The 57,671-nt window shown below is 39.5% G+C and carries 52 protein-coding genes and 1 pseudogene (1 of these 53 cut by a window edge); 30 read left to right on the forward strand and 23 right to left on the reverse strand.

Features of this window, described 5'->3' with window-relative positions:
- Positions 1–78 precede the first annotated feature (78 nt).
- The 9 genes from ACLCDV_RS01735 (at position 79) to ACLCDV_RS01775 (ending at position 13,464) form a co-directional block, all read left to right on the forward strand.
- Positions 79–3,057 (forward strand): SusC/RagA family TonB-linked outer membrane protein, encoded by a 2,979-nt coding sequence (locus ACLCDV_RS01735; RefSeq protein WP_411972794.1) that lies wholly within the window; start codon positions 79–81, stop codon positions 3,055–3,057.
- Positions 3,058–3,068: 11 nt separating this feature from the next.
- Positions 3,069–4,589: a RagB/SusD family nutrient uptake outer membrane protein gene (locus ACLCDV_RS01740; protein WP_411972795.1), complete on the forward strand. Its 1,521-nt coding sequence runs from the start codon at positions 3,069–3,071 to the stop codon at positions 4,587–4,589.
- Positions 4,590–4,668: 79 nt separating this feature from the next.
- Positions 4,669–6,141 (forward strand): glycoside hydrolase family 30 protein, encoded by a 1,473-nt coding sequence (locus ACLCDV_RS01745; RefSeq protein ID WP_317668675.1) that lies wholly within the window; start codon positions 4,669–4,671, stop codon positions 6,139–6,141.
- Positions 6,142–6,198: 57 nt separating this feature from the next.
- Positions 6,199–7,536, forward strand: coding sequence for a DUF5125 domain-containing protein (locus ACLCDV_RS01750; protein WP_411972796.1), 1,338 nt, complete (start codon positions 6,199–6,201; stop codon positions 7,534–7,536).
- Positions 7,537–7,733: 197 nt separating this feature from the next.
- On the forward strand, positions 7,734–8,111 hold the full coding sequence (locus tag ACLCDV_RS01755) for a hypothetical protein (RefSeq protein WP_075990767.1): 378 nt from the start codon (positions 7,734–7,736) through the stop codon (positions 8,109–8,111).
- Between the two features lie 413 nt (positions 8,112–8,524).
- Positions 8,525–9,430 (forward strand): hypothetical protein, encoded by a 906-nt coding sequence (locus ACLCDV_RS01760; RefSeq protein WP_411972797.1) that lies wholly within the window; start codon positions 8,525–8,527, stop codon positions 9,428–9,430.
- A 5-nt stretch (positions 9,431–9,435) separates the two neighbouring features.
- On the forward strand, positions 9,436–11,424 hold the full coding sequence (locus tag ACLCDV_RS01765) for a TonB-dependent receptor (protein WP_317668672.1): 1,989 nt from the start codon (positions 9,436–9,438) through the stop codon (positions 11,422–11,424).
- Between the two features lie 22 nt (positions 11,425–11,446).
- Positions 11,447–12,295, forward strand: a complete 849-nt coding sequence (locus ACLCDV_RS01770) for an MbnP family protein (RefSeq protein ID WP_317668671.1) — start codon at positions 11,447–11,449, stop codon at positions 12,293–12,295.
- Positions 12,296–12,441: 146 nt separating this feature from the next.
- Complete coding sequence (locus ACLCDV_RS01775) at positions 12,442–13,464, forward strand: cytochrome-c peroxidase (RefSeq protein ID WP_317668670.1); 1,023 nt, start codon at positions 12,442–12,444, stop codon at positions 13,462–13,464.
- Positions 13,465–13,471: 7 nt separating this feature from the next.
- On the opposite strand, the gene folP is transcribed toward ACLCDV_RS01775, so the two are convergent.
- The 4 genes from folP to ACLCDV_RS01795 are packed head-to-tail and all read right to left on the reverse strand — an operon-like array spanning position 13,472 to position 16,249.
- On the reverse strand, positions 13,472–14,314 hold the full coding sequence (folP, locus tag ACLCDV_RS01780; RefSeq protein ID WP_120333037.1) for a dihydropteroate synthase: 843 nt from the start codon (positions 14,312–14,314) through the stop codon (positions 13,472–13,474).
- A gap of 32 nt (positions 14,315–14,346) precedes the next feature.
- Entirely contained in the window at positions 14,347–14,826 is a 480-nt protein-coding gene (locus tag ACLCDV_RS01785) for a DUF4920 domain-containing protein (protein WP_336835434.1), read from the reverse strand.
- A 1-nt stretch (position 14,827) separates the two neighbouring features.
- Positions 14,828–15,406, reverse strand: a complete 579-nt coding sequence (locus tag ACLCDV_RS01790; RefSeq protein ID WP_088159989.1) for an L-threonylcarbamoyladenylate synthase — start codon at positions 15,404–15,406, stop codon at positions 14,828–14,830.
- A 24-nt stretch (positions 15,407–15,430) separates the two neighbouring features.
- Entirely contained in the window at positions 15,431–16,249 is an 819-nt protein-coding gene (locus tag ACLCDV_RS01795; protein WP_317668667.1) for a 2,3,4,5-tetrahydropyridine-2,6-dicarboxylate N-succinyltransferase, read from the reverse strand.
- A 399-nt stretch (positions 16,250–16,648) separates the two neighbouring features.
- Here ACLCDV_RS01795 and ACLCDV_RS01800 point away from each other — a divergent pair, with 399 nt between their 5' ends.
- The gene (locus ACLCDV_RS01800) at positions 16,649–17,059 is read left to right on the forward strand and encodes an RNA-binding S4 domain-containing protein (protein ID WP_317668666.1); all 411 of its coding nucleotides are present in this window, start codon (positions 16,649–16,651) and stop codon (positions 17,057–17,059) included.
- The gene (locus tag ACLCDV_RS01805) at positions 17,016–18,101 is read left to right on the forward strand and encodes an isoaspartyl peptidase/L-asparaginase family protein (protein ID WP_411972798.1); all 1,086 of its coding nucleotides are present in this window, start codon (positions 17,016–17,018) and stop codon (positions 18,099–18,101) included. Before ACLCDV_RS01800 ends, ACLCDV_RS01805 begins: the two co-directional genes overlap by 44 nt.
- 121 nt (positions 18,102–18,222) lie before the next feature.
- Here ACLCDV_RS01805 and ytxJ read toward each other — a convergent pair whose 3' ends face one another.
- From ytxJ to ACLCDV_RS01830, 5 genes are all read right to left on the reverse strand, one after another.
- Positions 18,223–18,561, reverse strand: coding sequence for a bacillithiol system redox-active protein YtxJ (gene ytxJ / locus ACLCDV_RS01810; protein ID WP_317668664.1), 339 nt, complete (start codon positions 18,559–18,561; stop codon positions 18,223–18,225).
- Between the two features lies 1 nt (position 18,562).
- Positions 18,563–19,303 carry a hypothetical protein gene (locus ACLCDV_RS01815; RefSeq protein ID WP_317668663.1) on the reverse strand — a complete coding sequence of 247 codons (741 nt, stop codon included), beginning with the start codon at positions 19,301–19,303 and terminating at the stop codon, positions 18,563–18,565.
- Between the two features lie 287 nt (positions 19,304–19,590).
- Positions 19,591–20,079 (reverse strand): 6,7-dimethyl-8-ribityllumazine synthase, encoded by a 489-nt coding sequence (ribH, locus tag ACLCDV_RS01820; RefSeq protein ID WP_075990779.1) that lies wholly within the window; start codon positions 20,077–20,079, stop codon positions 19,591–19,593.
- A gap of 88 nt (positions 20,080–20,167) precedes the next feature.
- Positions 20,168–20,839, reverse strand: a complete 672-nt coding sequence (locus tag ACLCDV_RS01825; RefSeq protein ID WP_286849555.1) for a tetratricopeptide repeat protein — start codon at positions 20,837–20,839, stop codon at positions 20,168–20,170.
- 84 nt (positions 20,840–20,923) lie between these two features.
- Positions 20,924–22,891 carry a polysaccharide biosynthesis protein gene (locus tag ACLCDV_RS01830; protein ID WP_411972799.1) on the reverse strand — a complete coding sequence of 656 codons (1,968 nt, stop codon included), beginning with the start codon at positions 22,889–22,891 and terminating at the stop codon, positions 20,924–20,926.
- An 85-nt stretch (positions 22,892–22,976) separates the two neighbouring features.
- Between ACLCDV_RS01830 and ACLCDV_RS01835 the strand changes: the two genes are divergently transcribed.
- The gene (locus ACLCDV_RS01835; RefSeq protein WP_317668661.1) at positions 22,977–24,188 is read left to right on the forward strand and encodes an alanine dehydrogenase; all 1,212 of its coding nucleotides are present in this window, start codon (positions 22,977–22,979) and stop codon (positions 24,186–24,188) included.
- A 79-nt stretch (positions 24,189–24,267) separates the two neighbouring features.
- Positions 24,268–25,119 (forward strand): alpha/beta hydrolase, encoded by an 852-nt coding sequence (locus tag ACLCDV_RS01840; protein ID WP_411972800.1) that lies wholly within the window; start codon positions 24,268–24,270, stop codon positions 25,117–25,119.
- A 9-nt stretch (positions 25,120–25,128) separates the two neighbouring features.
- Here the strand turns inward: ACLCDV_RS01840 and ACLCDV_RS01845 are convergent, their stop codons facing one another.
- Genes ACLCDV_RS01845 through ACLCDV_RS01855 form a run of 3 tightly spaced genes read right to left on the reverse strand, consistent with a single transcriptional unit; the run spans position 25,129 to position 28,175 of the window.
- Positions 25,129–26,175, reverse strand: coding sequence for an ABC transporter ATP-binding protein (locus ACLCDV_RS01845; protein ID WP_411972801.1), 1,047 nt, complete (start codon positions 26,173–26,175; stop codon positions 25,129–25,131).
- Between the two features lie 23 nt (positions 26,176–26,198).
- Positions 26,199–26,609 carry a tRNA (adenosine(37)-N6)-threonylcarbamoyltransferase complex ATPase subunit type 1 TsaE gene (gene tsaE, locus ACLCDV_RS01850; RefSeq protein ID WP_317668658.1) on the reverse strand — a complete coding sequence of 137 codons (411 nt, stop codon included), beginning with the start codon at positions 26,607–26,609 and terminating at the stop codon, positions 26,199–26,201.
- Positions 26,610–26,621: 12 nt separating this feature from the next.
- Entirely contained in the window at positions 26,622–28,175 is a 1,554-nt protein-coding gene (locus ACLCDV_RS01855) for a PglZ domain-containing protein (protein WP_411972802.1), read from the reverse strand.
- A 220-nt stretch (positions 28,176–28,395) separates the two neighbouring features.
- On the opposite strand from ACLCDV_RS01855, the gene ACLCDV_RS01860 reads away from it, so the two are divergent.
- From ACLCDV_RS01860 to ACLCDV_RS01895, 8 genes are all read left to right on the forward strand, one after another.
- Positions 28,396–29,646, forward strand: coding sequence for an HD domain-containing protein (locus tag ACLCDV_RS01860; RefSeq protein ID WP_411972803.1), 1,251 nt, complete (start codon positions 28,396–28,398; stop codon positions 29,644–29,646).
- Between the two features lie 33 nt (positions 29,647–29,679).
- Positions 29,680–30,720, forward strand: a complete 1,041-nt coding sequence (gene lpxD, locus ACLCDV_RS01865) for a UDP-3-O-(3-hydroxymyristoyl)glucosamine N-acyltransferase (RefSeq protein WP_411972804.1) — start codon at positions 29,680–29,682, stop codon at positions 30,718–30,720.
- A gap of 140 nt (positions 30,721–30,860) precedes the next feature.
- Positions 30,861–32,261 carry a bifunctional UDP-3-O-[3-hydroxymyristoyl] N-acetylglucosamine deacetylase/3-hydroxyacyl-ACP dehydratase gene (locus tag ACLCDV_RS01870; protein ID WP_317668654.1) on the forward strand — a complete coding sequence of 467 codons (1,401 nt, stop codon included), beginning with the start codon at positions 30,861–30,863 and terminating at the stop codon, positions 32,259–32,261.
- A 10-nt stretch (positions 32,262–32,271) separates the two neighbouring features.
- A complete protein-coding gene (lpxA, locus tag ACLCDV_RS01875) occupies positions 32,272–33,060 on the forward strand; it encodes an acyl-ACP--UDP-N-acetylglucosamine O-acyltransferase (RefSeq protein WP_075990789.1) in 789 nt (262 codons plus the stop codon).
- Positions 33,061–33,077: 17 nt separating this feature from the next.
- On the forward strand, positions 33,078–33,707 hold the full coding sequence (locus ACLCDV_RS01880; RefSeq protein ID WP_317668653.1) for an ABC transporter ATP-binding protein: 630 nt from the start codon (positions 33,078–33,080) through the stop codon (positions 33,705–33,707).
- Between the two features lie 300 nt (positions 33,708–34,007).
- Positions 34,008–34,568, forward strand: coding sequence for an elongation factor P (gene efp, locus ACLCDV_RS01885; protein ID WP_046674772.1), 561 nt, complete (start codon positions 34,008–34,010; stop codon positions 34,566–34,568).
- Positions 34,569–34,829: 261 nt separating this feature from the next.
- Positions 34,830–35,411, forward strand: a complete 582-nt coding sequence (locus ACLCDV_RS01890) for a 5-formyltetrahydrofolate cyclo-ligase (protein WP_411972805.1) — start codon at positions 34,830–34,832, stop codon at positions 35,409–35,411.
- A 250-nt stretch (positions 35,412–35,661) separates the two neighbouring features.
- Positions 35,662–37,404 (forward strand): hypothetical protein, encoded by a 1,743-nt coding sequence (locus ACLCDV_RS01895; RefSeq protein WP_333576899.1) that lies wholly within the window; start codon positions 35,662–35,664, stop codon positions 37,402–37,404.
- A 76-nt stretch (positions 37,405–37,480) separates the two neighbouring features.
- On the opposite strand, the gene galE is transcribed toward ACLCDV_RS01895, so the two are convergent.
- Both galE and ACLCDV_RS01905 read right to left on the reverse strand, forming a co-directional pair.
- The gene (galE, locus tag ACLCDV_RS01900) at positions 37,481–38,512 is read right to left on the reverse strand and encodes a UDP-glucose 4-epimerase GalE (RefSeq protein ID WP_317668649.1); all 1,032 of its coding nucleotides are present in this window, start codon (positions 38,510–38,512) and stop codon (positions 37,481–37,483) included.
- On the reverse strand, positions 38,512–39,504 hold the full coding sequence (locus ACLCDV_RS01905) for a UDP-glucuronic acid decarboxylase family protein (protein WP_317668648.1): 993 nt from the start codon (positions 39,502–39,504) through the stop codon (positions 38,512–38,514). Before ACLCDV_RS01905 ends, galE begins: the two co-directional genes overlap by 1 nt.
- A 65-nt stretch (positions 39,505–39,569) precedes the next feature.
- Between ACLCDV_RS01905 and ACLCDV_RS01910 the strand changes: the two genes are divergently transcribed.
- A complete protein-coding gene (locus ACLCDV_RS01910; protein ID WP_411972806.1) occupies positions 39,570–40,814 on the forward strand; it encodes a 3-deoxy-D-manno-octulosonic acid transferase in 1,245 nt (414 codons plus the stop codon).
- An 86-nt stretch (positions 40,815–40,900) separates the two neighbouring features.
- On the opposite strand, the gene ACLCDV_RS01915 is transcribed toward ACLCDV_RS01910, so the two are convergent.
- Together ACLCDV_RS01915 and hemW are read right to left on the reverse strand one after the other, a co-directional pair.
- Positions 40,901–42,352 carry a glyceraldehyde-3-phosphate dehydrogenase gene (locus ACLCDV_RS01915; protein ID WP_411972807.1) on the reverse strand — a complete coding sequence of 484 codons (1,452 nt, stop codon included), beginning with the start codon at positions 42,350–42,352 and terminating at the stop codon, positions 40,901–40,903.
- 134 nt (positions 42,353–42,486) lie between these two features.
- The gene (gene hemW, locus ACLCDV_RS01920; protein WP_317669760.1) at positions 42,487–43,614 is read right to left on the reverse strand and encodes a radical SAM family heme chaperone HemW; all 1,128 of its coding nucleotides are present in this window, start codon (positions 43,612–43,614) and stop codon (positions 42,487–42,489) included.
- A 376-nt stretch (positions 43,615–43,990) separates the two neighbouring features.
- On the opposite strand from hemW, the gene ACLCDV_RS01925 reads away from it, so the two are divergent.
- A complete protein-coding gene (locus ACLCDV_RS01925) occupies positions 43,991–45,112 on the forward strand; it encodes a glycoside hydrolase family protein (protein WP_317668645.1) in 1,122 nt (373 codons plus the stop codon).
- Positions 45,113–45,214: 102 nt separating this feature from the next.
- On the opposite strand, the gene ACLCDV_RS01930 is transcribed toward ACLCDV_RS01925, so the two are convergent.
- Positions 45,215–47,092, reverse strand: coding sequence for a M1 family metallopeptidase (locus ACLCDV_RS01930; RefSeq protein ID WP_317668644.1), 1,878 nt, complete (start codon positions 47,090–47,092; stop codon positions 45,215–45,217).
- Between the two features lie 160 nt (positions 47,093–47,252).
- On the opposite strand from ACLCDV_RS01930, the gene ACLCDV_RS01935 reads away from it, so the two are divergent.
- Both ACLCDV_RS01935 and ACLCDV_RS01940 read left to right on the forward strand, forming a co-directional pair.
- The gene (locus tag ACLCDV_RS01935; RefSeq protein WP_411972808.1) at positions 47,253–47,516 is read left to right on the forward strand and encodes a hypothetical protein; all 264 of its coding nucleotides are present in this window, start codon (positions 47,253–47,255) and stop codon (positions 47,514–47,516) included.
- A 36-nt stretch (positions 47,517–47,552) separates the two neighbouring features.
- On the forward strand, positions 47,553–48,110 hold the full coding sequence (locus ACLCDV_RS01940) for a hypothetical protein (RefSeq protein WP_411972809.1): 558 nt from the start codon (positions 47,553–47,555) through the stop codon (positions 48,108–48,110).
- Positions 48,111–48,226: 116 nt separating this feature from the next.
- Here the strand turns inward: ACLCDV_RS01940 and ACLCDV_RS01945 are convergent, their stop codons facing one another.
- The 6 genes from ACLCDV_RS01945 to ACLCDV_RS01970 all read right to left on the reverse strand — a co-directional run bounded on the left by ACLCDV_RS01945 (position 48,227) and on the right by ACLCDV_RS01970 (position 53,428).
- Entirely contained in the window at positions 48,227–49,624 is a 1,398-nt protein-coding gene (locus ACLCDV_RS01945) for an MBL fold metallo-hydrolase (protein ID WP_411972810.1), read from the reverse strand.
- Positions 49,625–49,635: 11 nt separating this feature from the next.
- A complete protein-coding gene (locus ACLCDV_RS01950) occupies positions 49,636–50,451 on the reverse strand; it encodes a sulfite exporter TauE/SafE family protein (protein ID WP_075990799.1) in 816 nt (271 codons plus the stop codon).
- An 85-nt stretch (positions 50,452–50,536) separates the two neighbouring features.
- Positions 50,537–50,950, reverse strand: a complete 414-nt coding sequence (locus tag ACLCDV_RS01955; protein ID WP_075990800.1) for a DUF6691 family protein — start codon at positions 50,948–50,950, stop codon at positions 50,537–50,539.
- Positions 50,951–51,511: a YeeE/YedE family protein gene (locus ACLCDV_RS01960; protein ID WP_411972811.1), complete on the reverse strand. Its 561-nt coding sequence runs from the start codon at positions 51,509–51,511 to the stop codon at positions 50,951–50,953.
- An 83-nt stretch (positions 51,512–51,594) separates the two neighbouring features.
- A complete protein-coding gene (locus ACLCDV_RS01965) occupies positions 51,595–52,035 on the reverse strand; it encodes a hypothetical protein (RefSeq protein ID WP_317668638.1) in 441 nt (146 codons plus the stop codon).
- A complete protein-coding gene (locus ACLCDV_RS01970) occupies positions 52,025–53,428 on the reverse strand; it encodes a WG repeat-containing protein (RefSeq protein ID WP_333576905.1) in 1,404 nt (467 codons plus the stop codon). Before ACLCDV_RS01970 ends, ACLCDV_RS01965 begins: the two co-directional genes overlap by 11 nt.
- A gap of 246 nt (positions 53,429–53,674) precedes the next feature.
- Between ACLCDV_RS01970 and ACLCDV_RS01975 the strand changes: the two genes are divergently transcribed.
- The 5 genes and pseudogenes from ACLCDV_RS01975 to ureB form a co-directional block, all read left to right on the forward strand.
- Positions 53,675–54,355, forward strand: coding sequence for a response regulator transcription factor (locus ACLCDV_RS01975; protein WP_317668636.1), 681 nt, complete (start codon positions 53,675–53,677; stop codon positions 54,353–54,355).
- Complete coding sequence (locus tag ACLCDV_RS01980) at positions 54,345–55,727, forward strand: HAMP domain-containing sensor histidine kinase (RefSeq protein WP_317668635.1); 1,383 nt, start codon at positions 54,345–54,347, stop codon at positions 55,725–55,727. The genes ACLCDV_RS01975 and ACLCDV_RS01980 overlap by 11 nt, the downstream gene beginning before the upstream one ends.
- 158 nt (positions 55,728–55,885) lie before the next feature.
- Positions 55,886–57,076, forward strand: coding sequence for a porin (locus ACLCDV_RS01985; RefSeq protein ID WP_411972812.1), 1,191 nt, complete (start codon positions 55,886–55,888; stop codon positions 57,074–57,076).
- A gap of 37 nt (positions 57,077–57,113) precedes the next feature.
- A complete protein-coding gene (gene ureA / locus ACLCDV_RS01990; protein WP_317668633.1) occupies positions 57,114–57,416 on the forward strand; it encodes an urease subunit gamma in 303 nt (100 codons plus the stop codon).
- 15 nt (positions 57,417–57,431) lie between these two features.
- A pseudogene (gene ureB / locus ACLCDV_RS01995) lies at positions 57,432–57,671 on the forward strand (urease subunit beta) (its annotated part continues 57 nt past the right edge of the window); the annotation flags it as partial.

The raw sequence follows: 57,671 nt of genomic DNA on the forward strand, positions 1-57,671 counted from the left end.
GAGCAATGAAGCAGGGGAAACTCATTGCCATTTTGGAATAACCAAAAGATTAAACAATAACCAATTTTTTTATTTCATATGATTTACTTTACACGAAAAGTTGCCTTTTCATCGGGGTTAGCTTTCTTGTTTACTTTGGTGAATTTGGTGTTTGCCCAAGACCGAATTCAAGTTAGTGGACGTGTCTTGGATGCCCAAGATCAGAAACCACTCTCTGGAGTAACCATTACACAAAAAGGAAGTAATAACGCAGTCTCCAGTAACGGAGATGGGCGTTTTCAAATTTCAGCAAGCACGGGCAGCATACTCCAATTTACTTTTGTTGGCTACGACAGCAAAGAACTACCTGCCAACAGTACCATGATTGTCCAATTAAATTCTTCAACCAATTTGCTGGAGGATGTTATTGTAATCGGTTATGGTAGCGTGAAAAGAAAAGATGTCACGACTGCAATCTCTTCTGTCTCCACCAAAGACTTAGAAAAGAGACCCGTTACTAATTTTGGGCAAGCCATTCAAGGTAAAGCTGCCGGGGTCACTGTTATTCAGCCGAGTGGTCAGCCAGGTGCAGCACCTCAGATACAAATTCGTGGGATAACGTCTTTTAATAGTAATACCACTCCTTTGTATGTTGTTGATGGAGTTCCTGTGGAAGATATTAAGTTCTTGTCACCGACTGATATTGCGGATATTCAAATTCTAAAGGACGCGTCATCGGCAGCGATCTACGGCTCGCGTGGTTCGAACGGTGTTATCTTGGTTACGACAAAATCAGGAAAAGCCGGGGAAGCAAAAATTACACTGGGAACACAATGGACAGCCAATGTTGTCAATAACACGGTTAAAGTTTTAAATACCAGTCAATACAAAGATTTACAGGATGAAATAGGCATGATAAATCTGCCAGAGGGATTGTTGGATCAAACAGATTGGTTTAAAGAAACCTATAAGACGGGGATCCAACAAAATCATCAAATATCCGTTTCGGATGGCAATGAGAAGCTCCGTTATTATTTAGGAGGGGGGTATTTGAACGAAAAAGGAACACTACAAGGATCCTTTTTTAGACGATATAATTTTCGTGCTAATATTGATAACCAAGTCCGAAAATGGCTAAAGGTGAATGCGAATATCAATTATTCCGATAACAATGATAATGGAATTACCTCAGGATTGGGTTCTAATCGTGGGGGCGTAGTTACATCGGTGATTACAACACCAACCTACGCGCCTGTATGGGATCCAACCAATCCGGATCGATTCTATAATAATTTCTATGGGATCAACAACATCACCAGTCCTTTGGAAAACCTAGCCCGGACAAGAAATAATAATAACCGCGAAAATCGTCTTGTTGCCACAGGAAGTGCACTGGTTTCTTTTATGCCTAATTTAACTTGGAAAACTGCGTTTTCATTGGATAGAAGATCAGGTGTGATGACGACCTTTTTGGACCCTTGGACAACAGCTTGGGGAAGAAACCAATTCGGGGAGGCTTCAGATATTCGTAATACAAATACCGTGTTGACTTGGGACAATTTCTTGACGTACACGAAGAACTTTGGAAAGCATAACATGGAAGTAATGGGCGGTTCGTCATGGACAGATTCCAAGTACTCCAGAAGCTATATCTATGGTTCAAACTATGCAAATGGAATCATAGAGACACTTAATGCGGCGAACAAGATCTCCTGGGATAGAACAGGATCCTCTGCATCCAATTGGGGGATTATGTCCTATTTCGCACGCGCAATGTACAATTATGATGGCAAGTATTTATTGACCGCAAATATGCGTGCCGATGGTTCTTCAAAGTTGAGTCCGGAACGTCGCTGGGGGTATTTTCCGTCGGTTTCAGCTGCATGGAGAATCTCTTCTGAAGACTTTATGAAAGATGTAACCTGGATAAATGACTTTAAAATCCGTGGCGGATGGGGACAGACAGGTAATCAATATGGATTAGGTGATTATGCCTACCTGCAATTGAGCGGTATCCAACGTCAACAGTGGTTCGTTGAGGGAAAAGACAATTCAGTGCCAAATATCAATAAGCCAACAATCTTAAGAGCGAAAGACTTGACTTGGGAAACGACAAGCACAACCAGTATTGGTTTTGATATCACCATGTTGAGCAATAGACTGACGATCAGTGCAGATTATTACAACAAGGATACGAAAGATCTTTTAATGAATGCAAGCTTGCCAGCAGGACAGCAAGCAACCACAATCCAAAGAAATGGCGGCCGACTGAACAACCATGGTTTTGAATTTGCGGTAAATTCAAAAAATCTGACCGGAAACTTGACTTGGAATACCGATTTTAATATTTCTTTCAACAGAAATAAACTGAAACAACTGGATCTACAACAAGTGTACTACGATGTAAAGACAAACGATTATGTCAATGATTTTGTCGTGAAGAATGAGCCAGGAAGATCACTTGCAGGATTCTTCGGTTATATCTCTGATGGTGTAAACCCTGAAACCGGTGAGCTCATGTACCGCGACTTGAATGGCGATGGAAAGATTTCATCGAGCGACCGTACATATATCGGTAACCCTCTTCCAAAGTTTGTCTATGGTATGACAAACAGCTTCTCCTGGAAAAATTTCGACCTCAGCATATTTATTCAGGGAACTTACGGAAACGATATCTTCAATGCGAGCCGCATGGAAACAGAGGGGATGTATGATGGGCGAAATCAAACTACTGTTGTATTGGATCGTTGGCGGGTACCGGGACAGATTACCAACGTTCCGAAAGCTGGGTTTGACATGAAGAATTCAACCTATTTTGTTGAGGATGGTAGTTATTTGCGGATGAAAAATGTTTCCTTGGGCTATTCCATTTCTCCGGAGAGACTGAAACGTATTGGTATCCATAAAATTCAGCCTTATCTATCTGTAAGTAATCTATTTACCTTGACTAAATATTCCGGTATGGATCCCGAAGTAAACCAATATTCCGGCGGATCTGATTCCAGAATCCAGGGTATTGATTGGGGAACCTATCCACAGAATCGTTCATTTGTTTTAGGTCTTAATATTGAGTTTTAATTGTCTGTATCATGAAAAAAAAATATATATATAACGCTCTTTCTTTGCTAACAGGCTCTTTGTTTTTGTTCTCCTGTTCTTTGAATCGTGATCCGCTTTCGGATTATTCGGATGTCAGTCAAGGAAAGACGGAGACAGGAACACAGGTCGTTTTCAAGAATAAAGCCGAAGTTGAAACTTATTTGGCGGGGATTTACCAGCAGATGAAAGATAGGCAGGAACATTGGTACCTCGACCTCCTCTTGATTGGCGATTCCCACGCCGATAATTCCTATGCGGGAACGACCGGCGCGGAAGTTGTACCTTTTGAAAATAATTCTATTGAAGGGTCTAATTCTGTGGTTGACCGGGATTGGGGTAGGTATCTGGAAGATGTTGGCCGTGCAAATCGATTGATCATTTATGTGGATAGTGTCGCTGATAAATCGGTGAGCGATACAGAAATTAGGACTTATAAAGCACAAGCGAAACTATTCAGAGCATTGGCGATGTTTGATATGGTCCGTATATTTGGATCTATCCCTATCATCACAACGATTGCACCCGATATTACCGGTGATAATGTCAATGAAGTTTATCCGCAATATTTTCCGAAACAAGCTACTGAAGAAGAAGCCTACAAACAGATCGAAAAAGACCTGATGGATGGATTGGCAGATGCACCTGCCAACAATAATGGGAATAAAACTTTATTTACCAAATCCGTAGCGCGAGCTATGCTGGCAAAGATCTATGCCGAAAAACCGATTCGCGATTATGCTAAAGTCATTCAATTTGTTGACGCATTGACAGCTGATGGCTTTGATCTGAATACTAATTACTCGGATTTATATGCGATGAATGCAAGCAATACAGATCTTGCACAACGGAATACGAAAGAATCGATTTTGGAAGCACAGTTCACTGCAGGAGGAGGCAATTGGGCGACTTGGATGTTTGGAAGGGATTTGTCCAATTATGATAATAACTTCACATGGGCAAAATGGGTAACCCCATCACGGGATTTGATACAAGCATATACGAATGAAGGGGATCAGATTCGTTTGGGGCAATCCGTTGTCTATTACACCACCACTTGGAGCAACTATTATCCCGCCAATCATTATCCATTCATGTTTAAACTGCGGTCTGCATTTAATAGTATTGTCAAGCTTCGTTATGCAGATCTTTTATTGCTCAAGGCAGAAGCTTTAATTCAACAGGGATCAGATTTATCCGGCGCAGCAGACATTATTGACAAAATTCGCACACGTGTTAAACTACCAAAATTGTCAACTGCGATACGTTCAAATAAGGATGCTTTATTAGATGCTTATCTGAAAGAACGTCGTCTGGAATTAGCCTTCGAAGGACAACGCTGGTTCGATCTCGTGCGCTTGGACAAGGTGGAATCTGTCATGAATGCGGTCTATGCAAAAGACGCTGGAAGAAAGGCACAGGTGTATCCCTTTACGAAGAACTCTTACCGTTTACCGATTCCGCAACCAAAAATTGATCAGAATCCTAATCTAGTTCAGAATCCGGGGTATTAATTGATTTAACAAGTGGAATCCCCCATCTGATGGATGGAGACAAATATATTAACAGATGAAACGTACTAATAAAAAAACTATGATATATACATTCTTGTTGTCCTGTCTAGTGACGGCAACATCTTGTAACCGTGACAGCTATACACCTTCGCAAGGTGATGAAATTAAAAAAAGTGGTGATGTTACCATTTATACGACGACAGGCAGCCGGTCTTTGGATTTTGGAAAGCGCTTTGTTGATTTCAGCTCCAAATTTAATATGTCGCCCAATACAATTACGCTAGATCCTACTAAGAAATTCCAGACGATGGACGGCTTCGGTGCAGCCGTCACAGGCTCAACCTGTTATAATTTAATGAAAATGAGTAAGGAAGATCGGACAAAATTCCTTACAGAGACGTTTTCAGATAAAGATGGAATGGGAATGAACTATATCCGTATTGCTATTGGATGTTCCGACTTCTCTTTGAGCGAATATACCTGTTGGGACAAAGAAGGAAAGGAAAATTTTGGATTGCAGTCTGAAGAGACCCAATATATCATTCCGGTGCTTAAAGAAATACTTGCTATCAATCCATCCATAAAAATCATGGGCTCCCCATGGACTCCACCGAAATGGATGAAAGTTAACAACCTAACTGATTTAAAGCCCTTTGATTCATGGACCAGTGGTCAGTTAAATCCAAAATATTACCAGGATTATGGTTGGTATTTCGTTCAATGGATCCAGGCAATGAAGAAAGAAGGCATTAATATTTATTCGATTACTGTTCAAAATGAACCATTGAATAGAAAAAATTCCGCTTCGCTTTATATGTCATGGCAGGAACAACAGGCTTTTGTCAAACAAGCTTTGGGCCCACAATTAAAAGCGGCTAATTTATCAACAAAGATTTATGCATTTGATCATAATTATAATTATGATAATATCGCTGATCAGACAGATTATCCAGTAAAGATTTATAACGATGCCGGCGCAGCGTCATTCTTCGCCGGAGCGGCGTACCATAATTATGGTGGGGATAAAGCTGAACTTATCGATATTCATAATCAACGCCCAGACAAGGAATTGGTATTTACGGAAACATCCATTGGAGAATGGAATGATGGACGCAATCTTGAAAAACGTTTGATGGAGGATATGCGAGAAGTTGCATTGGGCACCGTCAACAATTGGAGCAAGGGCGTCATTGTATGGAACCTGATGCTTGATACTGACAAAGGGCCAAATCGCGAGGGGGGCTGCCAGACATGTTATGGCGCCGTGGACATTAGTAAGGCAAATTATAAGAATATAACGCGCAATTCGCATTACTATATTGTTGGTCATCTTTCCTCGGTGGTTAAATCAGGAGCTACAAGGATTGGCGCTTCTGGCTATACGGCGGAAGGTTTGGTTTATACAGCCTTTCAAAATACAGATGGGACCTATGCTGTCGTTCTGTTAAACGAATCAGGCGATAGTCGTAAAATCACTGTCGCAGACGGTAAACATCATTTTAGCTATGATGTGCCAGCTAAGTCGGTTGTTTCTTACCGTTGGACCTATTAACTGGAGGATGATAAACCCTAAGCGCTATCGCGTTGATAGCGCATAAATTATGAACAAATGAAAAGATATCTCATCAATATACTATTGGGAACTGCTGCTATTACTGCAGTTAGTTCCTGTAAAAAGGATGAAAAATATACCTATCAAATAGGGGATCCTAAAATCGAATTGAAATCGCCTATCTCGACTGCAAATTTTGGGGATAGTCTCGAGTTTCAGGTCCATGTGTCGGATAGTGAAGTTGCGCTTTCTACTGTTAAAGCCCAATTGTATTTTACCGACGACAAGGTAACCGAAACCGTTATCCGTACCAAACAAAATGGAGACTATGCTGGAAAAATTTATGTTCCGTTCTTGAAAGATATTCCCGATGGAAAAGCAACCCTTAAGTTTGTCGTACAGAATATTAGCCAAAAAATAACCGAACAATCTTTTGATATTAATCTGAGCAGACCCGACTTTCCATATTTAACTTTAGTCACAGAATCCAAATCCTATCGCATGGAAAAGGTAGGGCGCAACCAATATGCGGCAAAAGAAAATTTTGCAGCTGAGGTAAAAGGCTATATTCAAGCGCCAAAAGTAGGTACACAAGGCAATGCGATGAATTTTGGTTGGGTCAATAATGTTATTAACTTGGGGTCTACCGCTGAAATTCCTTTTTCAAATTCGACTTCTGGTGTATATCCAATTCAATTTAATACATTGACATTTCAGGCATCTCCATTTATTGTTGTACTGTTAAATGGATCGCAGTTCAGTCGAGTGGATGATAAACATGCAAAAGTTGAAATCGAGCTGGCCCAAGGGAAAACGACGACTTTTGAAGGGATTGCGGATCTGCAAGATTGGTGGATCGATCCAGATTTCTTTACCAAAGCGGCCGATGGAACCCTATCGTTTAAAGGATCAACTGGAAAATACCGTGTTACAGCAGACTTTAACTTAAAATACTTTGTGGTTGAGGCGATGACAGGCAATGATTTGGCAAAACTACAAGATGATGGATCTGGTGCTGTATGGATTATCGGTGAGGGAATTGGAAAGCCTAAAGTATCCAGTAACCAGGTGGGCTGGAACACGGATAAAGCACTTTGTCTGGTGCCGCTAGGTAACAAGAAATACCAGATAACTGTTAAGGCAGGAGAGTCTATAAAATCCGATAACATCAACTTCAAATTTTTCCATCAAAAGGGATGGGGCGGTGAATTTGGTAGTACAGATGTGACAACCTCAAGTGATATCGTCTTTGTGGGGGATGGCAATAATGGTCGTGATTCAGGCAATCTGGGTATCAAAACCGGCAAAGTTTTAGAGGCAGGTAAAACCTATGTTTTTACATTGGATTTAGCCGCTGGTAATAAGAAAGCGGTTTTGACGGTTGCGTCAAAATAATTAAAATTGAGTTTTATAAGTCCTAGGTAGTAGTCTGCCTAGGACTTTTTCTTTTAAATAGCATTTGTTTATTCCAAAATTCATTTGTTATATTTGCCCAAACTCAAAACGAATTATCATGAGCTCGATTTGGTAAGTTTACAAGATAAAGAAACAATCTTAACGAGGTAAGCTGCTATTGAGAATAAAATATTCGAATGAAAATTAGACTGTTTATATGGATTCTATTACCCTTGATGCTCCTGCAGAGCTTCTCAACGGTATGGCTATGGACCGTCTTCGAGTTGAATCGAGATTATATCGCGCGCTATGAATGTATCAATCGCTTTAACGATAATGCGCTTGCCTGTCGAGGCCAGTGTATTTTGATGAAGAAAATGCGCGAGCATGAGGAAAAGGAACAAAAAAATCTTGAATTACGTATTATTGATGTTGTTTTTATAAATAATACACAAGATTTTACTTTTAAAAACACGGCTCTTTATGAAGACACTGTGGAGCGCCTGCTTCCAGTATATAAAGAAGATTATTCCTATAATCCCATCTTTACAATATTTCACCCCCCTTTGGTTTAAATCCAGTTAATATTTTATTTGATTAAGTAGTCGATCACTGACGATGGATTACAAGGTATGCTAAGATTTCCTTCGTGTTATAATTTCGCTGTGAAACTGCTTTTAGTGATGCTCTGTCTATAAAATCAATCTTTCGGTTAAGCTATTTATTCAATAACTATTTATTTCAATGAAACCTTCCTAATTATTTGGGCTACATCGCGGTGTGGGTCCGAATCATTTGAATATTGATAATAGCTAATAATCTGTTCAATATCAGTATGATGGTTTCATTTCGCTAGAAGTTGAATGGAGCGCATCTATACGATGAAATATATCCGTTCGTCACAATAGGATATCATTTTGATTTATTGCGTGAGTTCCGGAGCTCACGCAATAAATCGGATAGTTTCCTAACAAATGAAAAATTATAGATGAGATATGTATTTATAAAAAAAGCGGGTTTTTATATCGCAATTATATCCTTTCTCCTAATTGCTTGTACAAAGGAGAAAACAGACTATGAGGCAGAACGTGGAAATACTGTGGCGGTGAATACGGAGTTTAAAGAGGTTACAAGCCTTATTTCTTCAGGGTATAGTATACGTATTGAGGCTCTAGGCGGGGTATTGTATCGCGGTTATAATGATATCCGCGTGATAATCAATAAGCAGCAAAATAACGAACCTGTAGCCGTTTCCTCAGTCAAATTGCTTCCAGTCCAAACCAATGTGGAAGGAATGAAAATTGTTTATCCACACCAGTCCGAAATGGACTACACGTTGGATGGTCGCTACTTTTCGGGTTACAGTGTATTTACAGATGAAAGCTCTGCGGCAGCAAACTGGAATTTGGAAATCGATTTTACAATTGGCGGTCAGACCTTCACAGCTACACAGCATGTAACTGTGAAGCCGCAGGTAAATAAAAATCGTAACCTAACCACTTTCACCGGGAAAGATGGCGAACAGTATTTAATCGCCTTGATTGCTCCTTGGAAACCAACTGTTTCTGAAAATAAGCTGGTCGCCGGGATTTATAAGTTGGACGCTGCACAGTTGTCTTATACGACAGTCAAAGGATATACCTTACAATTGGATCCGCGTATGCCAGAACCTTCGATGGGCAACCATTCTTCGCCCAATAATAAAGACTTGGTACAACAGGCCGACGGATTGTACCATGGCGTTGTGAATTACACAATGACAGGTAACTGGACATTGAATTTTATTTTGATCAACCAAAATGGAAGGGTAATAGCAGGAACTGAGGTGCCCAAGGACTTTACACCGGGGGTAGAAGGTCGTAAAAGTGAGTTATACATTGATATTCTATTCTAGAGGCTATGAGGAAGATAAGTATTATTCTCTTTATGTTGTCTTTGGGATGGAACGTACACGGACAAAACAATCCTATTACCCGTGATACAACGAGACGTCTAGCCGAGGTTACAGTCAATGCAGCTGCCAAAAAGAGGATTGAAAACGATCTGAAGATGACAGTCTCTGTGGATGAATATTTGGCTTCTGCAAGTAATATCAGCTTCATAAAACGCGGTGCCTATGCCTGGGAACCCCTGCTCAATAATATGAGTAGTGAGCGTTCGACAATTACGATCGATGGGATGCATGTCTTTGGAGCATGTACGGATAAAATGGACCCGATAACCTCGTATGTAGAAAGTAATAACCTTGCTGCAATAGATATTAAATCGGGGCAGGAAGGTAATCTGCATGGTGCTACGGTCGCCGGCAGTATAGATCTAAAAAGAAGGAATACCGCGTTTGGTCTGCAGAAAAAAATTGGCGGAGCCTATCAGACTGGTTTTGAATTCAATAATAAGCAGAATTTCAATCTTGGGAATTTATATTACTCAAGTGACAAATTTGTGGCAGATGGAAGTATTGCCTTCCGGAAGGCTGGAAATTATTATGATGGAAATGACGATGAAGTACGGCATTCGCAATATAATAAATTCAATGCGTCGTTGGGCTTGGCCTATAAAACAAGTCCGCTTTCTGCTGTTCGGGTAGATGCTATTTTTGATCGTGCAAAAGATGTGGGATTTCCTGCTTTGCCAATGGACTTGTCCTTATCCAGAGCGATTATCACTTCCGCGGCATACAAACAGTTGTTTGAAGAGGGTTTGGTAAAGGTATGGGACACCAAAGTTTATTTTAATGCAGTTGAGCACTATATGGATGATACGACCCGTCCGGAAAATTTGGTCCATATGGATATGCCAGGCTGGAGTACGACCTACGGTCTTTTATCTAAAATTAATCTGCAGAAAGACCGCTATTCTTCGGAAATACAGGTAAATGCTTATGATAATCTATCGATAGCTGAGATGCGCATGTATCCGCAGGATCGATCCAAACAGACCATGTTTGCCTATAGCTGGCCATGGGTGACCACCCGTTTTGCAAGTGTAGCCATGAATAACGCGTTCGATCTTTCTGATATCAGTAGACTTGTCTTTGGAGGTTCATTGGGTTTGAACTATAACTATTCGAAATACGTTGAATTCAACTGGATTTTCCATCCTGGTTCTCCACAGAAGAAAAATAGAATTCTGCCGAGCCTACATGCTAGCTATCAGTTAAATATTGGTCAGTTTGACTTTTCCCTCGGAACAGGGTTTGGGCATCGTGCTCCTTCTGTTTCGGAGGCTTATGGTTATTACATTTACAACAGTTTCGATCGGTACGATTATATCGGAAATCCGGATTTAAAAAATGAAGTTTCTTATGAAGCCAATGCCAGTGCCGGATTTAAGACCGGAAAGTTAAGCATTGGGGCCAAGGCCAATTATTTCTTTATCCAAGACTACATTATTGGCCGGATATTGAGTTTGGGTAGCCCGATGAACTATCAATCGGTAGGCGTGAAAGGCTATACCTCTTTAGATCATGCGACTCTGTTTAATCTGGCACTCAATGCGCAATATCAAGTTTTGCCAAGTCTAGATTGGAAAGTCGTACTTAGCTATGCCAGAGGGCAAGACAATATGGGCGGAAACCTGCCTTTTATACGTCCCTTAAGTTATCAAACATCATTGCATTACCGATACAAAATGATCGGTGTGCAAACTTCAATGAACGGAGACTTTAGTCAGGTCAATTTCAGCCCTGAATACGGAGAGGACCAAACTGCATCCTATAAGATATGGAATGTCTCGGCAGACTATAACTTCACTATTGGAAAATTAAATGCCGTGTTTCAGGTCGGTGCGGAGAACCTCTTCAATGAATACTATAGTACCTATGCAGATTGGGGAAATATACCACGCATGGGTAGAAATATTTTTACATCCTTAAAAATCAATTTTTAAATACTTTAAAACTTAGAATAAAATGAAAAAAAATGCAATTAAACTCCTGATGATTTCTTTGGTTATGATTTCTTGTAGCAAAAGTGAAGATGTCGCCAACAGTGTTAACTTACATTTCAACAATACATTTAAAAATACAACAATTGTGCTGGGTGGTGCAGATTCTCCAGCTGCCACAACAAATACATCAGCCAGTGGGCAACTGCATCAATTTTCTGAGCTGAAGTATGTAATTAGCAATATCAGACTGATTAAAGCCGATGGATCTGAAATCCCTTATAATGTAAATGATCTGGATAAAGGGGCTACAGTAATTGATCAGGCGAAAGCGGCAACTTTAAATTATGTGTTGAGTAATATACCTGTTGGCGAGTATAAACAGATCAAATTCGGCTTGGGGGTAAAACAGGAAATAAATACGTTGGATCAACTGAGATTCCCGGTTTTCTATGCAACAGCTGGGGCCAACGATACTAAAATGCACTGGGAATGGGGAACAGGTTACCGATTTACGAAATTGGAAGGCTTTTATGGTGCTGATCATAAAGAGTTGTCTATTCACACAGGAAGTACGATCAGCGGAACAAATGGTGATGAATCCACCTATAAACAGGGGGTAGATGCTTATCGGGATATTACCTTGAATTTACCTTCCTTAGTTACTGTTGGAAAAAGTGTACCACAGATTAATATCAGGGCGGATTTTGATAAGCTCTTAAGCGGGAAGACGAATACCATTACATTGGGTGCTAACAATGCTGTGCCTAATATTCATTCGGCAGTGGAAATGGTGAAGTTTGTTGATAATCTTGGTGGTAACGGTAGCAGTGATACAGCTGGGATGTTCACTGTTGAGAGTGTTTCTAACTAAATTTTACGTGAATGGCTATGATCTTGAATGGGATTGTAGCCATTTGCTGAAAATATGTTATGCATAAACAAAAGAACGCAGTCTGATTGTATCATCACTTTCGAATGCATTTTGAATATTCATCAACCATTGATAAAAATAAAAGGATGAAAAAAGTCATCTTAATCCTGACAGTTATAGTAATTGCTTTATCCTGTAGTAGGGATGATATCGTTGAATCTACGCAGGATGATAACCCAACAGTTACTTTAAATATTCCTGCGGATTTTCCCAGTCTGAATAATGCATTTAATAGCAATAAGCCGACAAAGTATGGTGTTGAATTGGGTGAAAAACTATTTCATGAGAAAAGATTCAGTGGAAATAATACGATATCGTGTGCCAGTTGCCATAATCCCTCATTGGCTTTTTCCGATGGAAAAATGCAGGCAGTGGGTATAGATGATCGCGTAGGCTTTCGGAATACGCCACCTTTGCAGAATTTGGCTTTTATGAAATTTTATAATTGGGATGGCAATATACTCGAACTGGAAAAGCAACCTTTAGTGCCAATTATCACGCATGAGGAGATGAACTCATCTATTCTGGAGGTCATCGGTAAAATCAATGGCGAGTTTGATTATAAAATATTGTTCAAGAAGGCTTTTGGCGATGAGAATATTACACCTGAACGAATTTATAAAAGCATTGCGCAATATGAGTATACTTTAATTTCGGCCGACAGTAAATATGATCGGGTAAAACGAGGTGAAGGGGAGCAATTCACGATTGAGGAAGAACGCGGATATCAGCTGTTTAAGTTGAAGTGTGAAAGCTGCCATGCAACAGAATTATTTACCGATCAGAGTTTTAGAAATGTAGGGTTTCCTTTAAATAAACATCCAGACGAGGCCGGACGAGCACGTATCACAGGTATTGAAACGGACTATATGGCTTTTCGGGTGCCTTCTTTAAGAAATGCGGAATATACAGCACCTTATGGAAGCTTTGGACAGTTCCCAACGTTAAAATCTGTCCTGGATTATTTTGACAAAGGTGTTTTGGATGCAGCTAACCTTGATCCGATTCTTAAAGAAAATGGTAAAAGAATTCCGATGACAGAAGAAGAAAAGGAAGCTATCATAGCGTTTATTAAAACATTAAGTGATCCCAAATTTGTAGGCAAATAATGCTGATTTATGAATAGAAGAGATCAACCAATTGTTTCGCTTCTTTTACATCATGTACGCGGAGAATTTGTACGCCTCTTTCGAGAAGTAAGGTATTTAAAGCTGTAGTGCCATTTAAAGCTTCTTGGGCGGTGATTCCGATTTTTTTATAAATCATGGATTTACGGGATATTCCACCCAAAATTGGTAATTCGAAGTAGTGAAGTTCATTGACACGATAGAGCAACTCATAGTTCTGTTCGACTGTCTTTGCAAAACCAAATCCCGGATCAAGAATAATGTCTTTTACCCCCATACTTCTTAGCGTCGCAATGCGGTCGCCTAAAAAGGTGGCTACGTCAGTTACAATATCTGTATAATCTGTTTTTTCCTGCATATTTTCGGGAATACCGCGCATATGCATGAGAATATAAGGAACTTGATATTTTGCTACCGTGGCGAACATGTTATCATCGAGGGTACCTCCCGAAACATCATTTATGATGTGCACTCCCGCATCGATTGCAGCCGCAGCAACGTCTGCCCTAAAGGTATCTATTGATAAAATAGCGTCAGGAAATGCAGTTTTAATTGCTCGAATAGCGGGAAGAGCTCGATCCATTTCCTCCTGTGATGAAATTAATGGAGCGCCCGGACGTGAGGAATATGCGCCAATATCAAGAATTTGAGCACCTTCAAGCAATAGCTTCTTTGCTTTCTCTACCGCAAGTTCGACGGTTGTATTGTCACCACCGTCATAAAAAGAATCTGGAGTCACATTGAGTATCCCCATAATAATGGGCTTTTCGAAGGTCATTAAGGTACCATCGACCAGTATGGAGTGACAGGCTGAAGTGTGGAATCTTTTCATCAGAACAATGCTAGGTTTGGTGTGAGAACGCCTTATTTGACAACCAAAACACCGTCAGCAATAATGCTAATATCTTTTTTAGGTTGTGTAATCTGGTCTATTTCAGACTGTGATTTACCAAGATCCTTTGCCGCATGTTGTAACGATGCTACAGAAACTTCCTTTTTCTTTGCGATACCCTCGACAACAACCGTTTTGCCGACAATGTCTGCTGGCATGAAGAAACCATAGTCTTTAAAACGGACGGTAATAGGTTCTTCGCCTTCCCGTTGCAGGGTCATGAAACAGCCTTTTTTCTTACATACCTCAACGACCTTACCTGCCACCTTTCCGTTGAATGCGTTCTTTTGCGTGAGTTCTTTTTCAAGCTTTGCTACTGAAATCGCATTGGTCGCAGAGATTTCTTTGCCATATTTTACGCCTGGTTTGGCTGCGGGAATATCCTTTTGCTGCGCAAAAGATAAATTGGTAACAGCAAATGTTAATGCAAAAAATAAAACGATCTTTTTCATGCTATTTTCTAATAAATTCAAATTTACCACTTGGGTCCAGCTTCATGACAGTAGATGATTTTCCATCTGTTGTTACGTCTCTGTCATAGGCGACAATATAGTCTACGCCATCTTTGATGGCATCAGATATTTCGTCAAAATCTTTCGCCGTTGGTTCACCACTGATATTTGCTGAAGTTGAAATTATCGGTTTGCGAAACCGTTGTAAAAGTTGTTCACAAAAAGGGTGCTTGACAATTCGAATGCCAATTGAACCGTCCTCAGCAATCGCATTGGGCGCAAGATTTTTGGCATTCGAATAGACAATTGTCAAGGGTTTTTCGGTGTATTCAATAAGTTGATAAGCCACATCCGGGATTTCATTTACATAACTTGCCAATTGATTGTCGTTGTGTAAAAGGACGATCAGACTTTTGGATTTATCTCTTCCTTTCAGCTGGAAAACTTTCTCCACGGCATCAGGATTGGTGGCATCACAACCGATCCCCCAAATGGTGTCGGTAGGGTATAGAATTAATCCGCCGTTTTTTAAGGTCTCCAAGGCCTTATTCAAATCCTCACGATCTACGAATGCACTCATCTTATCTTTATACTAGTTTTAACTTTATACAGCTACATTATGATCACGTAGTGCATCATTTAATGAAGTCTTTTTGTCTGTAGACTCTTTACGTTGACCAATGATCAAAGCGCAAGGAACTTGATATTCCCCTGCCGCAAATTTTTTGGTGTAAGAACCCGGGATAACAACAGAGCGGGCAGGTACATAACCTTTATATTCTACTGGTTGAGGTCCCGTAACGTCGATAATTTTTGTTGACGCTGTCAATACCACATTAGCACCCAACACAGCTTCTTTCTCTACACGAATACCTTCTACTACAATCGCTCTTGAACCAATGAAAACATTGTCCTCAATAATCACTGGAGCTGCTTGTACAGGCTCTAATACGCCACCAATTCCGACGCCGCCACTTAAGTGTACATGTTTACCAATTTGTGCACAAGAGCCAACAGTTGCCCAAGTATCCACCATGGTGCCTTCGTCTACATAAGCACCGATGTTAACGTAAGAAGGCATCATAATCACTCCTTTAGCCAAATATGCACCTAAACGAGCAGAAGCCCCTGGTACAACACGTACTCCAGTGTGCTTGTAGTCTGTCTTTAATTTCATTTTATCATGAAACACAAAAGGACCTGCAGTCATTTCGCGCATATCATTGATTGGAAAATATAAAATAACAGCTTTCTTTATCCAGTCATTGACGTGCCATCTTGTACCGATCATTTCAGCGACGCGGATTTCACCGCTATCTAATTTCATGATAACAGTGCGGATGGCTTCTGTATATTCTTTATATTCCAATAATTGCCTATCTTCCCAAGCTTCCTCAATCAGTTTTTTAAGTGGCTCTACCATATTATTTATTTTCTTATTTGAATTAGTTTATTTTGATGTACAAACTTAGATAAAGTTGGACTTAAAAACAACTTTATCCATTGTTCCTTGCAATAGACTTTCCTGATAACAACACCCTATCAGATTATGGTCAACTCCTGACTCCAACCACAGTGTATGCACAGTGAGTCCACGTTGAGTCCACCTTTTTAAGGTGCATTCACACTACAGACATTGTTTTCACACCCCGCTTGCAGTCAGGACTTGGTATGGATTTGATGACAACTTGTCCGCAATTAGCTATTACACTCTTCCGGTGAACGGATGAAAGACGTTTTAATAATTGAACTCAGTTTAATCGGAATTTTCCATAATTGCTTTTGGTTATAATGGTTCTAAAAATATAATTATTTTTGTATTATGGCTGGAACATCAGAAAAATTGAGAATTGATAAATATTTGTGGTCAATTCGCTTATTTAAGACAAGAACTTTGGCAACAGAGGCCTGTAAGGCAGGTCGGGTGAAACTAAAAGGCCAAAATATAAAACCCTCCTATGAAGTTAAGATCGGAGATGTATACCATGTCCAAAAGGGAATTGAGAAAAAAGTGGTGAAGGTGACAGGTCTTTTGGAACGTCGTGTTGACGCCAAGACTGCTGTTCAATTCTACGAGGATCAAACACCTGTTGAAGAAACTGTAGGGTTTAAATCCGTATTTCATGCTCCTGTCCTAAAACGCGACCGCGGTACAGGGCGACCTACTAAAAAAGACCGTCGTGAGATAGATGATTTACAATCTTCAGAATGGTGGGAGAAGGAAGATGAATAACCTCAAGATATGCGCCATAATAATTGTGGGAAGCCTGTTGGCAATTTCCTGTAAATCGTATCAAAAACCTGTGGCCATGACGGAGGGTGAATTTGTTTTGGCGATCCATGGTGGAGCGGGGACGATCTTGAAAAAGAATATGACAGATTCGATGGAGCAGGCTTATAGGATCGTCTTGGAGCAAGCGCTTCGTATCGGCTATCAAAAGTTGCAAGAAGGTAAATCCAGTTTGGAAGCCGTCGAATCTGCTATCCATGTTATGGAAGACTCACCTTTGTTTAATGCAGGGAAAGGAGCGGTTTTTACACATGACGGACGCAACGAACTGGATGCTTCCATCATGGATGGTAAATCCTTAGCCGCAGGCGCCGTTGCAGGAGTGACGACGATCAAAAATCCAATCTCGGCAGCCAAGGCGGTGATGGAAAAATCTGAGCATGTTATGATGGTGGGTAAAGGTGCCGAAGAGTTTGCGAAGCAAGTGGGATTGACCATTGTAGACCCTTCTTATTTTTGGACGGAAGCGCGTTGGGAAGCTTTGCAGAAAGTGAGCAAGGATGACAGTACACGAACACAACTAGATCACGATCAAAAACAAAGCTCACGCTTAGGCATCATCAATAAAGATGCTAAATTCGGTACAGTAGGATGTGTTGCCTTGGATAAAGCAGGAAACTTGGCCGCGGGTACGTCTACAGGAGGGATGACAAACAAGAAGTTTGGGCGGGTCGGAGATTCACCAATTATTGGTGCTGGAACGTATGCGAACAATAATACCTGTGCTGTTTCCTGTACTGGATGGGGTGAATATTATATCCGCACCGTGGCGGCATATTCGGTGTCCGCTTTAATGGAATATAAAGGTGAACCTGTTGATCAGGCGAGCAGGCAAGTAATTGATCGGATTGGTGAAATGGGCGGTAATGGCGGCATGATCGCATTGGATAAAAATGGACATGTTGCTATGCCTTTTAATACCGCCGGCATGTATCGGGGTACGGTGACTAAAGACGGTAAAATAACAGTAGAAATTTATAAGTAGCCAATTCAGCTGTTTTCAGCTTCATAAAATATCCCAAGTGATCAATACAATACATGTTGAAGATCGCTTGGGATATTTTATGCTAATTATTTTTATTGAACAGCAGTTATGGCCTATTATGTCAAATTGCCGTTAGGTATTGTTCTATCTCATCAAATTGGATATCACCATGTGAAGCGTCATATAAACTGTTTTTTCCTTCAACAATCAGTATTTGAGGTGATTGATGTTCTACATTCCAACGTTGGGCAATCTCATTCGATAAAGGGCGGTAACGCAAAAGGTCTAAAAGATAAATCGCATAATCATGGTCTGAAGTAGCAGACATACGCTCAAGACTACGCTTAGCCATATTGCTAATACCACAAGTCGTGCTATGTTTAAAGATGGCTACAACTTTATCGGATTGATAAAGCTCCTGTAGCTGTTCTTCTGTATTTAATTCTATCCAATTAATCATATTATAGTTCTGTAAATTTTTTCTGTTCTACCTGTACAAAAGATGAAATAGAGGAGAATATACAACTCTTTTGGTCATTGCTTGTGGAATTGAAGAAACTGGGTAAACGTATCCCGTCGCCAATCTCTTTATATTTGCTCACTTCATAGGTGTTTTTTTCGCCCTTATCTGTGTATTCGTAACGCACAATCTCACCAGTATTTTGATCAATATAAAGCAAACCATCAATCTTTGAACCAAAGATAGGGCCTGACGAGCTGATATTTGCTATCGTTAATTTCTGTCCAGCACTGAAGCTTTCCTTCTGGTTTTTCAGCTGCACATTCTTCTGTCCGATCAAAGTAGGCAAAAGTAGTAGATTGAGATCCGAAAATAGCTGGTTTTTAATTGATTTCTTAAGCTCGGGCCCATCTGTAGATAGATTCCCTCCAATAAAGAGTTTATCTGACCCAGGGTTTTTAAAATTAAACAGGTAGGTCACCTGATCCGTTCCCTTATAGCCATCAAATCGACATGCTCCAGTCGTTCTATTGAACAGGAACTTTCGTTCGTCGTTTGACAACTGATCTGAGATGGTATTTCCCTTTGCTGAGAAAGCCAAAAACTGCAAAGAATCCCATTTTTCCTGGCCACCGATACTTTGCCAAATCTGCTTGTTTAGACTATCGTCTTGTGCCACTAGATCCAACTGACAGAATAACGTCAGTATAACGACCAAGAGTACATTCGATAATGTTTTCATAATCCTATTTTTTAAAGAAACAATCATCAAGTAATTCGTATCAAAATTGATCCCATGAAACTTCATTATTGCGTCATTGTCTATAAAACTACCGACTGTTGTATAATTGATTTACACGACAATCAAGACAATTCGATAACAATTTATTCTAGTGAAAAAATAAAAATCGATTAATAAGATAACTGAATATTTTATTAATCGATTTGTTCAAAATATAAGTACCTGAGTAATAAGCTATGCTCAGTAATACTTTTCATCATTGAATGGTAGGCAAAATTGATACCAAACTAGAATTTTTTGGCAATATGAGCCATTTGTATTGCTGTAATAGCAGCTTCTTCGCCTTTATTACCATGTTTCCCTCCGGCACGATCCAATGCTTGCTGAAGGTTGTCAGTTGTTAATACGCCAAAAACAGCCGGTTTATTATATTTGAGCCCTACATTGGCAATACCATTTGCAACTGCATCGCAGATAAAATCGAAGTGTCTGGTCTCACCCTGAATGACGCAACCTAAACAGATAACAGCGTCAAAACCCTGATTTCTGAATGCGAGGTCTGCTCCTGAAATTAATTCGAAACTTCCAGGAACCTCAATGACTTGGATGTTGTTTTCCTTCGCGCCATGCTCTTCCAAACCCTTTATTGCACCATTCAATAATGCACCTGTAATTTCTGCATTCCATTGTGCAACAACGATTGCAAATTTGAATGGACTTGCATCCGCAACCTGGATATGCGAAAAGTCGGATAAATTTTTAATGCTACTTGCCATAATAGTAACAAAGATAGTGATTTTAGATGGTCACAAAAAAAGAGGCTATCAAATAGCCTCTTTTTATTATACTTTTATAATTATTCTCTTATAAATGTGCTTGTACACGGCCTAATAAACCATCAATTGTAGAAGCTTCTTGGCTCTCTGGGAAATCTGTTTTAATCTTCTTGTAAGCAGTTTCTGCACTTTTATAGTCATTTTGTGCTTCATATACAAGCCCTAGTTTTTTCAAAAAGAGCGGAGTTGTATACGAGTTGCTTGATTTTTCAGAAGCTTGCTTGTAGTAATCAGCGGCTTTTTTGTAGTCTTTTAACTCTGAATAAGCATCTCCAGTGAGACCAATTACGAGCGGATCTAGAATTTGGCTTCCTGTTGGAGCATATTTTTCAAGAGCCTTCACAGCATCTTCGAATTTACCTTGACGTAAATATAAACCGCCTAAATATGCGTTTGCAATATTTGCCGATTTTGTATTGGAATATTCATCCGCAATTTGTTTAAATCCAAGAAAAGCACCGTCGCCCGTGATTGCTTTATTTTGTAAAGAATCAATTGTGGCCAGCTGTTCTGCTTTGTACATACGGTTCGAAGCTTCTTCTGCTCTTGGATCTAGATAAAGCTTTTGATATCCAAAATAAAGTAAGATCAATACAACGATACCACCTAAAATGAACACGACACTTTTTTGGTTATCTTGAAAAAAAGATCCTTTTGAAGGTTTGAAACCTTGATTTGTATTATTTGTGTTTTTAGACATTACTAATCAGTAAAATATGGATTGCAAAAATACACTTTTCGAGCAAATTTGCAAGTTTTTTGCAAATTTTAAAGTGAATTAACTTTAGTTTTCCGACTTATTCGATAACTCGATTTCCCGATCCAGTTGCTCGTAGATCGAATTTTTGCTTTTGAATTCAGGTACAATAATTTTCATTTGATAGACAACTTCGTTTTTGTTCTGTGTCGCTAAACGCTGTTGCAATTCTTCGATTTTTATACTTACAATATCATAATTATTTTCTCTGACTTTGGCGATCATGATCTTTTCGTGGTGCGTCGGCAACGTATTCTCCAAATCATTTAATAACTCCTCATATAGTTTTTCCCCGGGTCTTAATCCCGTGAATTTTATTTCAATATCTTCATTCGGTTTAAATCCTGAAAGGCGAATCATTTTTTTTGCTAACTCGACTATTTTTACAGATTTTCCCATATCAAATACAAAAATCTCTCCTCCTTGTCCCATCGTACCAGCTTCAAGAACCAATCGACAGGCTTCGGGAATGGTCATAAAATACCGCGTAATTTCTGGATGCGTAACTGTTACAGGGCCGCCTTTTTGAATCTGGTCTCTGAATCGAGGGATAACTGATCCATTGGAGCCTAAGACATTGCCAAAGCGGGTTGTGATAAATTTGGTGTGCACAGTTGCCCCTAACGAGTTTTCCAAATGATTGTTTAACGATTGTACATAGATTTCTGCGATACGCTTTGTCGCTCCCATGATATTCGTGGGATTGACAGCTTTATCGGTAGAGACAAAAACAAATTTTTCCACTTGATATGCTACGGCTAAATCAGCTAGATTCTTAGTACCCATGACATTGGTCTGTACCGCTTCCAAAGGGTGGTTTTCCATCATTGGGACATGTTTGTATGCTGCAGCGTGATATACATAGTGTGGTTTGAAAGTCTCAAAAAGTAATTGCATCCTTTTTGTACTTCGGACGTCTGCGATATAAGTATGATATACCTGATTGGGAAATTCATCCTGAAGGTCAAGTTGGAGGTTATGTAACGGCGACTCGGCCTGATCGCAGAGGATGATCATCTGAGGTTCGTATCTCCCTAATTGGGTTGCGATTTCACTCCCTATGGATCCTGCCGCGCCAGTAACTAAGATTCTTTTGCCTTTCGTTTGGCTTAAGATGTGGTCGTCGTTAATTTTAATTGGTTCTCTTTCTAATAAATCTTCAATTTTTATTTTTTGGATCTGATTTGGGTTAAGATCACCATTCATGATCTTTTTAACAGGAGGTAGCGTTAATATGTTCACATTTTTTTCGAGCGCAACATCTGTAATTTCATTTTTACGGTCCGAAGGGATGTTGTGCGAAGCGATGATAACCTCCTCAACATTCAATGTATTGATCAGATGGCTGAACTTCTGTGAGGAATATATTTTGGTACCATCAATTACCTTGTTGATTTTTTGTTCATTATCGTCCAAGAATCCAACAATAGCATTTTTGGATCGTACATCATGGTCTAAGGTTCTTTTTACAGCAATCCCCAAATCACCGGCGCCATAGATCAGTGTCTTTTTTCTGGAGCCACTGACTTTTTTGGTGTATAGAAAGAAAATTTTGATAATCGTTCTATATACGGTTAAAATAAGAAAGGAGAAGAGTGCAAAGAAAATAATGAGTGCAGTTGGAATGTTTCGTTCTATCTCGTTTGCCTGAATGACTAATTTTATAACCAGGAGAACAAAAACACTAAATGTTATCGTTGATAATATCCGTATTGAATCGATAGCGCTTGTGTAACGAACTATACCAGTATACATCTTAAAGAGGTAGAATGATAAGGAACATATACCTATAAATAAAATGTAACGAATGGCAAAATCAATGTCAAGCAGAAAATCGAAGTTAAAATCATAGTAAATGACATTTGCGAGGAGATAAGCGATGGATACACTAAAGATGTCCAATAAAAAAATGATCCACCGTGGCACTATATTAACTTTGCTGAGCATGGTATTATATCTGATTAATTTAGACAAATGTAGATAAATTTGTTTCATTCCAAAGCTGTGCCAAACCAAATTTATCTTCGTTTGATAAGATTGATTTTTTATTGTAATTTTAGCTAACGATCAATTTTACAAGATGAATGAGTTAGGAAAGCTTGCGAGTCAGGCTATGATTTCTCCAAAAGAGATGCTGTTTGAGAAGAAAAAGAATGCAAAGAGTTTATTTATTGGCATTCCAAAAGAAATTTCGCTTCAGGAAAAGCGGATCTGCTTGACTCCATTAGCGGTTGCATTATTGGTAGAAAATGGGCACGAAGTAATTATTGAAACGGGCGCTGGTGCGGGGGCTAATTTTTTGGATCATCATTATAGTGAACAGGGGGCTCGTATCGTTTCTTCTCGGGAAGAGGTTTATCAGGCAGATCTGATCATTAAAGTTGGTAGCCCTATCCTAAGTGAAGTGAAGTTGATGAAAGAAAGGCAGCTTTTATTATCGTCACAGCAACCTTCACTCATGAACCTGGATGTACTAAAGGCGTTAATGCATAAAAAAATCACTGCAATTTCTTACGAATATTTAAGAGATGAGGGTGGTTGCCTAGCGGTGGTTCGTGCAATGAGCGAAATCGTAGGGGCAACGGCAACCTTAATTGCAGGGGAGTATCTGAGCAATGCATTTGGCGGGAAGGGACTGATGCTCGGTGGTGTGACCGGCGTAGCTTCCACAGAAGTCGTTATTATTGGCGCGGGCACCGTTGGTGAACAAGCTGCCCGAACGGCTTTGGCGTTAGGAGCAGAGGTAAAGGTGTTTGATAATTCGATTTATAAACTTAGACGCCTGCAAAACAATCTTGGCAGCCGTGTTTTCACTTCCGTTATACAACCTATTATTTTAAACAAGGCAGTTATCAGCTCTGATGTAGTTATTGGCGCCCTACGAGCTCGTAATGGACGCTCTGCCTGTATAATTTCGGAAGAAACAGTTTCTAAAATGAAACCTAATTCTGTAGTGATCGACGTGAGTATCGATCAGGGGGGGAATTTTGAAAGCTCAGAAGTAACCTCACATGATAAACCTATCTTTCGGAAATTTGACGTTATTCACTATTGTGTCCCCAATATAGCGTCTCGGGTAGCACGAACAGCCACTTATGCAATGAGTAATATTTTTACATCAATTTTGCTTGATTTTGCCGAACTTGGGGGGCTGAAAAATGCAATCTGGAAGAATCCCGGTATTCGGAGTTCAATTTATTTGTACCAAGGAAACCTTACAAATGTTGACATGGCCTCAAGATTTAATATGACGGCGAAAGATTTAGATCTTTTAGTTGTGTCTTCCTTATAAACCATGGATATCCAGCTCATATTTGATTCGTTTTTTCGAGTAAATGTAATCTGGAGTTCTCTTTTAAAATATTATTTTAATGAAAAGAATTTTTATGATTTTATGTTCGTTGATTTCTCTCGTTAAGGCGCAGGAAACAATAAATCTTTATGCAGATTCCATTCCAAACGCGACTGATAAGGAGCAAGTGAATTTAGAAAAAAATGTACCAAAGTTATTTGCTTATACGGCAGATAAAAGTATTGATAAAAATATCGCCGTATTGGTTATTCCGGGGGGTGGGTATTCTCATATAGCAATGGATCATGAGGGACATGCTGTAGCAAAAGAGTTGATAAAAAATGGTTATTCAGCATTTGTTTTACAATATCGATTGCCATCACCGAATATTATGCGTGACAAATCAATTGGACCTCTTCAAGATGCCCAGCGGGCAATGCAATTGATCCGAACCTTGCATCCCGGACTTCGAAAAGTTGGGGTAATTGGATTTTCCGCTGGCGGGCACCTGGCTTCCACTTTAATTACGAAGTTTAAGAAAGATTATATAGCGAATCCTTCCCATGTATCGCTAAGACCTGATTTTGCAGGATTGATTTATCCAGTAATCTCTATGGAAAATGATATAACACATAAAGGTTCGCGTATAAATCTCATTGGAGAAAACCCTTCGGAAGACCAAATCAAACTGTTCTCTTCCAATTTGCAGGTATCTTCTGAGGTTTGTCCGGTTTTCTTCGTACATGCCAAAGACGATATGGCTGTGCCGATAGAAAATAGCTATAGAATGATGGCAGCTTTGGACAAGTCAAAAGTGCCCAACAAGCTTTATACCTTTGAGCAAGGGGGGCACGGCTTTGGGTTAATTAACAAAACCTCGGATAAGTTATGGTTTGACGCATTTTTATCTTGGCTAGACACACAAGACTAGGGCATACAATTAATGGTCAAAAGCGATCCAGTGCGATATGGTTAGATCGACAGCCTGTAGTTTTTGTGGAATTATTTGCGACGTTATAATTGCATGTAAGTTGATCTCATTATTACTCACGACGATTTCATAATAAAAACCTCTGAATCGCACATCTTTTACAAAAAAAGTAGACTGCTCAGAAGGGCTTATTGAAATCCATTCTTGATGTATCGCGATTGGTTTTTCGCTTGTTATGCCTAAATTTTGAGCTTGCTCAACCTGTAATATGTTGCTTTTTGCCAGTAATTGCGCGGTATAAGGGTGCGACGGATTACTATAAAGTACGTGCGGGTTGTTTTGATCTAGGATTTTGCCCGATTTCATCACGATGAGATTATCTGCCAGGGCAAGGACCTCGGTAGGGTCGTGTGAAACTAAAATGATGGTTAGTCCAGTTTCTTTTACAATGTCTTTTATATCCTGCTGTAGTGTGTCGCGAAAAGAAGCATCGACCTGATTGAAGGGTTCATCCATTAGTAAAACTTCAGGTTCGTTTATCAGGGCGCGACAGATCGCAACACGCTGTTTCTCTCCGCCACTGATGTCTGCCACTCTTTTTTTAGCGAGATGATCTATGCGTAGACGTTGCAGTATTTCCGCCGTTTTGTCTTGTTTGCGTTTAATGTCGGTATTTGGTAACTGCGACGCAACATTATCCCATACATTGGCATAAGTATTTAAATCATCGAAGCCCTGTGAGACTAGTTTCATTGCGTCGTGTCCGGGAATTAACTTGTCTTTACGCGTAGGAACCTGCCACCCTTTATAGCGGACAACACCGCCAGTTGGTTCCAATAAACCGTATATTAGCCGTAGTAAGGTGCTTTTTCCACTGCCAGATTCACCGATAATTGCTGTAATCTTCCCTTCTTCGATATCAAAAGAGCTATTTTCGACGGCGAATTGGATGTTGTTCTCATGAAAGGAAAAGCTAAGATGTTCTGCATGTATGGCCGCTAATCCGGGCACATGAATATCAGAAGGAATATATTGACAAGATGATGAATGAGCCATAGTAAGGGGTCAAAAAAGGTAGGTTAACGAATGGAAATTTTACGTGTTGTTGCATCTATGGTGTTAATATGTATCTCTTTTGCTTCTTCAGGAAGTAAATTGGGGATTTTCTCTGGCCACTCAATAAAGCAGTAAGCACCTGAATAAAAATATTCCTCATAACCAAAATCGAATGCCTCCTGTTCGTCTTTAATACGGTAAAAGTCAAAGTGGTATATAGGGCCGACGGGAGATTCGTATTCATTAACAATGGAGAATGTAGGACTAGAAGTACTATCTTGTACGTTTAACTGTTGGCATAAGTATTTTACAAAAGTAGTCTTTCCAGCCCCCATTGAACCATATAGCAAAAAAATGCGGTCCTTTGGAAAACTATTTAAAACTGTCTGAGCCGCTTGAGATAGATCTGCTATCGTATTTACAATAATTTCCATGTTACAAAATTACTATTTCGGCAAGTATGTCGCAAAGGGGATAATCATTTCTTCTAAAGATATTCCCCCATGCTGGAACGTTCCATTAAAGTAATTGACAAATTGATTGTAGTTGTTGGGGTAAACAAAATACGAATCTTCTTTGGCAAAAACGTATGTTGAACTAACATGAAGTTTAGGCAACTGTGCCTCGTGGGGATTTTTGATGACAAAGACATCTTTGTCAATATAGTTTAGATTTTTTCCTTGTTTATATCTCAAATTTGTATTTGTATTTCGATCACCAACAATTTTACTTGGCTTTTTTACACGGATCGTGCCATGGTCGGTTGTAATAATCACACGAACTTTCTTCTGTGATAGCCATTTTATAGTTTCTAATAAAGGGGAGTGTTCAAACCATGACAAAGTAAGGGAGCGATATGCTGCTTCGTCGTTTGCTAATTCGCGAATCATAGAACTGTCTGTACGTGCGTGAGAAAGCATATCAACAAAGTTATACACTAATACATTGAGCTGATTGTGCATCAAATTACCGAGATTGTCTACTACGTCTTTTCCCTGTTCCAATGTCAATACTTTCGTGTAAGAGTGCTTTATGGGTTTGCGATAAAGGCGCTTAATCTGATCCTCCAAAAATTTATCCTCATAGAGATTCTTGCCGCCTTCGTCTTCATCGTTTTGCCATAATTTCGGGAAGCGTTTTTCCATTTCCAGTGGAGTTAATCCACTAAAGATGGCATTTCTAGCATATTGTGTTGCTGTTGGTAAAATACTGTAATAGTTTATCTCCTCCTCAAGTCTAAAATAATCGGTGATTACCTCATTGATTATTTTCCATTGATCGAAACGCAAATTGTCTATTAGAAAGAAAAATGTGGGTACATTATCTTCTAAGGTCGGAAATACCTTCTTCTTAAATAGTTGATGTGATAGAACGGGTGCGTTTTCGGGACGATTAATCCACTGTATATAATTGTTTTCAATAAATTTAGAGAATTGCATGTTTGCTTCGGATTTTTGCATGGTCAGAATCTCATGCATATTATTATCTTCAAGCTTTTCGAGAGATAATTCCCAGTAAACAAGTTTTTTGTAAACTTCTGACCATTGGTTGAAATCCAGATTATCATTCAGGATCATCCCCAAATTGCGGAAGTCTTGCTGATAAGCCATGGATGTTTTCTCATTGACAAGACGTTTGTTCTCCGTTAATTTTTTTATTGTCATCAAGATCTGCTTGGGGTTGACCGGCTTGATTAGATAATCATCTATTTTGGAGCCAATGGCATCTTCCATGACATGTTCTTCTTCGTTTTTTGTGACCAGAACAACGGGAACAGTAGGGTTGATCGATTTGAGTATGGCAAGTGTTTCGAGTCCGGTTAACCCAGGCATATTTTCGTCTAAGAAAACGAGGTGGAAAAAACCATTTTTAAAGGCTTCAACGGCATCATTTCCATTGTTGACTGTGTCAACTTTGTAACCTTTGCTTTCTAAAAATAAAATGTGTGGTTTTAGAAAGTCAATTTCATCGTCAGCCCAAAGAATATGTGTTTTTTGCATCTTGTTATTATATGTCTATTAGTAGTAGAGGGGAGGATCTGATTTTCGATCTCATGCTAACATAAGCAAATATCGTGCTTCAGATTTTATTTTTAACATTTATTAACGATGAACTAACTATCTTTGTTTTAAGTTTATACTAGTGTTAACCAGGAGCTCATGATTAAAGGGCTCGGTTTCATATTTATAGTGTTGATGATCGTATTAATTTGTCTCCACATTGAACAAAAATAAAATTATTAATGATCCGGTATATGGATTTGTCGCTATTCCTACAGGATTGGTCTTCGATCTAGTGCAACATCCTTATTTCCAAAGGCTCCGCTATATTAAGCAGGTGAGCATGACACATCTCGTCTATCCCGGAGCTTTGCATACTCGTTTTCAGCACGCCATAGGAGCGATGCATTTGATGTCGATGGCATTGGAAACTTTGAGGAGTAAAGGTGTTATAATTTCAGGGGATGAAGAGGAGGCTGTTCTGTCGGCAATATTGCTGCATGATATAGGTCACGGCCCTTTTTCACATTCTTTGGAGCATAGTTTGATCGAAGGCGTCTCTCATGAGCTATTGTCTTCCCTTTTAATGGATCGAATCAACAATGATCTGGGTGGAAGACTAAGTCTTGCAATTACAATCTTTAATAATAAATACGAACGTAAATTTCTGCATCAATTGGTGTCGAGCCAATTGGATGTTGATCGAATGGATTACCTCAACAGAGATAGTTTTTTTACAGGCGTATCGGAAGGCGTCATCTCTTTTGACCGTATCATAAAAATGCTCAATGTGGTGGAGGATGAAATAGTGGTAGAGTATAAAGCGCTTTATTCTGTAGAGAAATTTCTGATTGCGCGGAGACTAATGTATTGGCAAGTGTACTTACATAAGACCGTTATCGGTGCTGAACAGTTATTGATTAAAATTCTGCAGCGGGCAAAATATCTGACGGCTGCTGGCCATAAGCTCTTTTCTACTCCGGCGTTTCATTGGTTTTTAAGCCAGCAGGTTAACAAAACTAACTTTTTGGATGACCCGTTACATTTGGATTGGTTCACCCGTTTAGATGATACGGATATTATGTCTGCCATAAAAACATGGGAACGTCATGAGGATCCTATTTTAAGTACCATGTGCCAGCGCGTGATGAAACGTAATCTATATCGATCGGTCATGAGTAATAAGCCATTTGCTCCAGAGTATGTTGATTTAGTGAAGGCGAAAGTACAGACGGAGATGAATGTGGCTCAGGAGGACATCCATTATTATGTATTTACGCAGGAAATTCAAAACCGGGCCTATAATTCTTCCCAGGATCAAATTAAAATACTATTGAAATCGGGCGAGCTTGTTGACATTGCAGAAGCTTCTGACCTCGGGAATTTAGAAGCACTTTCGAAAAATGTAGCTAAATATGCTTTATGTTATCCAAAAGAGGTGGGATATGTTGCAATTACTTCCATCATGTAGTTATTTTTTAATAAAAAAACATAGATTTGTACCATGCAATTTACTGCTCAACAAATAGGGACATTATTAGAAGGACGGATTGAAGGAAATCCAGAAGTTACTGTAGGTAACCTTGCCAAAATTGAGGAAGGTAAAAAAGGCGATCTTTCTTTTTTGTCAAATCCAAAATATGAGCATTTTATTTATACTACCGACGCCTCGATCGTTATTGTTAATGAAGATTTCCACTTGACTCAAGCAACTAAAACGACATTGACGATCATACGGGTTAAGAATGCTTATGCTGCTTTCTCTACTATTCTGAATATGTATAATGAGTTTCGTCTTGACAAAAGCGGACGTGAAGAACCTCATTTTATTCATGCTGATGCTGAGATCGGTCAAGGAGGTTACATAGGTGCATTTGTATATATTGGTAGAGGGGCTTGTATTGGAGATAATGTAAAAATTTATCCGCAAGTTTATATTGGGGATAAAGTTACAATAGGAGATAATACAACACTTTATCCGGGGGTGAAGATTTATCACGATTGTAAGATTGGAAAAAATGTCGTAGTACATTCTGGCGTTGTGATTGGATCAGATGGATTTGGATTTGCACCGCAAGAAGATGGAACATATAAAAAAGTTCCTCAGATTGGTTATGTCCAAGTGGAAGATAATGTTGAGATTGGTGCCAATACTGTAATCGATAGAGCAACAATGGGCGCTACTATAGTGCGTGATGGTGTCAAGTTGGATAATTTGATCCAAATTGCCCATAATGTTGATATTGGAAAGAATACCGTAATCGCAGCGCAAACAGGTATTTCAGGTAGCTCGAAAATTGGAGAGCATGTGGTTTTGGGCGGTCAGGTTGGCGTTGTTGGGCATATCGTTGTTGCAAAGGGATCTCAAATCCAGGCTCAATCAGGAGTAAATAGATCGATCAAAGAAGAAGGTAAAAAGTGGGGTGGTACACCAGTGATGCCTTATCAACCGCAATTACGTTCTAATGTGATTTTTGCACGTCTTCCTGAATTAGAAAAGCGGATCCAAGAATTAGAAAAATTAGTAGAAAAAAAATTGAAATAATTATTTTTCATTGAAAATAAACTGTTCTTTAATTGTGATGAAATAATCATTCCTGAGTAAGCCGATGGCGAACATCGATATAGCTTAAAGGATAAAGGTTTTGTCAAAAGAAGTTTTGATTTAAAAATATGTTATTAGAAATGAATGTAAAACAGAGAACCATCAAAAACGAGGTTGAAATTTCGGGGGTAGGTCTTCATACAGGAAAAATTGTATCGATGACTATTAAACCCGCTCCGGAAAATCACTGGTTTAAGTTCAGACGTGTAGATTTAGAGGGGCAGCCAGAAATTTTGGTTGATGCGGATAATGTCACAGATACCTCCCGTGGGACGACAATAACGCAGAATGGGGCAAGCGTGAGTACAATTGAACATTTGATGGCATCGTTAATTGGTTTACAAATTGATAATGTGCTGATTGATATTGACGGCCCTGAAATACCAATATTGGATGGAAGCTCTGCTATTTTTGTGAAGTTGCTTGAAGAGGCAGGCTTTGAAGAACAGGATGCTGATCGGGATTATTACGAGATCTCTAATAATATCCATTACGCAGAGCCTGATCGTAAAGTAGAAATATTGGGCATGCCGATGGATGGCTATCGTATGACCTGTATGATCGATTTTAACTCGCCGGTACTCGGAAGTCAACATGCAGCAATAACATCGATTGAGGATTTTAAATCAGAAATAGCCTCTTCGCGTACCTTTTGCTTCCTGCATGAACTGGAAATGCTGGTTGACCATGGGCTTATTAAAGGTGGCGATCTGAGTAATGCCATTGTTATTGTTGATAAGGAGACTTCTCCTGAAGAACTACAAAAATTAGCGCATCTTTTTCATAAAGAAACCGTTGCAGTTGCGAAGGAAGGAATATTGAACAATAATCAATTGCGTTATCAAAATGAACCTGCCCGACATAAATTGTTGGATATGGTTGGAGATTTAGCGTTAGTTGGAAGACCTTTAAAAGGTCATATTATGGCTGCTCGTCCAGGTCATGCTGCAAATGTTGCCTTTGCAAAGAAGATAAAGGAGCAGATCAAGAAAGATAAAACACGTAAAAAAATTAAAGTTTACGATCCTAATATGCCTGCATTATATGATACGGTAGAAATCATGAAAATCTTACCGCATCGTCAACCCATGCTTATGGTGGATAAGATTCTTGAATTGACGGAAACACATGTTGTTGGTTTGAAGAATGTTACCATGAACGAAGATCTATTTATGGGACATTTTCCTGGAGCACCTTTATTTCCAGGGGTCTTGCAGGTAGAGGCTATGGCACAAACAGGGGGGATTTTGGTTCTGAAGACAGTTCCCGATCCTGAGAATTGGCTGACTTTATTCCTTAAAATAGAAAATGCACGTTTTAAAGCGCAGGTAACTCCCGGAGATTCTGTTATTTTTAGATGTGATTTGATGGAGCCAATTCGAAGAGGCATCGCGAAAATGAAAGGTGTAGCAATGGTAGGAGAGAAGATTGTGTGTGAAGCAGAGCTTATGGCACAGATCGTAAGAGTAAATAATAACTAAAGTAGTATAGATGATACAGCCATTAGCTTATATTCATCCCGAAGCAAAAATTGCTAAAAATGTGGTCATCGAGCCATTTGTAACCATTTATAAAGACGTCGTCATTGGTGAGGGCACTTGGATAGGCTCAAATGTGACGATCATGGATGGAGCACGAATAGGAAAAAACTGTAAAATATATCCTGGTGCGGTAATCTCTGGGGAGCCTCAAGATTTAAAATTTGATGGTGAGATTACGACAGCTGAAATTGGAGATAATACAACGATTCGTGAGTGTGTAACGATCAATAGAGGCACCAAGGATAGATACAAAACGGTCATTGGGAAAAATTGCTTGATTCAAGCATATAGTCATGTTGCGCATGATTGTGAAGTTGGAGATAATTGTGTTTTTTCAAATAATAGTACGCTTGCTGGACATATTACTGTAGGTGATTATGTTGTGTTAGCTGGAATGGTAGCCGTTCACCAATTTGTAAAAATTGGTTCTCATGCCTTTGTTACTGGTGGTTCATTGGTGCGAAAGGATATTCCTCCTTTTGTTAAAGCTGCGCGTGAACCTATTTCTTATGCGGGAATTAATTCTGTTGGATTGAGGAGAAGAGGCTTTTCAGAAGAGCAGATTGCCGAAATTCAGAATCTTTATCGAATCCTTTTTGTCCAAAATCGAAATCTGGCTAAAGCGATAGAAATTATAGAGGCTGAATATCAGGCTACAGAAATTCGTGATGAGATTTTGGATTTTATTCGCAATTCAGGCAGAGGTATTATGAAAGGATTCAATAATAGAGCGATGTAATCGCGTTATCGATTCTTGTGAATTTGAAAATTACATTAAAAGATATTGGTAGGAGGTATAACAATGAATGGATTTTTAGGCATATAAACTATACCTTCGAGTCCGGCAAGAGTTATGCCGTCCTTGGCCATAATGGTTCAGGAAAATCTACTTTTCTAAAAGTGCTTTCAAGTAGTTTGACACCCTCATCGGGTGAATTGATCTACACGGATGGAGACCAAGTCCTAGGTGTGGACACTATATATCAGCAGTTGTCTCTCGCAGCTCCTTATGTTGAACTAATCGAGGAGTTTACTTTAAATGAGCTTATTGATTTTCATTTTAAATTTAAAAATTATCTTCCTTCTTTTGATAAAGAAACAGTTGTCAGCTTATTGGGATTGGAGCATGCGCTTGACAGGGAGATACGATTTTTTTCATCAGGTATGCGTCAACGGGTAAAGCTAGCCCTAGCTTGTTGTTCTGTATCTAGCTTGGTATTGTTGGATGAGCCAACAAGTAATTTGGATAGTGCCGGTGAAGAATGGTACCTAAATTTGATCGATCGAACAAAATTAGAATCCCGAATACTTGTCGTCTGTTCAAACCAAAAGAAAGAATATGAATTCTGTGATGAGATGATATCCATTCTGGATTTTAAATCCTAAATCTTCTATTTTTCATAGCATTTCATGCACAGCCCTTAACGATAACATCCTAGTATCACGTTTTCTTTGAAGCCAAACCGGTACGAATTGTCGTCTTTATAACTGCGTCGATATTTTTTGGTAAGTGTTGTGAGGATGTTATTTGTATTCACCTTTTTGAAAATATAGAGGTGGCTCCTGTTACCATTGAAAACAGTTATTTCAATAAAAAAGTAGCGAATGAAATTTTAATAACACAATTAGTTTTTGTACTTTTGACGACTCAATAATGAGATAACCGTTTAAAGTTCAATTCAAAGAATGGCTAAGGCATCAGAGGTAAAATCAGGAAATATCTTAAGATTTAACGGAGAATTAGTATCCGTAGAAGAATATATACACCGTACACCAGGCAATTTACGTGCGTTTTATCAAGCGAGAATGCGTAATGTTAAAACGGGTAAGTTAGTTGAATACCGTTTTAGAGTTGACGAATCTGTAGAAATTGCACGTGTAGAAACTAGCGATTATCAGTATTTGTACGAGGATGGAGATTTCTTCGTGGTAATGGATAACAATACATACGAGCAATTCAATATTCCTAAATTTTTATTTGGTGATTCAGCTCGTTTCTTGAAAGAGGGCATGACTGTAATTATTGCTTTTGAAAGTGATGAGCCTATCATGGCAGAAGCTCCAAAAAGTGTTGAGTTAGAAATTACATATACTGAACCGGCTGTAAAAGGAGATACGTCTACAAATGCACTGAAAAAAGCAACTGTAGAGACTGGTGTTGAAATTATGGTACCGTTGTTCATTAATCAAGGTGAGAAAGTAAGAGTTGATACGCAAACAGGTAATTATATCGAGCGCGTAAAATAATAGTAAGATTTTAGGTTTAGGTTGATTATTCGGTCTTGTTAGCGCTCGCTACAAGGCCGTTTTTTTTATCTTAATAAAATTTGATAAATTTAATTTGGGGACATTTTCGATATCTATCAAGGCTTCGACTCTACCTCATGGTTTGTGTCAATGCTATTGATGAATATATTGTTCTTTGATTATCGTTGGATGGACCAACTTATAATGAGGTCTCTTTAATTTTTGTCAATGGGAATGGAATGTTAAAAATATTTTTTACAGATGAAATCGAAGGAAGAATTAAGACTTGAGTATAAAGTTAAAAGATGTCAATTGTCTTTGGCGATAGAAACAACCCTTAATGAAATGCTGCTTACCCAGTTTATGAAAATTGACCTCTCTAAAGTTGGTTTTTTACATATTTTTATTCCTATTGAAAAATATCATGAGCCCAATACTTATGATATCATAAATTATATTCAAAAGTTTTTTCCTCAGGTAAAGATCGTCGTTTCCCGGTCCAATTTTGACGATTATTCGATGCAGCATTATGTATTAGATGAACATACCATATTCGAAAAGAATTCATGGGGAATTTCAGAGCCAATTTCTGGTGTCGAAGTAGACCCTTCGGCTATTGATATGATTGTTGTTCCTTTATTGGTCTTTGATCTTTTCGGCTATAGAGTAGGTTATGGAAAGGGGTTTTATGATCGTTTCTTCTCACGTTGTAAAGCTGACGTTCAACGTGTCGGACTGTCTTTTTTTGATCCGATTGACCTTATCTCGGATAAAAATGAACATGATGTTAAGTTGACGGAGGCTGTTACCCCAAATCATATTTATCATTTTGATAAGGAATAATATGGATTCAAAAGAATAATCTTTCCGCTCTTTTGGCTGACTGCCATGCTTTCAAATAAGCGACTTCTTTATTCGAACGGTTAACATTAGTAGATTATTATTTGTGTACTATTGTTGTGTTAAGTAGGGTATATAACGTGTAGTTATGCCTCATTTTTAGGATAACTCTATTGTTAGTTGATTTTGTCCCATGGTGGTTTAATAGAAATTATTTTTTATTTTTAATGCGAAATTCAATGCCTGCGCCGATATGTCCAGATTTTTTCTAATTCTTTTTTTGCTAACCATTATGCCCTGTCATAGTGCTATCGGAATGGATCTCATGGATTCCAATTCCTCGATAGAAGAAAAGAATTTTTACGAAACAATTATAAAAGAATCCGAGCAACATCAGTCCTCTAGTCTGACATTGAGCAAATATCTTGCTCCATATTTTAGTCAGGCGGTACGAAAAAATGATAAAGCACTTCTGGCAATCTATTATTGTTTGTTGGCAGATCAGTCTTTTAATGACGAAGGTACAAGAAATAGTTTTAGCGATAAATACTATCTGAAAGCATTGGATCTGGAAGAGGGGTACAGCTATCAAAATGTAAAAACCTGGGTCAAGGTTATGTATGGATTTTATCTGTATCGATGTTTAAAAGCATCTGAGGCTTTGCCATTTATCCTGGAAGGAGAAAAAGGCCTCGATGATATTCCAAAAGAACTTGTCTTAGACCTAACGCAGACCTATAAAAAGCTAGGGTATTTTTTTGGAACTTTAGGAGATTATACTTCTGGGATCAAATATTTAGATTTAGGACAGCAACAGGAGCTGATCTCGCCTCGGTTGAAAGCAGAAATTTTGGATAATTTGGGGGTATTGACCCTTAAAAGTGGGGGAGATACTTTGCAGGCAATGAAAAATTTTGAGCTTGCTCAGACCTTGGCGCTTTCCGAAAACGATTCTTTACGCTATGCAAAGATTTTGGGTAATCAGGCGGCTGTATTTGAAGGGATGAAAGACTATCGCAAGGCCTTATCACTCCTAGATAAGGATCTTGAAATTTCTAGATCATTAGGTAATAAACGAAATACGATTTTCGCTTTAATGATGCGTATTCGGCTAAACATTGCCCGGCAAGAAATAACGGATGTTCGTCAGATGATTCGAGAGGCAGAATCACTTTTGCTAGGTTCAGATGATAAGAAAACAATATTAGAGCTTGAAGTCCATAAACTGAATTTGGCCATTCAGAACCAAGATGCTGTACGCGAATTAAATGCGCGTAGACGGATTGAACGTCTGCAGGACTCCCTGCGATTTTTGGATGGTGATCCAGTACTATCTCAATTGAAGTTTATGGCGGATAAACAGAAATATGCGGATAAATTATCCTTGGCACAGGCGGTGATTAAAAATAAGCAGGCCGAAAGAAGATTGTGGTTGATATTAAGTTTACTCGTCTTAGTTTTATTTTTCTTTATTTATAACGCCGTTCGGTACCGGGCGAGAAAACGTATTCGTGATTATGAATATCAGCTGCTCAACCTGAAGTATACGAAGGCCGAATTGGATAGGGAATTGGTAAGTTCCAAAAGTCAAGTAGAAGAATATGTGGCTTATCTTAAGCGGAATAACGAACAGATCAATGTACTCTCTGCGATGCTCGAGGAAAGAGGGAATGTGGTTGAAAAAGATCGAGATGAGCTGAAGCTTTTATTACAGTCACATTTGATCACGGAGGAAAAATGGCAGGAATTTAAGCTTTTGATCGTGAAAGAATTTCCTAATTTGCTGCAAGAGATACAATCCAAGTTTTCCGATATTACTGAATCCAATTTGCGCGTAATCGTACTTATGAAATTGGGGCTTAATAATAAGGAAGTTGCCAATGTGTTGGGGGTAACTCCCGACGCCATCAAAAAATCAATGCAGCGCTTGAAAAAGAAGCTCGGGGACCAGGCCGGAGTACTTATGGAATATATTTCCGATAAGGAGCTGGTATAGTTTGATGCTAAGGACTGGGGGGCTATAAAATATAAAAAAGGGCTATTCAACTTTGCTTGAATAGCCTTTTTTGTTTTTAATCCAATGGATTTTCCTTCAGATTTTTTTCCCATGCCCAGGCAGAAGCCATCATTTCATCAATACCAAGTGCTGCTTTCCAATGCAACTGATTGGCCGATTTAGTGACGTCCCCGTAAACCTTGATGATATCTCCGTCACGACGTGGACCAAATTCGTAATTTAGTTTTTGTCCTGAAGCTTTCTCAAAAGCCTTGATCGCTTCAAGGACAGAATATCCATTTCCGGTTCCCACATTAAAGACATCATATTTTCCGTTCGGGTTGCCTTGCTCCAATAATCTGATTGCTGCAACGTGAGCTTTTGCTAAATCAACAACGTGGATATAGTCGCGGATACAAGATCCATCCGGTGTGTCGTAATCAGAGCCAAATACCGTTAATTTTTCTCTTTTTCCAATGGCTGTTTGTGTGATAAATGGAAGCAGGTTCTGAGGAACACCGTTTGGTAATTCACCGATCAGTGCCGACTCATGTGCACCTACAGGGTTGAAATAACGGAGCGCAATAATATTGTAGTTGTCATATGCAGCAGCAGTTTCCTGTAAAATTTCTTCAGCAATTTGTTTTGTATTTCCATAAGGAGAGGTTGCCTTTTTCACAGGAGCGCTCTCGTCTACAGGTAAGTAGTCTGGCTCACCATATACGGTACAGCTTGAAGAAAAGACAAAATTAATAGGCTTATTTTGATATGCCTCTAATAAGTTAATTAACGAGAAGAAATTGTTGTGGTAATACTTCAAAGGCTTCTGTACAGACTCGCCTACAGCTTTAGAAGCTGCAAAATGGATAATGCCTGAGATATCAGTATTGTTTTTTACAAATTCATTCACGCGGTCTGTGTCACAAAGGTCAAACTGGTGAAATTCAGGTCTAACGCCGATGATCTTCTCAATCTGATCCAAAATTTTGATGTTTGAATTAGACAGATCATCCACGATGACAGGTACATATCCTGCTTGATGTAGTTCGACCACTGTGTGCGAACCGATATAACCTGTTCCTCCTGTGACTAGTATTTTTTTGTTCATTATTGTTGATTATAGTAAGTAAAGTCTTTATGTGATAAGGTATCCAAAGGGATCTTTTTGTAAAATTCTATGGTTTTTTTCAATCCTGTTTTTCGGTCTACTTGAGGTTCCCAGGCTAATTTTGATTTGGCCAAGCCAATATCAGGTTTTCGTTGTTTGGGATCATCGATTGGCAATGTTTCGTAGATAATTTTACTCGAACTGCCGGTCAATTCGACAATTTCATGGGCCAATTGCAGTAAGCTAATTTCGTCTGGATTACCAATATTTATAGGTGTTGCACATGCCGAATGCAACAAGCGAAAAATGCCTTCGACCTGGTCGTCAATATAACAGAATGATCGTGTCTGTGAACCATCCCCAAAAATCGTGATGTCTTCGCCGCGTATCGCTTGTGCGATAAAGGTGGGGATAGCTCGACCGTCATTGAGACGCATTCTGGAACCAAAGGTGTTAAATATTCTGACAATACGGGTCTCCAGACCGTGTGCATTGTGATAGGCCATCGTTATTGCCTCTTGGAAGCGCTTCGCTTCATCGTATACACCGCGAGGTCCCACGGGATTTACATTGCCCCAGTAGTCCTCGGATTGTGGTGAAACCAGTGGATCGCCATAAACTTCAGAGGTGGAGGCTACCAAGATCCGTGCTTGTTTAGCACGCGCTAGGCCCAAGAGATTATGTGTGCCCAAAGATCCTACCTTCAATGTTTGTATCGGAATTTTAAGGTAATCAACGGGACTGGCTGGCGAAGCGAAATGCAGGATATAATCCAAGTGCCCGGGAACGTGGACAAATTTTGAGACATCGTGATGATAGAAGTCAAAATTTTCCAACTTAAATAAATGGGCTATATTCTGTAGATCTCCGGTAATTAGGTTGTCCATTCCAATGACATCGTAATCTTCGGCAATAAAGCGATCGCAAAGGTGAGAGCCGAGGAAGCCCGCTGCTCCTGTTATCAAAATCCGTTTGCGATGTTTATTTTCCACTCAATGGTTCCGTTTAATGAAATGGGTTTAATATCTTTGACTAAGATAAACATTATTTTAAAAACATGCGTTTGCTTTATTCAATTGGAATCTTTCTTTATGGACTCTTACTGCGTATTTTGGCTCCTTTTCATGCCAAAGCCAAGCTCATGGTAGCGGGACGAAAAGACTGGTATTCGAGGATGAAACAAACGGTTGATTCTTCCCAAAAACATATTTGGTTTCACTTTGCTTCATTGGGGGAATTTGAGCAAGGAAGACCTGTCCTGGAAGCGGTGAAAAATAATTATTTGGATCATAAAATAATTGTAACATTTTACTCTCCCTCTGGCTATGAAATCAGAAAAAACACTGCTTTGGCCGATTATGTTTTTTACCTCCCCTACGATACTGCTCAGCACGCACGGCTTTTTCTCGACTTGATCAATCCAAGTTTTGCTGTGTTTACGAAATATGAATATTGGTATTATTTTTTTGAAGGCCTGCATAGACGGGGCATTCCCTTGTTTTTGATCTCAGCAATATTTAGACCCGATCAGATTTTCTTTCAGGCCTATGGTACTTTTTTTCTGAAAATTTTAAGTTATGTGACTTACTTCTTTGTGCAAAATGAAGAAAGTGTACGTCTTTTGAAAGAATTTGGGATACGGAATGCCGGGTTAGCCGGAGATACACGTTTTGATCGTGTAGTAGACATTCCTAAAAGCAGAAAAATGATTCCCGAGATCAGCCAATTTATTGGTGAAAATCCGGCCTTGGTTGCAGGAAGTACCTGGCCCGAGGATGAGCAGGCGCTACAGGAATTGCTTCTGGATAATTCAGACTATAAGCTGATCTTGGCTCCGCATGAAATTAACGAATCACATTTAGCGAGCATTTTTAAGCTTTGGCCGAAGGCACTCCGCTTTTCGGGTATGGCTACCTACGATGCCGCAATAATAGCCGATTCAAAGATACTGGTTATTGATAACATTGGTATGCTTTCGTCTTTGTATGGGTATGGCCAACTGGCCTATATTGGTGGTGGTTTTGGCGTGGGGATACATAACACACTCGAAGCCGCAACTTATGGCATACCGGTTCTATTTGGACCAAATTTCAAGAAGTTTCAGGAGGCGAAAGATCTTGTGCAAAATGGATCAGGTTTCGCCATTGCCAGTGCTAAAGAATTAAAGAAAGTCTTTGCTGTTTTGCAAGATCAGACTGTCCGTCAAAAGGCCGGAAAACTGGCCCGTGAATATGTTCTGCAGAAAGCAGGTGCAACACCGATCATTATGAAATACCTCAAAAGCAATCCTGTAAAAATATAAGCGGTAGCTGTACTGCCGCCGCCTATATTCCACCGGTTCCGCGTGATTTATTTATTCTTGTTCTTCTTGATGCTTTATACTGGTCCCTAATAATAGGTATACCTTCTTACGCCGGTAATATGACGAGATAAGCGCATTACCTGATGTGAATATCCGTATTCATTGTCGTACCAGACATATAGAATGACATTCCTGCCATCTGCCGAGACTATCGTCGCTGGAGCATCCACGATCGCAGCGGCAGTGGAGCCTATGATATCTGAAGAAACGAGTTCATCATCTTTAGAAAATTTAATCTGTTCGACAAGGTCACCCTGTAGTGATGCCTCTTTTAAAAGTGCATTGATTTCTTCGACGGTAGTTTTAGATTTAATTTCGAGATTTAAAATTGCCAATGATCCATTTGGTACGGGAACGCGAATGGCATTGGAGGTAAGTTTGCCCTTCAGGGAAGGCAATACTTTTGAAACGGCAGCCCCCGCTCCAGTTTCTGTGATCACCATATTGAGCGCTGCGGCACGGCCCCGTCTGGACTTCTTGTGCATATTGTCGACAAGATTCTGGTCGTTAGTATAGGAATGTATGGTTTCTATATGCCCTTTTTCAATGCCTATTCTATTTTCAAGGACCGCCAAAATAGGAGAGATTGCGTTGGTCGTACAGGAAGCGGCGGAAAATATCGCATGCTGTTGCACGTCAATATCATTTTCGTTGACTGCGTATACGATATTTGGAACACCTTTTCCGGGTGCTGTTAATAAAACTTGGGCGGCACCTCTGGATTTCAGGTGGCGACTCAGTTCTTGCTCATCTCGAAAAGCACCCGTATTGTCGACGACTAAAGCATGCTGTATTCCATAATAGGTGTAATCGATGTCCTCTGGCTGTTTGGCAGAGATAAGGTGGACGGTGATGCCATTGATAATAAGTGCCTGATTTGGAATGTCGACCTGTACGTCGCCTTCGAATGCACCATGTATGGAATCTGTTTTTAATAGTGCCGCTCTTTTCAATATGGACTTGCTATCATTGGCGTCTCGCGTTACAATGGCACGAAGGCGAAGCTGCTGTCCAGCACCGGCTTTATGCATAAGCTCTCGGGCGAGTAAACGGCCGATACGGCCAAATCCATAAAGCACAACATCGCGTGGTTTTAATTCCGCTTGTTGATTGATATCTTTTAATTCATTTGTAATAAAACTAGGCAGATCGTTGTTGTCAATAGGCTGTTTCTTGACCTGTAAGGTAAGTTTTCCGATATCGATACGCGCAGGTGATAGCGTGAGTTTTTCCAATACCTGTGCTGTGTGAAGGATGTCAAAAATATGGAATGGCTCGTCGGTAAGGAGGACGCTTTCCTTGATCAGGTTGAGAATTGAACTCGATTTTACATCAATGAGTTGATTTCGAAAAAAGACAAGTTCAATAGCGTGGTTATACCACAGGTTACTGACAATTTGCATTAAGCTTACGGCAGCGTTTTGTTGCTCTCTGTAACTTTTGATCTCTAAATCAAAAGATGGCTTGTGTGACATCATAATTTTATAATAGATTATGTTGCAAACATAGTACAAACCGCCTAGAAAATAGATTTATATTTTTATTTTCGTAATTTTTTGAATGTAAACACTTGTAATATTATTATTTTAATAAAATATTGGTGATTTATTTGTTAATCCTCTATTATAAATAATTCAGACATGATATGATCAGCCATTAATTTACCGGGATCCGTCAAGCGTAATTTGTTTTCTTCCAAAACGAGATTTTTCTCTCCTAGAAATGGTTCAGCATCCTTTAGGACTCGGTTTTTGACAGATTGCCCGAATTTGCTTTCCAGCGCAATCAAATCCAGTCCCCACATGGTTCTCAGCGAAGTCATGATACTTTCGTTGATCTGGTCCAGCGTAGAAAGCTCCTCAATTTCTAGGGGAAGTTGGTTTGAATTGATTGAGGTCATATATTTCGCGTTGTTGGAAACATTCCAAGCTCTGGAAGTTCCATTGAACGAATGTGCTGAAGGGCCTATACCAAGATAATGTTTGCCTTTCCAATAATTTGTGTTATGACGTGCATAAAGGCCATTTTTTGCAAAATTGGAAATTTCATATTGTTCATATCCCGCGGCTTTCAATGTATGGATAAGAAGACTCATCTGATCCGCTGCCTGATCAGAATCTATAGCTGGACTTAAGCCTTTTTTAATGAAGTGATCCAATGCTGTCTTATTTTCTACGGTCATGGAATACGAAGAAATATGGGGAATTTCAAAGTCAATCAGCTGTTGCATATTGTGGCGCCATTTCTCATCAGTCAACAGTGGGTAGCCATAAATAAGATCACAGGTAATATTTTCAAAGCCCGCATCTTGCACCCGCATGATAGAAGCCAGTGCTTCCTGCTGATTATGTGCTCTGTTCATCCATTTAAGATCCTCTTCAAAGAATGACTGTATACCTATGCTGAATCGATTGATTGCTGTATTCCGCAGACTGTTTACTTTGGCTGCATTTAGATCGTCGGGGTTTGCTTCCAACGTAATTTCAGCCTGATTTACGATGTCAAAATGCATTGCTATCGTATCGATGATCCGTGCGATCTCTTCAGCTTCCAATAAGGATGGCGTGCCTCCACCAAAATAGATCGATTCGACCTTTTTGTCTTCCAAATAGGCTGCTCTGAGCTCGATTTCCCGTCGTATGGCATTGATCATCTCACTTTTGTATTGTAGTGACGTGCTAAAATGGAAGTCACAGTAATGACAAGCCTGTTTACAGAAAGGGATATGGACATAAATCATGGGGACAAATATACCAAGACCTGACCAACTTCGCTTCTTATTCGTATTATTTCTTCTTTCTCGACGATATATCCAGAAATATTCGTCGGACTCTTCCGCCCGCACACGAAGTGATTTAAAAAGAAAGTGCAATAGGATGGAAGAATTATCTAAAAGAAGATTGATAACAAGCTAGTTATTCTTTATCTTGTTGTCAATATTTGTTAGTAGAAAGCACCAATATAACACCTAATTTCAGATGAAGGAGGAGTAAATTCAAAAGTTTCCTTCTAAAAAATAAAAAAGCTATCGGTACGAGTCGCGTGTAAATTATTTCATGGGAGCCTAGCAAATAGATTAAAAAACGAATTATTTTCTTCTAATAAATGTAAAACGTATGAAAACCTCTCGTCGAGACTTTCTGAAAAATGTAGCCTGTGTTTCTGGCTTCTTCATATTTTCAAACCATGGATATGCTTTGAGGGACAGTCTTGAAGACTCCTTTATAGATAAGTTATTACCGGCGCCAAAAGGAGGAGGATTTGCGATGAAAGATTATTGGATTTGGGATCCATCGGTCATAAAAGGAGAAGATGGACGATATCATATGTTTGCTTCGCGTTGGAGCAAACAATATGGCTTTGGTAATTGGGTGACAAATTCCGAAGTCGTCAGGGCTATTTCAGATACCGCTGAAGGGCCATACGAATTTGTTGAAGTTGTACTGCCTGCTCGGGGGAAGCAATATTTTGATGGCTGTACGACACACAATCCTCGAATTGTAAAAAATGGTGACTATTATGTGCTTTATTACTTTGGTAATAACTATGACGAACCAAATCCCTCTTTTACAGAAAATGTATGGGAGTCGGGCTTAGGCCAGAAAGCCTGGATGCATAAACGTATTGGGATGGCCTATTCCAAGTCAATTGCAGGGCCATGGAAAAGAGTTGATCAACCGATTTTGAATCCCCGAAAAGGGGAATGGGATGCCTCCATTACATCAAATCCTTCGCCAGTTGTCTTACCGAACGGAAAGGTTTATTTAGTTTATAAATCTTCTCCGGTAAATTATAATCCACCACTTTTATTGGGAGCCGCACAAGCGGATTCTTTCCTCGGACCTTATCGCCGTTTATCGGACAAGCCTATTTTTTCATTTCATACAGACCAAAACCATGAAAACGATGTAGAAGATCCATTTGTCTGGTATAACGGTCAGCAGTTTGAACTTATTATGAAGGACCGTTACGGAAAGATCTGCGGTGAAGAGGGTGGCGGAATACATGCTTATTCGAAGGATGGCATAGATTGGCATCTTTCGAAGTCTGTAAAAGCTTATTCTAAAACAATTCAATGGGATGATGGCACGACGAGTCATCAGGCCAATTTTGAACGACCGTTTTTACTATTTGAAAATGGGAAGCCTACTCATTTGTTTGCTGCTACAGGAGATGGTTCAGAGCCCTATCAATTTGAACGTACATGGAATATGGTTATTCCGCTTAAGGGTATATAATCCATGGAATTAAAAAAACAGCTTCCAAACCGCGTCGTATATATTTGGTTTGGAAGCTGCCTTGATTTTCCCATCTGTTCGGATAATGGGAAATATATGTAGTTACTTACTAAAACTGTTGTTTGCCGATTCTACATCCGCTAATCGCAATGAAGGATCAATTGTTACCGTTTTTGGTGTTTTCGACACATGGATAGTATAGTCGGGTTTGGTCCAGAACCAATCCTCAAGCACGGTTCTTTTGACACCTTTGTAAATGTCAAAATGCTCTTCCGGTTTTTCTCCACGCATTTCACGCAAAGGGATATAAAATAATTCTTTGCTTCCGTCGGTGTATTCTACCAGAATATCCAGTGGCATGGCAAAATTGGACTTATTGGCCAATAGGATTTCTGTATCTGTTACTTTTTCAATGGCGTAATCGATTTGACGTGTCGTATTGATAAACAGGTTGAAATACCATTTCAAGTTGATACCGGAAACATCTTCAGCCACGCGTTTGAAATCATTTGGTGTCGGATGTTTAAACTTCCAGATATCATAGAATTTCAAGAAGGTTTTTTCTAAATTTTCCTGACCAATAATATAACCCAATTGTTCTGCAAGCACGGCACCTTTGTTGTATGCTTCGTTGCTGTAGCCATAGTTGGTGTTATAATAATCTGCCAGTAAACTCATTGGTTCCTCTTTACCTGAAAGGGCCAATTTGTAATATCCACGGTAGGCTGCAATTTGTGGGTTAGATGCTATGGCACCTCTTTTTTCAAAGATATGCTGCATAGCCAGCTCTTCGACATAGGATGTGAAGCCCTCATCAAACCATTCATCTACGGTTTCGTTGATCCCAAACAATTGTTGGTACCAAGAGTGTGCCGATTCATGGAATATTACACCGACAAGGCTTTTTAGATTGCGGCCACCTGTGATAAGCGTAGCTGTACCATATTCCATTCCGCCATCTCCACCTTGAATGATGGTATAAGTTGGCCATGGATATTTACCAAACTTCGCACTACAGAAGTCAAAGAATTCGGTAGAAAGTCCTATTGCTGTTTTCCAATTCGAGATCACTTCTTTGTCTGTTGGCAAGAACACGGTATACACTCTTATGCCATTTTTACTTGAGGCGGAATCCACGACAAATTTGGGGTCTGCAGCCCACACAAAATCGTGGATATTTTGGGCCTTATAGTGCCAGGTTGCTTTATTGTCGACGGCTTTTACTTTTGCTTTTGGTTGATAGCCTTTAACATCTGATGGATTTTGAAGAACACCTGAGGCACCAACGACATAATTTTTATTGAGGTGTATGGTAACGTCAAAGTTGCCAAAAGGGGCAATAAACTCACGGCCCGTATATTCATCCAAATGCCAGCCGAATTCATCGAATTGAGCCATCTTCGGATACCATTGTGCCATAGATAGTGCTACACCTTCGGCCGAATTTCGGCCAGTTCTTCTGATTTGTTCCGGAACTTGTGCGGTCCATTCCATATCAAAACGTGCTGTTTCCCCATCTTGGATTGCAACTGGTAAAGTTACCTCCAAAATAGTTCCATCAATTTTAAATGTTGTGTTGGCACCATTGACTGTTAAGCTTTTGATTTTTTGATAACCAGTTTGGTTGGCTTTCAGCTCTCCGATACGGCTTTGATATACCGGTTTTTCTTTTGTACCCAAGTTAGTGACCATTCGCTTGTCGGGATCACTGATGTTTTTTAAGCGGTAATCCATCATCGATCCTGGTTGAAACGCATTAAAATATAAATGGAAATATACCTTTTTTAGTGACTGCCCTGAATTATTGCTGTACTTCAAGGTCATTTTTCCATCGTACTGATATGCTTTTTCATCCACGTTGACATCCATGTTGTAGTCAACTTTCTGTTGCCAGAATCCTTTTCTTTGGGCCTTCGCTACTGCCCCCCAAATATTTAATACACATGCAAGTGTAAAAAAGGATATTATTTTGATTTTCATGCCCCAAACTTACAAAATTGTCTCAATAAATGGCACTTAAACGAATGTAACGAAGTTAATGTCATCAAATCTTGACGAAAATTGACTGGTCTTTGCAGAATTGGCTTGGTTTTGGTTAGGGGATTTATCTGTTAAGTTAAAAATCAATTTTACTGTTTTTATGGAAAATCTATATTATAAGCCCTCGGGAAAGGCTCCTGCTTTGGCATTAATTGGCTCTCTTGTGCTAGGTACAGTGGGTGCCGTTGTCCTGGCAATTGTTTACATCGCTCTGCAGTGGTTTATTCCTATTATTTATTTTAATGTATTTATTACATTGGGATTTGGTGCTGGAATATTCTATGTTCTTAATTTTTGTTTCAAACGATGGAAATTAAGAAATAAGGGCATTGCAATATTGATTACTTTGCTGATTGCAATTTAAGGTTTTTATGCCCAGTGGGCTCTTTTTGTGTCGCTGATGTACAATGCGGAGGGGACAATGGGTGGAGATACCTGGGTAAAATCGTCTTTTAATCTGGAGGGGTTCAAAGCATTTTTCTTACACCCTTCATTTATTTGGGAAGCGATGCAGGGTTTAAATGAAGTCGGCACTTTCACCTTGAAAAAGAGTCCGGTTTCGGGCGGTATGTTGTGGGCCGTGTGGGCCATTGAAATGGGTATTATTCTGATTACCCCAATTATTATGGCATTCCGGGGTATTACTATTTACCCTTTTTCTGAAAAAGACGAAACATGGATGAATAAACGGACATTACCCGGAAGGTTAAAATTCGTGGCGGATAAAGATGCTGTAGTAAGCTCCTTGGGTAATCATGATTTTGCCTATGTGTATGACCATCTTTCGGATGAAGAAGAGCATTTCTCTTTTGCCACTGCCGAAGTATATGAATCTGAAACGGACGACCATCAGTACCTGACCATCTATAATCACCAATTTACGGAAAAGAAAGGCAAGTTGGAAGAGAAGAAGGACGAGGTTATCGAATTTCTGCGGATCAATAGAAATAGTCTATAAACGCATACTGACGAGTTGAATTGCTCTTTATTGTATGCAATGGCAGCTCAAATTCTATAGTTTGGTTCTTTAAAAAAAGATCCCAGGATAAATATTCTGGGATCTTTTTATATAGGTTACTGTACCAATGTTCCACCCTTTAATTTCCATTCATTGATGGAAGGACTATAAATTTTGACGTCCTTAATACCATTTTTTGCCAATATGGATGCCGCTATGGTTGCTCGGTCTCCGGACTGACAATGCAGGTATAGCTGTTTATTTCGGTCAATTTGGTTAAGATTGTCTGCAATTGTACCAACAAAGATATGAGTCGCATGCGGTAAATGCCCCTCTTCAAACTCACTAGAATTGCGCACATCAAGTATTTGGATATCGGATTTGCCTAATACACTATTCATCTCCTCGAAACCGATGAGTTGCTGATGTTCCAATGGAATCCCCAAATGAGGAATCGTATCAGGCGTAACATATCCAGCAACATGATCCAATCCAATGCGCATAAGCTTGCGGGCAATGTCGTCCAATTGGCTTTCCTCTACAATGAGTATAAAAGGATCCGTGTAATTAAGTATCCAGCCAGCCCAGGTATTAAACGTTTTGTTGTTCTGAATATTGATGCTATTGGGGAGATATCCTTTGGCAAACTCAAACTTATGGCGTGTATCAATGATAGTTGTTCCTTTGTGGTATAAATCCAGAAAAGTTTCGTTCGTTAACTTGTTGTACTGAGGAACTGCTGTTTGCAAAGGCCGTGCTATTTTGTTGAGTTTTTTCATCATGGCAAAATAGCGTGGCGGTTCGGGCTGTCCTGATAATAGCTCTTCCACGAAGGCTGTTTCGTTGTTTTGGTATTGAAGCGCCCAGTTTCGTATTTTTTCATAACCAACTGTTGAACTCGGAACGGCGCCTAGCGCCTTTCCACAAGCGGATCCGGCCCCATGTGCGGGCCATACTTGAATATGATCAGGTAGAGCCAAGAAATGTTGCAACGATCGGTACATTTGGTGGGCTCCAATTTCCTTGGTTCCGATCATTCCGGCTGCATTTTCTAACAGATCTGGGCGTCCGATATCTCCAACAAATACAAAATCACCTGTAAATATCATGACTGGCTCCATGGTTGCAGGCGTATCAATCAATATAAAACTGATACTCTCGGGCGTATGTCCGGGGGTATGGATAACTTGGAAAATCAGATTTCCAACTTGAAATTGATCTCCATGTTTTAATCCAATATGTGGAAATTCATATTGCCAATCTTCTCCACCTTCATCTGATAGATAAGGTTGGGCGCCTGTCAATGCGGCTAATTCTAGCGTACCTGAAAGGTAGTCGGCATGTATATGCGTTTCCGCAATATGGGTTATGGTCAGATTATTCTTTTGTGCAATCTCAAGATAGCTGTCTACATCTCTTTTAGGGTCAATGACTATAGCTACACCCTTGGCTTGACAACCAATGATATAACTCGAATGTGCTAAAGATGACTCAAAAATGTGTTGAAAAAACATAACGTGTGATTTTAATAATTTACAAATTGAATGAATTCGAAAGCAAAGATTAGGATGCCGATACTAATTAAAAAGTACCCAAAAATACCTTTCAATTTTGCCGCATCTAATTTGTCTTTCCATTTGGAACCAATTTGGAGGCCTATTAAAGTGATTAACGTAAAGGTAACCAATATAAACCAATTCATATGTTCCAGGAACTGATAATTCGCGATCAAACCGAATGAGGCGTTTAACCCGATGATAAACAACGAGGTAGCAATGGCCTGCTTAAGTGGAATTCCTAAGAGTAATACGAGGGCCGGTACTATGATAAAGCCTCCTCCTGCACCGACCAGGCCAGTCATGATACCGACGAGCAATCCGACGAGGACAACATTGAAAATCTGACCAATTCCACCTCTGAATCGATCGTGCTGAACCTGTTTACGTCTTCGTACCATTGCTGTCGCAGAAATCAGAATCACAATCGAGAAAAGGAGCATGATGATATGGTTTCTGGAGATCGCTATCTCGCCAAGGTGGAATGACTCTGGTATGGCTACAAGGAGATAACGCTTGGTCAAATAGACCGAAATTAGCGATGGAAAGAGAAAAATGGCCGTAGTTTTCAGGTCAATTTCTCTTTTTTTCAACGGAGAAATTGATCCGACCAAGGCTAATATTCCAATAGAAAACAACGAATAGTCCAATGCATATTGAGGTTCTATATGAAAAATATAAACAAATATTGGCAATGTTAGAATACTTCCGCCGCTACCCATCAAACCCATTGACAGGCCGACCAGAACAGCTAATATAAAACCAGCTATAAATATCAATTCCATTTTCTCTTTCTAAAATTTTAACTAGTGGTACAGGCCTCAGATTGCGCGTATATGAGGTAATTTGGTCTAAAGTAGTTTGTTAAAACTAGTGCGGCAACTTATTGCGCAAGACTCCATAAAGCCAAGTACCCAACAGAGCAAAAAGCAAGACGATTCCTATAGTCCAATAACCGGCACCGATTAGGGCAAACATTGGTCCCGGACAAGCGCCTGTCAATGCCCAGCCTAAGCCAAAGATTGTTCCCCCGAGTAGGTATCGTGTAATACTTTTGTCTTTATCATGGAATGCTATTTGCATCCCGTTACTATCTTTGATTTGTTTTCTCTTGATGATTTGTACGATTATAATTGCTGTGGTCAGTGCGGTACCGATAATCCCATACATATGAAAGGAACGAAATTGAAACATTTCGTAGATTCTATACCATGATGCGGCTTCTGATTTGTATAAGATGATTCCAAACAATATACCGATGAAAATAAATTTTAGTGCTTTCATTTATGCGAAAATTAGCGGGAATAAAAAATGAACCATGATGATCCCACCTAGGAAGAAACCTATAACGGCGATCAAAGAAGGAAGCTGAAAATTGCTAAGTCCAGAAATCGCATGGCCGGATGAACATCCGCCGGCATAGCGGGTTCCAAACCCAATCAATAGACCGCCAATACTTAAAAGTAGAAACTGAAACAAAGATCCGTCGAAAATGAAAATGGATTCAGGAAGGTAGCCTTGTAGATGGTCGATAATACCCAGCTCTTTTAAGTCGGCAATACTTTTGGAATTAATCTGGCTTGCAGTGCCATCGCTCAGAAAATGATGTGCAATAAAACCGCCAATAGCTGTCCCGAGTACCACCAATAAATTCCATGACTGGGTCTTCCAATCGAATCTGAAAAAAGAGGAAGTTTTTCCGGCACCCAATACAGTACACATGGTGCGCAGATTATTGGACATGCCAAAATCCTTTCCCTGTTTGAGCAGCAGGTACATGACCAGTGCAATTAAAGGTCCTGAAATATACCAGGGCCATGGTTGTTTGATGTATTCCAATAGCATAACATTGTTCTTAAGTGATGTTACAAAGGTACATACTGCCTTTGCAAAAGCCTGTAACAAATGTTACCGAAGGAAGAAAGAATTTATAAGTCGTAATATTCGATGTCAGCGTCCTTTAGGGCTTCCGTTAGCAGGGGAAGATCATCTTCCTTTTGAAATAATTTGTTGCGCCAGGTACGGAAGGCTGGCCCTTTGTTTTGGTTGATAATGATCAGGTTGCCGCCGGAACGTTTGAGATTCCTGATATGAGAAATATTATGCAAAGGGAAAACGATTGTTTTTTTAGCGTTGCTTATCTGAAGTGTATCCTCATCCAAGACCCAAGTCGATGACAAAGTCGAAGACTTTATGGCCAGATACAGTGCTAAAGGAATCATTAAAAGAGCAATAATAATCTTGAGAATTTCCTGTATGGGAACTTTAGACATTCCCATTCCGATCAAAAAGATTGAAATCAGCAAGATTAACATGTATTTTCCACGATGCAATGTCGACAAGTGGAATGTCTGTGGATTACTCTTCATAATTCTTGATAAACTTCCCTTTTGCGTCAATATAGTAAAAATTCTCTAGATCCTCCGTTACAAGCGCTAGCCCGTTTTCAAAAGCTTGGGCATTTTGTAATTTAAATGGAACAACGACTTTTCCTGTGTAATCAATGTACCCATATTTATTGTCATTAAATGCCAGTAGAAGTCTTTCACCCGCAAACGATAGAAACTCATAATCGGTTTTAAGTTGATTATGCCCCGTTTTATTAATAAGCTGGTAGGATTGGTTGACTAGAATTAACGCGAGGTTATCGCGATAATCCGAAATGGTTTCATATTTGGCAGGAAGTAAAACAGCGCCTTTTTGATCCATGATACCCGTATGTTCTCCTTCCGTAAAAAGTGCATATTCTGGGCTAGGAACTGAAATAAAGTCATATTTGGCCTGCAGCAATATTTTACCGTTTGTATCCAACAGTCCATACTTAAGATCGCTCATGTAAACCACTGGACCACCTTCGGTTTCTAAACTGAGCGATTCATATTGACAAGGAATAACTTCTTTGCCGTGTATGTCTATTAAGCCAAACATTTGTGCTGCATCATTTACGATGGCATAGTCTCCTACATAGCTATATATTGCCGTATACTTTGCTGGTGTTAATTTGTTTCCTAAACTGTCCTGTACACCAAAATATGCTGTATTGGAATCTTGATACCAAGATAGATGGTCGTTTAGCGTGGAATCTACAGCTTCCTCAATAGGTTCTCCTTCTTCATAATCCGCTGGAATTTCAAAGAGTGATTTGTCGAATGTTATTTCTTCTACCTTGGTCGCTTGAATTCCGAGCCCGGCCGATCCGATATAGAGCGCTGCCCCCGGCACTTTTTCGAGATAATCGTAAGTGCCCCAGTATAACTTTGGTAAGTTGGGTGCATACCAAACGGTAATTTCCGTTTGTGGATCTTGGCTACCTGTTAGATTGAATGTTGCTTTTTCGCAGGTAATTCCGGCAATTATTTTCTTCTGATTAGGAACTAAACTGATCTCAAAATCCCCCGAATAGGCATAATTATCGCCTTCATTTGTGCCAGTCTCAATGAGTTTGCCTGTCGCCAGTTCTGTTGCAGTATAGGTTTTATTTATTTCATCCAGCAGAAAAGAACTACCTTCGGAGATATTGCTAATCTGTATCGATTTGCCGAAAAGCAAATTTTCAATCCGCATCTGGTCTTTGCTAATAAAAGCGTGCATTAATGTCTCTTTATTTCCGGCCAATATTTTTATAAATTCGGAAGCGGCAGTATCAGTTCCGGTTTCAGGGTCAGCAAATTGGTAAAAAATCTTATACAATTTTTGTTGCGCGTCAGCTTGGTTGACAAACAGCATTAACGTTAAGGTTAAACAAAGGAAAAATTGCTTCATCGTGTGATTTTGAAATACAAAAATATTGAAATTAGACTGGTTTTTGAAATAATCTTTCGTTATTTGATGAGATTCTTTCAAAAAGAGACATTTTTGAGGGTATTTTGATTTGTTTTGATCACGAATATCAGATAATCGTCAAGAAGTGGTGAAAATAAATCTTATATAGTGTGTTTAAAGGAAAGGTGAAATATTAATTTTGTATTTTACAAACCTCGAATTTTTTACTGATTAAAAAGGATAGCTGTGGAACTGTTACTTATAGAGGATGAACCATCCGTCATATCGCTGATCGAAAGGGGCTTAAAAGATGAGGGTTATCATATAAGCATCGCAATGGATGGTTATACTGGTCTAAAAATGGCTGGACTGAATCACTATGACCTTATTTTATTGGATGTGATGTTGCCTGGAATGAATGGTCTGGATGTTTGTAAAAATATCCGAATGTCCAATAATGAGGTTCCGATTATTATCCTTACGGCATTGAATCAGACGGAGGATATTGTGGAAGCATTTGATAGGGATGCGGATGATTACCTAACCAAACCTTTTCGTTTGGAAGAACTAAAGGCGCGGATCAATCGTTATAGCCGGAAATCTAAAACTGTTACCGAGCAGAAAAATATATTGGTATTTGACGATCTTCAATTGGATAGAGACAGCAAATCCGTCCAGCGAGCCAATTCGCCTATTATTCTTACCGCAACGGAATTTCGTTTACTTGAATTTTTAATGCTCAACCGAAATAAGGTATTGAGCCGGATCGATATCTTGGAAGAAGTATGGGGTATGGATGTTGACTTAAGTACCAATGTTGTTGATGTGTATGTAAATTACTTGCGCAAAAAGATCGATAAACAATTTTCACGTAAACTTATCCATACGGTGATCGGTATGGGCTATGTCATCCGTCATGAAAATTAGGACCAAAATAGTTCTCCTATTTTCTATCATCAGCACCCTGTTGCTTGTTGTTTTTGCCATTTATGTGTCTTATTTCACGTACGACAGTCTACAGACCAAATTTTTTCATCGGCTAGAAGAGAATGCGGTGATCGTTGGCGACCACATTGTGCATCAGAAAGAGGAAAATAGAGCACTTTATATTCAGGTTAAACGTAAATACCTGAAACAATTATCTGAAGGAACAGATCACCTTATTCGGATTGCCAAAGGGAGTGATAGCGTTCAGTTCCGTCCTGAACTTCCTATGCCGAAAACATTTTATACAGAGGTGATTCGTAATGGGAAAGGCAGATATATGCATGGGAAGACGGCATTTGTAGCCGTTTTTTTTCAGGATCACCTCCATCATGAAAATCTGATTGTTGTATCGGAGGGTATAGACGACTACGGTCATGATGAACAGCGTCAGTTGGATCGTACGCTTATCACAGGAGGCATTTTGGCAATTTTTCTGATTGTCCTGATGTCTTTTTACTTTGCAGATCGATTATTGAAACCGATTAAGGATATCAATAATGATTTGGATAAAGTTGATATCGCACATTTAGACCATCGCCTTTTTAGTAAATTTAGCAATAGCAAAGATGAATTGGGTGTCTTGATTGCGAACTTAAATTCAATGCTTAGCCGATTGGATATTTCGGTTCAGTCTCAACAAAGCTTTATTGGAAATGCTTCCCACTCCCTGAAAACTCCGCTTACGATTATTGGTGGGGAAGCCGAATTGGCACAACAGCTCTTGTCAAAAGAACATGAAGCCTATTATTCCCTGGAGATCATCGCGAAATATGCGGATAAGATGGAGTTGATCATCAATAATCTGCTACAGCTTTCCCGTATGGGTTTTAAGGGCGAGGTGGATAATAAGGAAATTATTCGAATTGACGAGTTGCTCTATGAAATTTATAACGCTGAAAAGAATATCCATAAAGAACTGAAGCTTTCTTTTGATCTAACGGAGATTCCCGAGGACAGCGATGAACTCACTGTTTCTGCCAATCCTGATCTGTTTTTTATTGCCTTTAGCAATATTATTTCCAATGCATTTAAATATGGCCGGGGGCAACAGGTTGGTGTCGCAATTAGCAGCGATAGCAAAAATATTACGATTAAAGTATTTGATCAGGGTATAGGCATACCCAAAAAAGACCAACCACATATTTTTACCTCCTTTTACCGGGCATCCAATGTCGGTGATATCTATGGAAACGGCTTGGGGCTTGTTTTGGCCAAGAATATCTTTGACCTGCATGGCGCTGAGTTAGTGCTCAGCTCTACCGAAGGTCAGGGTACTCTGGTTGTTGTGACCATCCCAAAAACTCCTTTCTAATTTCATTTTAATCTCATCCTTATTCCATTTTTAGGTGGCTGTGATATACTTGTACCAGAGATCGGTATATCTCAGGAATCTTTCTTGATTTTTCGCAACGAATGATGTTTTGAAAATCTTGGGATTGCTTCCATACCATATAGGAATAAAACATAAGGATGAAAAAAACACTTTCACTTTTTACAACACTGGGGATTAGTATAGCATCATTGCATGCGCAGGAGCAGATCCAAACGGACTCTGTTCAGGCGCAAAGAAGCAGCTTGTTACTGAAAGAACCCGCGCGAGCAAAATCATTTCAATTGGATGTCCTGTTAAGAGCAGGTCTGCAAACGGACAATGGGGAGGGGGAGTCTCAAGCAAAAGCAAACCTTGATGACGCCCGTATTTTGATGAGCGGGGAATACAATGATAGGCTGTCGTATAAAGTGCGTTTTCGTTTGAATAGGTCATTTGCTCCAACGAGTCAGGATAATGGCTCGCGTGCATTGGACATGGCATTGATCAAGTACAAGTTTGGCAAGGATCTCAAATGGTCCGTTACGGCCGGTAAGCAAAGTGCGATGGTCGGGAGTTATGAATTTGAAAATAACCCAATTTACGAATATAAGTTCACAGACTATGTCGACCGTATACTGAATCTCTTTGTTGTCGGTGGAATGTTATCTTATGAAGTCAACCCGAATCATTCGTTACATGCCCAAGTTTACAACACGACCAATGATAGTTTTATGGATCTTCATACAAAAAATGGTTTTGCTGTTGGTGATCTGGAACGATCAGCTGTGCCCATGGGAGGTTATTTCACTTGGGTCGGAGCATTTATGGAAAAAAGAATCAATACCAAGTGGTCCTACAATGTCTCACAGTTTGCTAAGGGGCATACCAATCATGCTGTTTCGTTAGCGAACAAATTCAAAACGGCCAAACAGATGCTGTACCTGGATTTGCAATATTCTTATTTCGCAGTTGATCATGCGCTGATTGCATCTTCTGCTATCAACGAATTTTATGGTAGAACCGGTGAGAACCGGGTGTTGGCAAAAGACGTTAACTATAGTTCTGCCATACTGCGTTATGATCAATTTTTGAGTAAAAAGTGGGAAATAGCCTTAAAAGGTGGGTACGAGATTGCTGGATCGCGCGATGACGATCAGTTGGGTAAGAGTTTTCGTCAAAACTGGACGTACTTTGCGACTTTGCAACATAAGCCATTCCATAATCAGGATCTTCGGTTCTATTTGGGGTATGTTGGCAATACGGTCAATTATAAGAGCTATATGGATATGGCCAAGAGTCAATACAACCGTCTTGCTTTCGGAGCATATTTTACCATTCCAGTCTTATAATAAATTCCTTTAACAAAATAATACATACTTATTTTTTATGCGTTTAACACCGAGAGAAACAGAAAAGCTGATGCTGCATTTGGCCGGCGAATTGGCTGCCAAGCGATTGAAACGTGGGGTAAAGTTGAATTACCCGGAGTGCATCGCTTACATCAGTGCCCAGATTATGGAGGAAGCCCGGGACGGGAGATCCGTAGCTGATTTAATGTCCTATGGTACGACCTTATTGAAAAGAAGCCAGGTCATGGAAGGGGTTCCCGAAATGATCCATGATGTTCAAATCGAAGTTACCTTTCCAGATGGTACCAAATTGGTGACTGTCCATGATCCTATTCGTTAATAAATCTTAGAAGACATGATTCCAGGAGAATACATTTTAAAAAAAGAGGAAATCAAAGCTAATGTTGGGCACAGAACCACAAGCATTGTTGTGAAAAATGAAGGTGATCGACCGATTCAGGTAGGTTCACACTATCATTTCTTTGAAGCGAACAAGTTGCTTTCCTTCGACAGGGAGAAAGCGTTTGGGATGCGCTTGAATATTCCAGCCAGCACCGCTGTTCGTTTTGAACCAGGCGAGCAAAAATCAGTTGTT

This window comes from Sphingobacterium sp. Lzh-3, from assembly GCF_046764375.1.
In the GTDB taxonomy this organism is placed as follows: domain Bacteria; phylum Bacteroidota; class Bacteroidia; order Sphingobacteriales; family Sphingobacteriaceae; genus Sphingobacterium.

Excerpts from the sequence above, each read along its gene's own strand:
- ACLCDV_RS01735 (WP_411972794.1), top strand. The coding sequence starts at position 79 with ATGATTTACTTTACACGAAAAGTTGCCTTTTCATCGGGGTTAGCTTTC.
- ACLCDV_RS01840 (WP_411972800.1), top strand. The coding sequence starts at position 24,268 with ATGAAAAGAATTTTTATGATTTTATGTTCGTTGATTTCTCTCGTTAAG.
- ACLCDV_RS01915 (WP_411972807.1), bottom strand. The coding sequence starts at position 42,352 with ATGATGTCACACAAGCCATCTTTTGATTTAGAGATCAAAAGTTACAGA.
- ACLCDV_RS01980 (WP_317668635.1), top strand. The coding sequence starts at position 54,345 with ATGAAAATTAGGACCAAAATAGTTCTCCTATTTTCTATCATCAGCACC.
- ACLCDV_RS01765 (WP_317668672.1), top strand. The coding sequence starts at position 9,436 with ATGAGGAAGATAAGTATTATTCTCTTTATGTTGTCTTTGGGATGGAAC.
- ACLCDV_RS01935 (WP_411972808.1), top strand. The coding sequence starts at position 47,253 with ATGGAAAATCTATATTATAAGCCCTCGGGAAAGGCTCCTGCTTTGGCA.
- ACLCDV_RS01790 (WP_088159989.1), bottom strand. The coding sequence starts at position 15,406 with ATGAGTGCATTCGTAGATCGTGAGGATTTGAATAAGGCCTTGGAGACC.
- ACLCDV_RS01835 (WP_317668661.1), top strand. The coding sequence starts at position 22,977 with ATGAATGAGTTAGGAAAGCTTGCGAGTCAGGCTATGATTTCTCCAAAA.
- galE (WP_317668649.1), bottom strand. The coding sequence starts at position 38,512 with ATGAACAAAAAAATACTAGTCACAGGAGGAACAGGTTATATCGGTTCG.
- ACLCDV_RS01770 (WP_317668671.1), top strand. The coding sequence starts at position 11,447 with ATGAAAAAAAATGCAATTAAACTCCTGATGATTTCTTTGGTTATGATT.
- ACLCDV_RS01755 (WP_075990767.1), top strand. The coding sequence starts at position 7,734 with ATGAAAATTAGACTGTTTATATGGATTCTATTACCCTTGATGCTCCTG.
- folP (WP_120333037.1), bottom strand. The coding sequence starts at position 14,314 with ATGAAAAGATTCCACACTTCAGCCTGTCACTCCATACTGGTCGATGGT.
- ACLCDV_RS01825 (WP_286849555.1), bottom strand. The coding sequence starts at position 20,839 with ATGTCTAAAAACACAAATAATACAAATCAAGGTTTCAAACCTTCAAAA.
- ACLCDV_RS01955 (WP_075990800.1), bottom strand. The coding sequence starts at position 50,950 with ATGAAAGCACTAAAATTTATTTTCATCGGTATATTGTTTGGAATCATC.
- ACLCDV_RS01930 (WP_317668644.1), bottom strand. The coding sequence starts at position 47,092 with ATGAAAATCAAAATAATATCCTTTTTTACACTTGCATGTGTATTAAAT.
- ACLCDV_RS01985 (WP_411972812.1), top strand. The coding sequence starts at position 55,886 with ATGAAAAAAACACTTTCACTTTTTACAACACTGGGGATTAGTATAGCA.
- ACLCDV_RS01775 (WP_317668670.1), top strand. The coding sequence starts at position 12,442 with ATGAAAAAAGTCATCTTAATCCTGACAGTTATAGTAATTGCTTTATCC.
- lpxD (WP_411972804.1), top strand. The coding sequence starts at position 29,680 with ATGCAATTTACTGCTCAACAAATAGGGACATTATTAGAAGGACGGATT.
- ACLCDV_RS01830 (WP_411972799.1), bottom strand. The coding sequence starts at position 22,891 with ATGAAACAAATTTATCTACATTTGTCTAAATTAATCAGATATAATACC.
- lpxA (WP_075990789.1), top strand. The coding sequence starts at position 32,272 with ATGATACAGCCATTAGCTTATATTCATCCCGAAGCAAAAATTGCTAAA.
- ACLCDV_RS01750 (WP_411972796.1), top strand. The coding sequence starts at position 6,199 with ATGAAAAGATATCTCATCAATATACTATTGGGAACTGCTGCTATTACT.
- ACLCDV_RS01910 (WP_411972806.1), top strand. The coding sequence starts at position 39,570 with ATGCGTTTGCTTTATTCAATTGGAATCTTTCTTTATGGACTCTTACTG.
- ACLCDV_RS01925 (WP_317668645.1), top strand. The coding sequence starts at position 43,991 with ATGAAAACCTCTCGTCGAGACTTTCTGAAAAATGTAGCCTGTGTTTCT.
- ACLCDV_RS01855 (WP_411972802.1), bottom strand. The coding sequence starts at position 28,175 with ATGCAAAAAACACATATTCTTTGGGCTGACGATGAAATTGACTTTCTA.
- ytxJ (WP_317668664.1), bottom strand. The coding sequence starts at position 18,561 with ATGATTAATTGGATAGAATTAAATACAGAAGAACAGCTACAGGAGCTT.
- ACLCDV_RS01800 (WP_317668666.1), top strand. The coding sequence starts at position 16,649 with ATGGCTGGAACATCAGAAAAATTGAGAATTGATAAATATTTGTGGTCA.
- hemW (WP_317669760.1), bottom strand. The coding sequence starts at position 43,614 with ATGATTTATGTCCATATCCCTTTCTGTAAACAGGCTTGTCATTACTGT.
- ACLCDV_RS01870 (WP_317668654.1), top strand. The coding sequence starts at position 30,861 with ATGAATGTAAAACAGAGAACCATCAAAAACGAGGTTGAAATTTCGGGG.
- ACLCDV_RS01785 (WP_336835434.1), bottom strand. The coding sequence starts at position 14,826 with ATGAAAAAGATCGTTTTATTTTTTGCATTAACATTTGCTGTTACCAAT.
- ACLCDV_RS01970 (WP_333576905.1), bottom strand. The coding sequence starts at position 53,428 with ATGAAGCAATTTTTCCTTTGTTTAACCTTAACGTTAATGCTGTTTGTC.
- efp (WP_046674772.1), top strand. The coding sequence starts at position 34,008 with ATGGCTAAGGCATCAGAGGTAAAATCAGGAAATATCTTAAGATTTAAC.
- ACLCDV_RS01890 (WP_411972805.1), top strand. The coding sequence starts at position 34,830 with ATGAAATCGAAGGAAGAATTAAGACTTGAGTATAAAGTTAAAAGATGT.
- ACLCDV_RS01960 (WP_411972811.1), bottom strand. The coding sequence starts at position 51,511 with ATGCTATTGGAATACATCAAACAACCATGGCCCTGGTATATTTCAGGA.
- tsaE (WP_317668658.1), bottom strand. The coding sequence starts at position 26,609 with ATGGAAATTATTGTAAATACGATAGCAGATCTATCTCAAGCGGCTCAG.
- ACLCDV_RS01845 (WP_411972801.1), bottom strand. The coding sequence starts at position 26,175 with ATGGCTCATTCATCATCTTGTCAATATATTCCTTCTGATATTCATGTG.
- ACLCDV_RS01965 (WP_317668638.1), bottom strand. The coding sequence starts at position 52,035 with ATGAAGAGTAATCCACAGACATTCCACTTGTCGACATTGCATCGTGGA.
- ureA (WP_317668633.1), top strand. The coding sequence starts at position 57,114 with ATGCGTTTAACACCGAGAGAAACAGAAAAGCTGATGCTGCATTTGGCC.
- ACLCDV_RS01795 (WP_317668667.1), bottom strand. The coding sequence starts at position 16,249 with ATGGTAGAGCCACTTAAAAAACTGATTGAGGAAGCTTGGGAAGATAGG.
- ACLCDV_RS01945 (WP_411972810.1), bottom strand. The coding sequence starts at position 49,624 with ATGTTTTTTCAACACATTTTTGAGTCATCTTTAGCACATTCGAGTTAT.
- ACLCDV_RS01745 (WP_317668675.1), top strand. The coding sequence starts at position 4,669 with ATGATATATACATTCTTGTTGTCCTGTCTAGTGACGGCAACATCTTGT.
- ACLCDV_RS01740 (WP_411972795.1), top strand. The coding sequence starts at position 3,069 with ATGAAAAAAAAATATATATATAACGCTCTTTCTTTGCTAACAGGCTCT.
- ACLCDV_RS01815 (WP_317668663.1), bottom strand. The coding sequence starts at position 19,303 with ATGAAAACATTATCGAATGTACTCTTGGTCGTTATACTGACGTTATTC.
- ACLCDV_RS01895 (WP_333576899.1), top strand. The coding sequence starts at position 35,662 with ATGTCCAGATTTTTTCTAATTCTTTTTTTGCTAACCATTATGCCCTGT.
- ribH (WP_075990779.1), bottom strand. The coding sequence starts at position 20,079 with ATGGCAAGTAGCATTAAAAATTTATCCGACTTTTCGCATATCCAGGTT.
- ACLCDV_RS01950 (WP_075990799.1), bottom strand. The coding sequence starts at position 50,451 with ATGGAATTGATATTTATAGCTGGTTTTATATTAGCTGTTCTGGTCGGC.
- ACLCDV_RS01805 (WP_411972798.1), top strand. The coding sequence starts at position 17,016 with ATGATTTACAATCTTCAGAATGGTGGGAGAAGGAAGATGAATAACCTC.
- ACLCDV_RS01760 (WP_411972797.1), top strand. The coding sequence starts at position 8,525 with ATGAGATATGTATTTATAAAAAAAGCGGGTTTTTATATCGCAATTATA.
- ACLCDV_RS01940 (WP_411972809.1), top strand. The coding sequence starts at position 47,553 with ATGTACAATGCGGAGGGGACAATGGGTGGAGATACCTGGGTAAAATCG.